Annotated in this window: 59 protein-coding genes, 5 pseudogenes and 1 riboswitch (1 of these 65 only partly in view); of the genes and pseudogenes, 18 read left to right on the top strand and 46 right to left on the bottom strand. The window is 65.0% G+C overall.

The window, feature by feature from the left end; all coding sequences use genetic code 11:
* Window positions 1-923, bottom strand: the 5' portion of a protein-coding gene (locus tag KPF47_RS12270; protein ID WP_374108833.1) for an SCO6880 family protein. It extends 601 nt beyond the left edge of the window; 923 of the gene's 1524 nt are visible here — the first part of the coding sequence; it begins with the start codon at window positions 921-923; the stop codon falls past the left edge of the window.
* Between the two features lie 97 nt (window positions 924-1020).
* Complete coding sequence (locus KPF47_RS12265; protein ID WP_224388991.1) at window positions 1021-2265, bottom strand: hypothetical protein; 1245 nt, start codon at window positions 2263-2265, stop codon at window positions 1021-1023.
* A 142-nt stretch (window positions 2266-2407) separates the two neighbouring features.
* Between KPF47_RS12265 and KPF47_RS12260 the strand changes: the two genes are divergently transcribed.
* Complete coding sequence (locus KPF47_RS12260; RefSeq protein ID WP_224388989.1) at window positions 2408-2824, top strand: hypothetical protein; 417 nt, start codon at window positions 2408-2410, stop codon at window positions 2822-2824.
* On the opposite strand, the gene KPF47_RS12255 is transcribed toward KPF47_RS12260, so the two are convergent.
* Window positions 2821-3165, bottom strand: coding sequence for a hypothetical protein (locus tag KPF47_RS12255; protein WP_224388988.1), 345 nt, complete (start codon window positions 3163-3165; stop codon window positions 2821-2823). The two genes, KPF47_RS12260 and KPF47_RS12255, sit on opposite strands and share 4 nt — an antisense overlap.
* Window positions 3166-4222: 1057 nt before the next feature.
* On the opposite strand from KPF47_RS12255, the gene KPF47_RS12250 reads away from it, so the two are divergent.
* Window positions 4223-4648 carry a hypothetical protein gene (locus tag KPF47_RS12250; protein ID WP_224388987.1) on the top strand — a complete coding sequence of 142 codons (426 nt, stop codon included), beginning with the start codon at window positions 4223-4225 and terminating at the stop codon, window positions 4646-4648.
* 374 nt (window positions 4649-5022) lie between these two features.
* Here the strand turns inward: KPF47_RS12250 and KPF47_RS12245 are convergent, their stop codons facing one another.
* From KPF47_RS12245 to KPF47_RS12235, 3 genes are read right to left on the bottom strand one after another with little or no spacing between them, the layout of a single operon-like run.
* Window positions 5023-5973 (bottom strand): hypothetical protein, encoded by a 951-nt coding sequence (locus KPF47_RS12245; protein ID WP_224388986.1) that lies wholly within the window; start codon window positions 5971-5973, stop codon window positions 5023-5025.
* A gap of 50 nt (window positions 5974-6023) precedes the next feature.
* Window positions 6024-6194, bottom strand: a complete 171-nt coding sequence (locus tag KPF47_RS12240) for a hypothetical protein (protein ID WP_224388985.1) — start codon at window positions 6192-6194, stop codon at window positions 6024-6026.
* Complete coding sequence (locus tag KPF47_RS12235; protein ID WP_224388984.1) at window positions 6148-6321, bottom strand: hypothetical protein; 174 nt, start codon at window positions 6319-6321, stop codon at window positions 6148-6150. Before KPF47_RS12235 ends, KPF47_RS12240 begins: the two co-directional genes overlap by 47 nt.
* 45 nt (window positions 6322-6366) lie before the next feature.
* Between KPF47_RS12235 and KPF47_RS12230 the strand changes: the two are divergent.
* Together KPF47_RS12230 and KPF47_RS12225 are read left to right on the top strand one after the other, a co-directional pair.
* Window positions 6367-7224: pseudogene (locus KPF47_RS12230) on the top strand (IS5 family transposase).
* A gap of 232 nt (window positions 7225-7456) precedes the next feature.
* Entirely contained in the window at window positions 7457-8530 is a 1074-nt protein-coding gene (locus KPF47_RS12225; RefSeq protein WP_255659559.1) for an IS630 family transposase, read from the top strand.
* A gap of 19 nt (window positions 8531-8549) precedes the next feature.
* Here the strand turns inward: KPF47_RS12225 and KPF47_RS12220 are convergent, their stop codons facing one another.
* Together KPF47_RS12220 and KPF47_RS12215 are read right to left on the bottom strand one after the other, a co-directional pair.
* The gene (locus tag KPF47_RS12220; RefSeq protein ID WP_224388982.1) at window positions 8550-10286 is read right to left on the bottom strand and encodes an IS1634 family transposase; all 1737 of its coding nucleotides are present in this window, start codon (window positions 10284-10286) and stop codon (window positions 8550-8552) included.
* A gap of 261 nt (window positions 10287-10547) precedes the next feature.
* The gene (locus KPF47_RS12215; RefSeq protein WP_224389007.1) at window positions 10548-10733 is read right to left on the bottom strand and encodes a helix-turn-helix domain-containing protein; all 186 of its coding nucleotides are present in this window, start codon (window positions 10731-10733) and stop codon (window positions 10548-10550) included.
* Window positions 10734-11018: 285 nt separating this feature from the next.
* Here KPF47_RS12215 and KPF47_RS12210 point away from each other — a divergent pair, with 285 nt between their 5' ends.
* From KPF47_RS12210 to KPF47_RS12200, 3 genes and pseudogenes are all read left to right on the top strand, one after another.
* Window positions 11019-11501, top strand: a complete 483-nt coding sequence (locus KPF47_RS12210; protein WP_224388981.1) for a hypothetical protein — start codon at window positions 11019-11021, stop codon at window positions 11499-11501.
* 454 nt (window positions 11502-11955) lie between these two features.
* A pseudogene (locus KPF47_RS12205) lies at window positions 11956-12078 on the top strand (transposase); the annotation flags it as partial.
* A 364-nt stretch (window positions 12079-12442) separates the two neighbouring features.
* The gene (locus tag KPF47_RS12200) at window positions 12443-13288 is read left to right on the top strand and encodes an IS5 family transposase (RefSeq protein ID WP_224386179.1); all 846 of its coding nucleotides are present in this window, start codon (window positions 12443-12445) and stop codon (window positions 13286-13288) included.
* A gap of 31 nt (window positions 13289-13319) precedes the next feature.
* Here KPF47_RS12200 and KPF47_RS12195 read toward each other — a convergent pair whose 3' ends face one another.
* From KPF47_RS12195 to KPF47_RS12185, 3 genes and pseudogenes are all read right to left on the bottom strand, one after another.
* Window positions 13320-13913, bottom strand: coding sequence for a plasmid pRiA4b ORF-3 family protein (locus KPF47_RS12195; RefSeq protein ID WP_224386178.1), 594 nt, complete (start codon window positions 13911-13913; stop codon window positions 13320-13322).
* 579 nt (window positions 13914-14492) lie between these two features.
* A complete protein-coding gene (locus KPF47_RS12190; protein WP_224388980.1) occupies window positions 14493-15035 on the bottom strand; it encodes a hypothetical protein in 543 nt (180 codons plus the stop codon).
* Between the two features lie 187 nt (window positions 15036-15222).
* A pseudogene (locus KPF47_RS12185) lies at window positions 15223-15435 on the bottom strand (helix-turn-helix domain-containing protein); the annotation flags it as partial.
* 298 nt (window positions 15436-15733) lie between these two features.
* On the opposite strand from KPF47_RS12185, the gene KPF47_RS40860 reads away from it, so the two are divergent.
* Window positions 15734-16288 carry a GNAT family N-acetyltransferase gene (locus KPF47_RS40860; protein WP_224389005.1) on the top strand — a complete coding sequence of 185 codons (555 nt, stop codon included), beginning with the start codon at window positions 15734-15736 and terminating at the stop codon, window positions 16286-16288.
* A 252-nt stretch (window positions 16289-16540) separates the two neighbouring features.
* On the top strand, window positions 16541-17386 hold the full coding sequence (locus KPF47_RS12175) for an IS5 family transposase (protein WP_224387003.1): 846 nt from the start codon (window positions 16541-16543) through the stop codon (window positions 17384-17386).
* 31 nt (window positions 17387-17417) lie between these two features.
* On the opposite strand, the gene KPF47_RS12170 is transcribed toward KPF47_RS12175, so the two are convergent.
* Window positions 17418-18011, bottom strand: a complete 594-nt coding sequence (locus KPF47_RS12170; protein ID WP_224386178.1) for a plasmid pRiA4b ORF-3 family protein — start codon at window positions 18009-18011, stop codon at window positions 17418-17420.
* A gap of 587 nt (window positions 18012-18598) precedes the next feature.
* A complete protein-coding gene (locus KPF47_RS12165) occupies window positions 18599-19096 on the bottom strand; it encodes a hypothetical protein (protein WP_224388979.1) in 498 nt (165 codons plus the stop codon).
* 377 nt (window positions 19097-19473) lie between these two features.
* On the opposite strand from KPF47_RS12165, the gene KPF47_RS12160 reads away from it, so the two are divergent.
* Window positions 19474-19896 carry a hypothetical protein gene (locus tag KPF47_RS12160; protein WP_224388978.1) on the top strand — a complete coding sequence of 141 codons (423 nt, stop codon included), beginning with the start codon at window positions 19474-19476 and terminating at the stop codon, window positions 19894-19896.
* A gap of 672 nt (window positions 19897-20568) precedes the next feature.
* Here the strand turns inward: KPF47_RS12160 and KPF47_RS12155 are convergent.
* The 4 genes from KPF47_RS12155 to KPF47_RS12140 form a co-directional block, all read right to left on the bottom strand.
* Window positions 20569-21141 carry a hypothetical protein gene (locus KPF47_RS12155; protein WP_374108835.1) on the bottom strand — a complete coding sequence of 191 codons (573 nt, stop codon included), beginning with the start codon at window positions 21139-21141 and terminating at the stop codon, window positions 20569-20571.
* Complete coding sequence (locus KPF47_RS12150) at window positions 21026-22003, bottom strand: methylenetetrahydrofolate reductase (protein ID WP_224388976.1); 978 nt, start codon at window positions 22001-22003, stop codon at window positions 21026-21028. The genes KPF47_RS12155 and KPF47_RS12150 overlap by 116 nt, the downstream gene beginning before the upstream one ends.
* Window positions 22004-22167: 164 nt before the next feature.
* On the bottom strand, window positions 22168-22833 hold the full coding sequence (locus tag KPF47_RS12145) for a hypothetical protein (RefSeq protein WP_224388975.1): 666 nt from the start codon (window positions 22831-22833) through the stop codon (window positions 22168-22170).
* A 660-nt stretch (window positions 22834-23493) separates the two neighbouring features.
* Entirely contained in the window at window positions 23494-24615 is a 1122-nt protein-coding gene (locus tag KPF47_RS12140; RefSeq protein ID WP_224388974.1) for a site-specific integrase, read from the bottom strand.
* A gap of 543 nt (window positions 24616-25158) precedes the next feature.
* On the opposite strand from KPF47_RS12140, the gene KPF47_RS12135 reads away from it, so the two are divergent.
* Entirely contained in the window at window positions 25159-25524 is a 366-nt protein-coding gene (locus tag KPF47_RS12135; RefSeq protein ID WP_224388973.1) for a hypothetical protein, read from the top strand.
* A gap of 285 nt (window positions 25525-25809) precedes the next feature.
* On the opposite strand, the gene KPF47_RS12130 is transcribed toward KPF47_RS12135, so the two are convergent.
* On the bottom strand, window positions 25810-26691 hold the full coding sequence (locus tag KPF47_RS12130; RefSeq protein WP_224386601.1) for an IS5 family transposase: 882 nt from the start codon (window positions 26689-26691) through the stop codon (window positions 25810-25812).
* Between the two features lie 294 nt (window positions 26692-26985).
* On the opposite strand from KPF47_RS12130, the gene KPF47_RS12125 reads away from it, so the two are divergent.
* Window positions 26986-27579 carry a plasmid pRiA4b ORF-3 family protein gene (locus KPF47_RS12125; protein ID WP_224386178.1) on the top strand — a complete coding sequence of 198 codons (594 nt, stop codon included), beginning with the start codon at window positions 26986-26988 and terminating at the stop codon, window positions 27577-27579.
* A 31-nt stretch (window positions 27580-27610) separates the two neighbouring features.
* On the opposite strand, the gene KPF47_RS12120 is transcribed toward KPF47_RS12125, so the two are convergent.
* The 4 genes from KPF47_RS12120 to KPF47_RS12105 all read right to left on the bottom strand — a co-directional run bounded on the left by KPF47_RS12120 (window position 27611) and on the right by KPF47_RS12105 (window position 31548).
* Entirely contained in the window at window positions 27611-28456 is an 846-nt protein-coding gene (locus KPF47_RS12120) for an IS5 family transposase (RefSeq protein WP_224386179.1), read from the bottom strand.
* Between the two features lie 12 nt (window positions 28457-28468).
* Window positions 28469-29326, bottom strand: coding sequence for an alpha-ketoacid dehydrogenase subunit beta (locus tag KPF47_RS12115; RefSeq protein WP_374108834.1), 858 nt, complete (start codon window positions 29324-29326; stop codon window positions 28469-28471).
* Between the two features lie 186 nt (window positions 29327-29512).
* Entirely contained in the window at window positions 29513-30469 is a 957-nt protein-coding gene (locus KPF47_RS12110; RefSeq protein WP_224388972.1) for a thiamine pyrophosphate-dependent enzyme, read from the bottom strand.
* A 14-nt stretch (window positions 30470-30483) separates the two neighbouring features.
* Window positions 30484-31548, bottom strand: a complete 1065-nt coding sequence (locus KPF47_RS12105) for an IS630 family transposase (protein WP_255658826.1) — start codon at window positions 31546-31548, stop codon at window positions 30484-30486.
* Window positions 31549-31726: 178 nt separating this feature from the next.
* On the opposite strand from KPF47_RS12105, the gene KPF47_RS40855 reads away from it, so the two are divergent.
* Window positions 31727-32125 (top strand): cupin domain-containing protein, encoded by a 399-nt coding sequence (locus KPF47_RS40855; RefSeq protein ID WP_224388971.1) that lies wholly within the window; start codon window positions 31727-31729, stop codon window positions 32123-32125.
* Window positions 32126-32231: 106 nt separating this feature from the next.
* On the opposite strand, the gene KPF47_RS12095 is transcribed toward KPF47_RS40855, so the two are convergent.
* On the bottom strand, window positions 32232-32555 hold the full coding sequence (locus tag KPF47_RS12095; RefSeq protein WP_224388970.1) for a hypothetical protein: 324 nt from the start codon (window positions 32553-32555) through the stop codon (window positions 32232-32234).
* Entirely contained in the window at window positions 32552-32752 is a 201-nt protein-coding gene (locus KPF47_RS12090) for a hypothetical protein (RefSeq protein WP_198932383.1), read from the bottom strand. Before KPF47_RS12090 ends, KPF47_RS12095 begins: the two co-directional genes overlap by 4 nt.
* A 71-nt stretch (window positions 32753-32823) precedes the next feature.
* Here KPF47_RS12090 and KPF47_RS38635 point away from each other — a divergent pair, with 71 nt between their 5' ends.
* Complete coding sequence (locus KPF47_RS38635) at window positions 32824-32955, top strand: hypothetical protein (protein ID WP_255659556.1); 132 nt, start codon at window positions 32824-32826, stop codon at window positions 32953-32955.
* 76 nt (window positions 32956-33031) lie between these two features.
* Window positions 33032-33634: a transposase gene (locus KPF47_RS12085; protein ID WP_224388969.1), complete on the top strand. Its 603-nt coding sequence runs from the start codon at window positions 33032-33034 to the stop codon at window positions 33632-33634.
* 42 nt (window positions 33635-33676) lie between these two features.
* Here the strand turns inward: KPF47_RS12085 and KPF47_RS12080 are convergent.
* Both KPF47_RS12080 and KPF47_RS12075 read right to left on the bottom strand, forming a co-directional pair.
* Window positions 33677-34279: pseudogene (locus KPF47_RS12080) on the bottom strand (transposase); the annotation flags it as partial.
* 532 nt (window positions 34280-34811) lie between these two features.
* Entirely contained in the window at window positions 34812-36497 is a 1686-nt protein-coding gene (locus tag KPF47_RS12075; RefSeq protein ID WP_224388968.1) for a cytochrome bc complex cytochrome b subunit, read from the bottom strand.
* Window positions 36498-36646: 149 nt separating this feature from the next.
* On the opposite strand from KPF47_RS12075, the gene KPF47_RS12070 reads away from it, so the two are divergent.
* Complete coding sequence (locus KPF47_RS12070) at window positions 36647-36790, top strand: hypothetical protein (protein ID WP_224388967.1); 144 nt, start codon at window positions 36647-36649, stop codon at window positions 36788-36790.
* A 265-nt stretch (window positions 36791-37055) separates the two neighbouring features.
* Window positions 37056-37156, bottom strand: a riboswitch (guanidine-I (ykkC/yxkD leader).
* A gap of 162 nt (window positions 37157-37318) precedes the next feature.
* Here the strand turns inward: KPF47_RS12070 and KPF47_RS40850 are convergent.
* A pseudogene (locus KPF47_RS40850) lies at window positions 37319-37486 on the bottom strand (IS3 family transposase); the annotation flags it as partial.
* Between the two features lie 56 nt (window positions 37487-37542).
* Here KPF47_RS40850 and KPF47_RS40845 point away from each other — a divergent pair.
* Window positions 37543-38067, top strand: a complete 525-nt coding sequence (locus tag KPF47_RS40845; RefSeq protein WP_374108832.1) for a transposase — start codon at window positions 37543-37545, stop codon at window positions 38065-38067.
* A 293-nt stretch (window positions 38068-38360) separates the two neighbouring features.
* Here KPF47_RS40845 and KPF47_RS12060 read toward each other — a convergent pair whose 3' ends face one another.
* Complete coding sequence (locus KPF47_RS12060) at window positions 38361-38978, bottom strand: transposase (protein WP_224388966.1); 618 nt, start codon at window positions 38976-38978, stop codon at window positions 38361-38363.
* Between the two features lie 17 nt (window positions 38979-38995).
* Window positions 38996-39292 (bottom strand): transposase family protein, encoded by a 297-nt coding sequence (locus KPF47_RS40840; RefSeq protein ID WP_224389003.1) that lies wholly within the window; start codon window positions 39290-39292, stop codon window positions 38996-38998.
* 182 nt (window positions 39293-39474) lie between these two features.
* On the opposite strand from KPF47_RS40840, the gene KPF47_RS12050 reads away from it, so the two are divergent.
* Window positions 39475-39642, top strand: a complete 168-nt coding sequence (locus KPF47_RS12050) for a hypothetical protein (protein WP_224388965.1) — start codon at window positions 39475-39477, stop codon at window positions 39640-39642.
* 36 nt (window positions 39643-39678) lie between these two features.
* Here the strand turns inward: KPF47_RS12050 and KPF47_RS12045 are convergent, their stop codons facing one another.
* From KPF47_RS12045 to KPF47_RS40835, 17 genes are all read right to left on the bottom strand, one after another.
* The gene (locus tag KPF47_RS12045) at window positions 39679-40521 is read right to left on the bottom strand and encodes an IS5 family transposase (RefSeq protein ID WP_224386276.1); all 843 of its coding nucleotides are present in this window, start codon (window positions 40519-40521) and stop codon (window positions 39679-39681) included.
* Between the two features lie 237 nt (window positions 40522-40758).
* Complete coding sequence (locus KPF47_RS12040) at window positions 40759-41181, bottom strand: hypothetical protein (protein WP_224388964.1); 423 nt, start codon at window positions 41179-41181, stop codon at window positions 40759-40761.
* A 329-nt stretch (window positions 41182-41510) separates the two neighbouring features.
* Window positions 41511-41750, bottom strand: coding sequence for a histone-like nucleoid-structuring protein Lsr2 (locus KPF47_RS12035; RefSeq protein WP_255659555.1), 240 nt, complete (start codon window positions 41748-41750; stop codon window positions 41511-41513).
* A gap of 22 nt (window positions 41751-41772) precedes the next feature.
* Window positions 41773-41898: a hypothetical protein gene (locus tag KPF47_RS38630; RefSeq protein ID WP_255659554.1), complete on the bottom strand. Its 126-nt coding sequence runs from the start codon at window positions 41896-41898 to the stop codon at window positions 41773-41775.
* A 559-nt stretch (window positions 41899-42457) separates the two neighbouring features.
* A complete protein-coding gene (locus KPF47_RS12030) occupies window positions 42458-43042 on the bottom strand; it encodes an O-methyltransferase (RefSeq protein WP_224388962.1) in 585 nt (194 codons plus the stop codon).
* 40 nt (window positions 43043-43082) lie between these two features.
* On the bottom strand, window positions 43083-43832 hold the full coding sequence (locus tag KPF47_RS12025) for a sulfite exporter TauE/SafE family protein (RefSeq protein ID WP_224388961.1): 750 nt from the start codon (window positions 43830-43832) through the stop codon (window positions 43083-43085).
* A gap of 24 nt (window positions 43833-43856) precedes the next feature.
* Window positions 43857-44360, bottom strand: coding sequence for a hypothetical protein (locus KPF47_RS12020; protein WP_224388960.1), 504 nt, complete (start codon window positions 44358-44360; stop codon window positions 43857-43859).
* Window positions 44361-44365: 5 nt separating this feature from the next.
* The gene (locus tag KPF47_RS12015) at window positions 44366-46177 is read right to left on the bottom strand and encodes an FAD/NAD(P)-binding protein (protein WP_224388959.1); all 1812 of its coding nucleotides are present in this window, start codon (window positions 46175-46177) and stop codon (window positions 44366-44368) included.
* On the bottom strand, window positions 46174-47496 hold the full coding sequence (locus KPF47_RS12010) for a pyridoxal phosphate-dependent aminotransferase (protein WP_224388958.1): 1323 nt from the start codon (window positions 47494-47496) through the stop codon (window positions 46174-46176). The genes KPF47_RS12015 and KPF47_RS12010 overlap by 4 nt, the downstream gene beginning before the upstream one ends.
* Before the next feature lie 5 nt (window positions 47497-47501).
* Complete coding sequence (locus KPF47_RS12005; RefSeq protein WP_224388957.1) at window positions 47502-48287, bottom strand: iron-containing redox enzyme family protein; 786 nt, start codon at window positions 48285-48287, stop codon at window positions 47502-47504.
* Window positions 48284-49606, bottom strand: coding sequence for a hypothetical protein (locus KPF47_RS12000; protein WP_224388955.1), 1323 nt, complete (start codon window positions 49604-49606; stop codon window positions 48284-48286). Before KPF47_RS12000 ends, KPF47_RS12005 begins: the two co-directional genes overlap by 4 nt.
* A gap of 11 nt (window positions 49607-49617) precedes the next feature.
* Window positions 49618-50655, bottom strand: a complete 1038-nt coding sequence (locus tag KPF47_RS11995) for a ThiF family adenylyltransferase (protein WP_224388953.1) — start codon at window positions 50653-50655, stop codon at window positions 49618-49620.
* A 414-nt stretch (window positions 50656-51069) separates the two neighbouring features.
* Window positions 51070-51690, bottom strand: coding sequence for a nitroreductase (locus KPF47_RS11990; protein WP_224388951.1), 621 nt, complete (start codon window positions 51688-51690; stop codon window positions 51070-51072).
* A gap of 80 nt (window positions 51691-51770) precedes the next feature.
* Window positions 51771-52586 carry a hypothetical protein gene (locus KPF47_RS11985; protein WP_224388949.1) on the bottom strand — a complete coding sequence of 272 codons (816 nt, stop codon included), beginning with the start codon at window positions 52584-52586 and terminating at the stop codon, window positions 51771-51773.
* An 82-nt stretch (window positions 52587-52668) separates the two neighbouring features.
* Window positions 52669-53628, bottom strand: a complete 960-nt coding sequence (locus KPF47_RS11980; protein ID WP_224388947.1) for a phytanoyl-CoA dioxygenase family protein — start codon at window positions 53626-53628, stop codon at window positions 52669-52671.
* A gap of 328 nt (window positions 53629-53956) precedes the next feature.
* Window positions 53957-54397 carry a response regulator transcription factor gene (locus tag KPF47_RS11975; RefSeq protein ID WP_224388945.1) on the bottom strand — a complete coding sequence of 147 codons (441 nt, stop codon included), beginning with the start codon at window positions 54395-54397 and terminating at the stop codon, window positions 53957-53959.
* Between the two features lie 313 nt (window positions 54398-54710).
* Window positions 54711-55328: a LysE family translocator gene (locus tag KPF47_RS40835; protein WP_224389002.1), complete on the bottom strand. Its 618-nt coding sequence runs from the start codon at window positions 55326-55328 to the stop codon at window positions 54711-54713.
* Window positions 55329-55793: the final 465 nt, after the last annotated feature.

Genomic DNA, 55793 nt, shown 5'->3' with positions numbered 1-55793 from the left:
GCAGCGGCAGCAGCGGCGAGATCAGCGCGGGCGCCGGGGTCGTAGGCGGCGCGTAGGTGATCGGTCAGCCAGGGGGTGGTGGCACGTCCCAGAACCGCGACCCCGGTTGCGGCGAGGGCACGTTCCATGCCGGGCAACCAGCGGGTGACCTCGGCGACTGCTGCGGGGAGGTCCGGCGGGCGGGGTGTTGCCCGGGCGGGGTCGAAGCAGAGCGCAACATAGGTGTTGATCTCGGCGGCGGAGGACGGTGCGGCGGCGGCGAGCGCGGCCATCACCGCCCGCGCCGCCGCTGGTGCGGCCGAGTGCAGGCGGGTGGTGACGTCGTCGCGCAGGGTGGTGCCGCCGGTGGGTGAGGTGTCGATGGTGACGGTGAGGTGTCGGATCATGGGTTGGTAGCCGAGGTCGGCGAGGAAGCCGCCCCACTGCGCAACCCAGGCGTCAGCCTGGGTGCGGTCGATCAAATCCAGCCCGACCGGGGAGACCCGCAGGACCGCGGTCAGGGTCCCGGTGCGCCGATCCCACAACAGGCCCTGACGGTCGCCGCGGCCGTCGTCGGTCGACAGCGGCACCACCGGGGCGAGGGGGCCGGGGAGGTCGTGGCGGCGGGAATGCTCGGTGAGTAGCCCGCCGGAGAGCTCGGTCCAGCCCGCGCGGGCCGCACGGTGGAACCGCAGCCGACGTAGTGCCAGACCGGTGAGGGAGCGGCCGTCGACCTTGACCACGGTGACCGCGACCAGCACCGCCCCGACCGCGGCCAGGGTGAGTGCGGCGCGGCCGGAGCCGATCGCGACCAACGCGGGGGCGACCAGGGCGGTGAACACGACCTTCGTCTCGGTCGGGGACAGGGTGCCGATGCCGAACCCGCGCGCCCGGCGCCAGTTCCCATAGGTCCGACGGGTGACCCCGGCCGGGCTGCTACTCACCTGTGATCACCGGTCTGCTCCTGTGTCTCCTGCGCCGGGTGGCGTCTGGGCCGCACCCGACGGCGCCCCGCTCCCGCCTGCTCCGGAAGCGGGTGTCTCACTGGTGGTGCTGGTCATCTGCTCGGTGGTGGCCGCGGCAGCTGACTGCGCGGCCTGCACCGCCGCCGCTCCGGCGGCCGCGACCGCGCCGACCCCGACACTGCAGCCCCAGCCCCGGCACCCGCCATGCTGGTGCTGGTTCCGGCCGCTGCACCCGGCGCAGGTCCGGATGCTGGTGCGGGGGCCGGGGTGTTCTGCGGCCCGGGCGCAGCACCGGGAGGCGCTCCCGGTGCTGAGGGACCCCCTCCTCCCGGACTGTTCCCGATGCCCCCACCCGCGCCGGTGCTGGTAGCGCCGAGACGAGAGAACCTGTCGGCGCCGAAGGGGACGGAGTGGGGGTGGTCCCGGCGGGGCCGCTGTCGGGGCCGGTGAGTTCCATGGATCGTCCGCCGCGCATCTCGGCCAGGGAGACCGCCCCGGTCGCCGCCCCGGCGGCCATGCCGCCCGCGGAGCCGGTGGTGAGGGTGGTGCCGGTGGTGAGGGTGGTGCCGGTGAAGGAGAAGAACCGCATCAACACCGGCAACGCGATCACCGCAAGGGCGAGGATGACGATCCCGACCAGGATCGCCACCCACTCCGGCCTACCCCCGGCCGGTGTCGGGGTGGAGATCAGGGTCATTCCGACCGCATAGATCAGCCCAGCGATCGGTTTGTAGAAGATCAGTGCTGCGAGCCAGGCGATCACGGTCGGCAGCCACCGTCGGGTCGCCCCGGACAGCGCCCCGGCCGCAGCGATCGGCAGGAGGGCGATCAGGACGAAGATCCCCGCTTGGCGGACGAACATCGCCAGCCACTGCAGCGCAGCGAGGATGAGGACGACGGTGCCGAGCAGGATCTGCGACCCCACCCCCATCTGCGAGAGCTGCAGGACGGTGGTGAGACGGTCGACGAACTCCGGCAGCGCCGTCCCGAGGAAGTGCGTGGTCGCCGCGTCCGCGGCGGCGAGCGTGGTGACGGTGAGCAGGACCCCGACGGTGGTGGCCAGCACGAACCGCACCAAGCCCGCGGCAGCCTCGAGGAGGGGTTCACCGCGGCGGGTCAGGATCATCTTCCCCACCTGACACAACAAGCAGATGGTGACGATCGCGGCCACAAGCGGGCCGGTCAGCACCGCGAACCGCTCCGCATGCCCCTGAAGGCCGTCGAAGACGGTGCCCTCGGCCAGCCACCAGGTCAACAGCGCGGCGAGGATCTCCGCCGCGGACTCCGCCAACGCCCCACCAGGATCAGTCCAGAACCCCACCTCACACCACCTCCGCCGACGTGGACGTGGACGTGCGGGATACCGGAGCGGGCCCGGCCGGGGAGGTCGGGAAGGATGACCGGTCGTGAGTGATGGTGATGGCGCCGGTGGTGGTGGTGCTCTTCTCGTTTCGGTCGGTCAGGTGTTCCCGTCGCTGGGGTGGGAGAACCCGGTCGAGGTCAACTACGTCCTCTCGGAGTTCCTGGTCGAGCAGATCCGAGAAGACCGCATCGTCGACGCGACGGTCGCACCGCTGCCCGACCCCACCGACGGTGTCGTGCTCACGCTGACCGTGCTCGCCACGGGGGAGCTGCCCGGCGGGACCGCGGTCGCTGACGGGGTCTGTCAGGCGGTGTCGGCGATGCAGTCGGCCTGGTTGTGGCTCAACGCCGGCCTCTCGACCAACGGCCTCACCGAACTGGATGAGGAGATCATTAGGCGGATGATCCTGTTCGCCGGCCGGGACCTGCAGGTCCGCTACCTCGACCCACCCTCCCCGGACGAGAAGGACATCTCCGGTTTCATCCGCTCCCAGCTCCTCACCGAACCTCAGCCCTAGAGGAACACCGCGACGATCCCCGAGGCCCCCGCAGCGAGAGCGAGGCCGCCGACGCCCCACAGGGTGCCGGTCAGGCCGTCGATGGCCATCGCGTGATTCCGCTTCCGCCCGATGACGATCATCCCCGCGCACACCAACAACCCGACGACCCCGGCGGCGATCAGGCCCCACTTGATCCAGCCGATGATCCGGTCCACGAAGGTCCCCAACTCCCCGGGTGGGCGCTCCGGCGGTGGGTTCGGCGGCTGTACCTGCCCCGGATCCACCACCAGCTCCTGTGCTGGATCCAGCACAGCGGTCGTGTCGGCCACCGACACCGCGGCGGACATCATCAGAGACATGGGGACTCCTCGACCAGGAACAGGGGAGCGGTGGGGCCGGCGGGGTGGTGGTCATGCCAGACGTACCCGGGCTGCGCCCGTATCCGGCGCAGCGACCCGTACGGCGCGGGGAGAGACGTCCTCGCCCGGGCCTGTCGCATCGTGGGCGTCGGGGAGGGCGAGGACGGCGTCGATCACCTGATGCAGAGCACGGGCAAGGGCCCGTTCAGGTTTCGACAGCGCGGCGGGGTCCAGGGTCAGGAGCGCTGCGGCTCGGCGGATCGGACGGAGCCTGTCGCGCCACTCTGGTACGAGGGGGATGTGCACGATCCCTGCGGTGTGCGGCTCGATACTGCGTAGTCGATTCCGCGTATTCGACCCCAACCCAGCCCCGGGGGTATCAGCGACGACCGCGAGGACCGGCGCCGCGGGGGTGTGCTGCAACGCGCGCGCCGCCCCGCCGACCGAGGACACCGTCGACCGACACACCACCACCGACACCGGCGTCCGAGCCCGATAGATACCCCGATCCACACCACCCAGCCCGGCGGCGAGCAGGCTCGTGCCGACCCCGCCAGCGACCCCGGCCACACACGGACGCTCCCGCACCGCCACCACTCTCACCCCGACCAGAACCATCGATCTACAGCCGGTAATACCACCTGATTGAACGGAATCACAATCGATGGAATCATACGTGTTCGGTCGGGGCGACGCTCGCGAATGCGGAGACTGTGGCAGGCCGGTGCGGATGAGGCCTCACACCGCCGCCGCGCGCCACCGGGTGGTTGTTACCGCCCGCGGTAACGCTGGAACCTGCGGTAGCGATATTCTCGGACAAGGCAGACATCACGGACACGGCGGACGGACCGGGAAGGGGTGTGGTCGGGTGGGGCGGTCGTTCCTCGAACCCGCTCCGCGTTACGACCGCCGAGGTGTGCTCGGCTTGGTCATCGCCGGGGTCGTCACCCTAGGCGGGGCCGTGCTGCTGTCGGTCTCGTTGCTGTTCAGTGTCGGTCCGCCACCGCCGGCCGCCTCAGCGACGGGCGCAGCCGCCACGTCAGCGGGTGGTGTGGGGGTGGCGGCGGTCGATCCGCTGGTCACCGCGCAGCGTTGGCTGATCGCCTCCCGCGCGGTCTCCCACACCGACCCCGACCCCCTGACGTGGACCGCCCGGGTCGCGCCGCTGTTGACCGGGCCGGCCGATCGCGACAACGAGCGTCTCGCCGCGACCGGGGCCCGGACCGGGGGCGGCTGGCCGCAACTGGTCACCAACCGCTGCTCGGTCACCGTGACCGGGGTCGATGCGGTGACCCCGCCCGAAGCCCCCCGCAGCAGCGACCGGGTCGCCGTCCAGGTCTCCGGTACCGTCCACACCCGCTGCACCGAACACCGCGCCCCCCGCACACCACCCGAACCGGTCGCCGCGACACTCACCCTGACCCGCAACGGACCCGACACCAGCGCAGATGGGCTCTGGCGCGTCCACGAACACCTCCACTGAACCCCCGCACTCCGCAGCTACCACCGCCCGGGCGAGTTCCCCCACCGCCAAACATGATCATGAAAGGTGCCCTTGACACCTGTGCGCGCTGCACTCGTCCGGATGACCTGCTGCGGACACACCTGGGTCGGACCCGACCGCGCCCACTGCTGCCAACGCGGCGGCGGCTGCGGACACGTCTTCGACAACGCCACCCTGTGGGACGCCCACCGCACCGAACATGACGGCGTCACGACCTGCCTCGACCCGGCCACACTCGGACTGACCACCACCAAAAACGGCATCTGGATCCAGCCGTAGGTTACCCTCCTGATTGTTTAGCATAATTCAGCAGTGGGCGACAAAGCCTGAAGTTGCCCCTTGAGTTCCATTGCTTACATGTCTGCGAGGGGAAGTTCGCGGAGATGGCCGACTGTGCGACGGAGTGAGTGTACGAGTATGCGCTCGCCCGCTTGTCCAATATCCGTATGACGCTCTGTTCCGCCCTTGGCGTAGAACCGCTCCAGCTCGGCGTCGATCACTGGCGCATCTCGAAATTTCATCCGGTCTGGAAACGCAGTTTTGGCGAGGGGGTCCTTTAATTCTTGGCTCGTAATGAGCTGTCGCTTCGCGGCGAGCTCGAGACCGGTAGCGAGCCAGTCGCTGAACGCCTCCAGCCGCTGTGTCTGCGCTTTTACTGCGTATCCCCCAAGAAGCCAGTGGCGCTGATCGATGCACCGTCGCCCGGCGGCTTGGGCACGGTGACACCCCTGGACGATTGCGTGGTAGGCGGTCCGATGGCCGCCACCATCAAGATTGTTCCCCATTTGATGGATCAGTGTCCGATCTCGCTCGTACCGCCACTCATCCCAAGCCGAATGGAGATTCCTTTGTATTTCAAGAAGGGGGTTCATCGCGGCCATCACTTCGATCGCTACCGCACGAGATTCAGCGACAGGAGGCCCATCAGCTTCAGTCAATTCGTGCATATATTCGCACGGGGCAAGATCGGGCCAGACATGCTCAGGGAGGACTTCCCGCACGCTGTCTTCGGGGGAAATCTTTGCGCGCCGCAGATCATCGCTCCCGTAAGCGAAACGATCCGGCGTGGATTCGGTTGTGCCGTACTTCAAAAACAATATTCGGAGCACGTGCGGATACACCCCGGACAAGCGGTTCGCATGCAAAAGGCGCGTCCGCCCTACCCGTGATTCCTGTAGCAGCTCAGCCGCGATGAGTCGGTTAGCTTCGCGGAGCGCTTTCGACTCCGACCATCGAAGAATGCGCGCTGCATCAGCGATGGAGACGAAGCCTCCGTGTCCGTCATGCTCGATAACGGTGTGCATCAGCTCCTCCGCCGCTGAGGCGACAACGTTTAGGAAGTTTAGAGGTCGTTTCAGAACGACTTGTCGAGTTTCCATTGACCCCTCGACGACAGATCAAACGGCAGGTCAGATAGCCGCTTGTCGTCTACAACAGACACGTCGACCTCGTTCTGAAATGACCTCTTAGAGGTCGTTTCAGAACGACTTGTCGAGTTTCCATTGACCCCTCGACGACAGATCAAACGGCAGGTCAGATAGCCGCTTGTCGTCTACAACAGACACGTCGACCTCGTTCTGAAATGACCTCTTAAGAGCGTCCGGCAGTAGAGGTGGCCGTGTGTCGGTGTTGGTAGAGACACGGACCTGCAAGTGATCATGGGATTGCTGATGTCCTGATGGTCGCCTGGAGGGTCCGTGCCTCTATTGCCAGAATCGCTGATCGACCCCCTCTGGGTCGAGTTCGCTGCCCTGATCGAGGCAGAGCGGCGCCCGGAGTTCGACCCGGCCCATCCGTGGGGATGTCACCGCCGCCGTATCCCCGACCGCCTGGTGTTCGAGCACGTGCTCGCGGCGTTGGTGCACGGCAGCGGCTACGAACGCATCGCCACCCCCGGCTGCTCGGACCGCACGATCCGCCGCCGTCTCGCCCAGTGGGCCGCCGCCGGCGTCGGGGAGCAGGTCCTTCGGGCCGCGCTGGCCGGCTATGACTAGATGATCGGTCTCGACCTCGACGATCTGTCTGCCGACGGAGCGATCACCAAGGCTCCCTGCGGTGGCGAGGTCGCCGGCTGTAACCCGGTCGACCGGGGCAAACAGGGCACCAAACGCTCCGTGGTCTGCGACGGTGCGGGGATCCCGCTGCACCTGATCAGCGCCCGCGCCAATGACCACGACTCGCCGTTGCTGAAACCGACCCTGATCGGGATCTACGACATGATCGGGCCGCTGCCCGAGCGACCGTGCCTGCACCTGGACCGGGGCTATGACTCAGGCAAGACCCGCGATCTGCTCGAACGACTCGGGTTCGACGCACAGATCGCCACCAAGGGCCGGCCCGCCCCGATCCAGGTCGGTAAGCGGTGGCCGGTCGAGCGCACCCATTCCTGGATGAACGGCTACGGCAAGCTGCGCCGGTTCACCGATCGCCGGAAGATCATCGTCGAGTTCTACCTCAACCTCGCCGCCGCGCTCACCGTGATCCGCCGGCTGATCAACCGTGCCCGCAGCCGCTACCGCTGGACAACCCGACCCACGACCCGTCGACTCCGATAACCATCAATCGCCGGACGCTCTAAGAGGTCGTTTCAGAACGACTTGTCGAGTTTCCATTGACCCCTCGACGACAGATCAAACGGCAGGTCAGATAGCCGCTTGTCGTCTACAACAGACACGTCGACCTCGTTCTGAAATGACCTCTAAGCCTGGTGACATGTCGTGTCACTAGTGTTGCGGTAACTAGGTTACTTTACTCACGGGCTGGTTTACGGGATCATGAGCTGTGCCGTTGACTGTGACCGTGGACGTTCCGGCCGCCGACCGCGAGGTGTTGGAGTCCTGGCTGCGTTCCTCGTCGGTTTCGGCGGGACTGGCCCGACGGGGCAGGATCGTGTTGCTGGCCGCGGACGGGGTGGCGGTCAAGGACATCGTCACACTGGTCGGGGCGTCGAAGGCGACGGTGATCGGGTGGAAGAAGCGTTACGCCGCTGAGGGGATCGCCGGGCTGGCCGACCGGCCCAAGGCGGGCCGGCCGCCGGTGATCGACGAGGTCGCGGTCGTGCTCGCCACGCTGGAACCGCCGCCTGAGCGGCTCGGAGTCACGCACTGGTCGTCACGGCTGCTCGGTGCCGAGCTCGGGATCTCCCACGTGTGGATCGGCAAGATTTGGCGGCGGTGGGGGCTGCAGCCGTGGAAGTCCGAGACGTTCAAGTTCTCCACCGATCCCGAGCTCGAAGCCAAGGTCCGCGACATCGTCGGGTTGTATCTGAACCCGCCGGACAAGGCCGTCGTGCTCTGCGTCGACGAGAAATCCCAGGTCCAGGCCCTGGACCGGACAGCGCCGATCCTGCCGATCATGCCCGGTATCCCGGAGAAACGGACGCATGACTACGTCCGTCACGGCACCACCACGCTGTTCGCGGCGTTAGAGGTCGCGACCGGGCGGGTCGAGCAGGCGTGCCTGCCGCGGCATCGCCATCAGGAGTTCCTGCGGTTCCTCAAGCAGGTCGCGAAGGCCTACCCGCGGCGCAAGCTGCACCTGGTGGTGGACAACTACGCGACCCACAAGCACCCCGCAGTGAAGGCCTGGCTGGCCCGCAACCCGCGGATCACCCTGCACTTCACCCCGACCTCGGGATCGTGGCTGAACATGGTCGAGGTCTTTTTCGGGGTCATCACCCGCCAGGCCATTCGCCACGGCAGCTTCGGCAGCTTCGGCAGCGTCAGAGAACTGATCGGCGCGATCGGCCGGTTCATCGACGGCTGGAACGAACGCTGCCACCCGTTCATCTGGACCAAACCCGCAGACGACCTACTCAACCACTGCCGACCCGGTCAAAGAACATCGTTTACGCGACACTAGGTGGTGGTGTTGTTGCTGGTCAGCGGGTCGCGGCCGGGTCGAGGTCGAGGTCGAGGATCCGTGGGGGCAGTGTGAGGTCCAGCGCGGTGTGCAGGCGGCGGGCCTCGGGGCTGGGCGGGGTGGTCTGGCGGAACAGCCCGGCCGGGCCGGTGTAGGTGCCGACGTGCAGGCGTTGGAGCTCGTCGCGTGCGCGTGGCCAGGTCAGCGGCTGCTCGCCGGTGGCGGCTTGGGTCTCGACGATGCGGGCCAGGAGCAGCGCGAGCCAGCGGAGCAGCACGTGGGCGCGGATGCGTTGTTCGAGGCGGTGATAGACCGGGCGCAGGTCGAGGACCTGCTTCATGTCCCGCCAGCCGCGTTCGACTTCCAGGAGCTGCTTGTAGCCCAGTGCGATGTCCTCGGTCGTGAGGTGCGGATCGCTGGTGCGCAGCAGGTACTTCCCGTCCAGGCGTGCGTCGGCGGTGATCTTGGCGGCGTCGACGCGGAGCAGCCCGCCCGAGGTGACGCGCAGGAACCTGTTGAGGCCGGGCTTGGTGGAGATCACCCCGCGCAGCTCGGCCCGCTTCGTCGCGCTGAGCCGGTCGGTGTCGGCGATCATCGCTTCGAGTCGCTCGACGAGGTTCGCCCGGACCGCGGCGTCGCGTTCGGCGGCCTGGGGGTTGTGGCAGACCACGAACCGCTCGGTGTCGCTGATCTTGACTTCCTTGACCCGCAGGTTCGCGCTCACCTCCTGGTAACGGCCCTGCCGAGACACCGCCGCGACCGCCTCCGCCGAGCCCGAGCGGAGCTTCTCGCCCAGGATGTAGCCGCCCGCGCCGGCGGCGAGGTGTCGACGGTTCTCCTTCGAGGTGAACCCGCGGTCGGCCACCCAGATGACCTTCCCCAACGTCCAGTCCCGCAGGTCGTCTTTCACCTGCCGGATCAGCGGGGAGTCCGAGGTGTTGCCCGGCCAGCACCACACCCGCACCGGGATCCCGTCGCGGGTCACCGCCATCCCGACCACCACCTGGGGCAGGTCGTCGCGGGAGTCCTTCGACTTCCCCCGGCTGCGGAACCCCGCCTGCCCGGTGGCCCCGGCCGGGGGCTCGCTGCCGTCCGTGCTGCCGTCCGTGCCGCCGGTGTCCTCCGCGACACGGCCGCGGTCGTCGCGCCAGACCGGGGTGTCGCCGTCCTCGGTCTCGAAGTAGGTGCTGGTGGTGTCGAAGAAGATCAGATCGACCTCGAGGTTGAGCAGGTGCGCTACCGCGTCGAACACTCCGCGCGCGAGCGTGTCCTCCACGGCGATCAGCCAGTCCATCGCCCGGTAGCAGGCATCATCGGACACCTGCTGCAGGCCGGGAACGTGCACGTCGTGCGCGATCCACGACGTGGCGGCCAGCTTCGACGACGGCGCCAGCGCCCGGTTCGCCACCAGCGCGAACAGCACCCGCTCCACCACCGGATCCCGGCGGGTCCCCGCCGCCAACCGGCGCAGCAGGGTGTCGATCCCGAGCCGGTGCCACAGCCGGTCGAGCAGCCACGCCCCGCCCAACGGGCGAGACTCGCAGAACTCCAGGCCCGGCACCCCGACCGCGCGCGCCCGATCCGGGCCGCCCGCAATGGCGGGTTCGACGCCGACCACGCGGGTCAGCGCGCCGATCAACCGCTCGATCGCGGCCCGGTCGAGCTGGTCGACCCGGCCGAAGGAGTACAGCACCTTCGTCCGCGACGTCTTCGCCGCCGAGTCCCACTCGTTGTGCGCCAACTGCAGGTAGGACACCCGCGTCCCGTCCCGGTTACGCCGAGTCGACATACGCACGAACACGTCACCAGACGCTACACCACCACCAGCAGCTCACATCCACTACATAGCTCATGTCGTGTGACTAGAAAACCCGCCGCGTCGACCAGGCAGGGCCGCGCTGACCTGCACCAACACCCACGATCATGCACCAGATCACACGTTAGCTGCGGAACCCAGGACGGACTCATCAACTGGGGAAGTTCAGAGAGCGAGACTGGCCCACTTCAGAGAGCACCATCAGCCCCGCGCTGCGCGCGCGGCTTCCTCGGCCGGACCTGCCCGGTAGTCCTCCCGGCCGCCGTGGCGGGCGACCTCACGAGAGATCACCGACCGATCCCGACCCAGCACCTCAGCGATATCACACAACCGCCAGCCTGCGGCCAACCCCCGCGAGATCTTCTCCCGATCAGTCAAAGTGAGCACTTCCCGCACGTCATGATCCTGTTCCCCACCGAACAACAAGATCAAGTGCTACGACCGCCTGAGCGCGCCTGGTCGATTTGTGTGGTGCGTTCCTGTTTGTAGCGTACTGAGTGCGTTCACATAGTTACTTCTGGTGGCGATCTTGACGGACGGGGAGGGGTGTGCTCAGATGCGGTCATGAGTACAAAGAGGTGCGCATCTGCGTCTCGCGTTATTGGGGCCGTGTTAGTTTTGGCTGTTTCGATGGGGTCGGCTACGGGGATTTCCGCGGCTGAGACTCCGGCGGTGACGGGGGCGACCTCGAAAGTAGCAGCAGCTACTGGGGGAGTGGATGAACTCGCCTCAGGGCTGGATGTCATCGCCTCTATCCCTGATTCCGCTTTGGTTAGCGACTCAGCGCTTCAACAATGGTTTTTGACATCTGAGGGGGCAAGCCTGAAAGCCCGTGCCGCTACTGTTGGACAGTCGCCGCAGCGGGGGGCTGGGGATCTCGCCGATTGTGCTGCTGCTGTTGGGGGTGTTGTTCTTGGCGTTGGGATTCCAGCGGTCCGGCTGTTGAAGATTAAGAAGTTGATCAGCGAGTTGGGCGGCGTGTGGGAGTCAGCGAAGCTTCTTGTCGGTGCGGGTAATGCGGCCGAGAAGGGTGATGCGGTGCTGACAGCTCTGGGAGCTTTGGTCGGTGAGCTCTCGGGAATCTCGGGGGTAGTCAAGGCATGCCCGAAGCTGTTTAGAGGTCATTTCAGAACGAGGTCGACGTGTCTGTTGTAGACGACAAGCGGCTATCTGACCTGCCGTTTGATCTGTCGTCGAGGGGTCAATGGAAACTCGACAAGTCGTTCTGAAACGACCTCTTAAGTGATGCATCCCATAGTCAAAGTCTGGCCGCTTTTTGTCTCCGGCCTGTGCCTGGTGGCTGCCGCCGTCGCATTAGCCTTAGAGTGGTGGAAGCTTGCAGGAGGACTTGCAATTGCATGCCTGCTGATCTTGCTGCTAAGGATGACGGGCGCAGGTGGTCACGATCGCTTCGTTAAAGATCGCGGTGCTGGCAAACTAAGCAAGCAGGATATCGCGGCGGTCCGCGCTTACAGAAATAAGAACCCGGGGGCGAGTTTGGCGGATGCGGTGAACGCCGTAATGAAGGATCGGTAATTGCCCCGAGCCTGCTGTGCAGGTTCTTGCCTTGCTACGCGCGCCGAAGCTGCGGACGCGATCCTCGGATGCCGCCGGTGACGTGGAGATCGACGTTCCGAGATACAGGGCCAGCATTTTCGAGCCGCAGATCGTGAAGAAGCGTCAGCGGCGCTTCACGGCTGTGGACGAGGTCGTGCTGTCGCTGTATGCAAAGTCGCCGAGCCCGAGCCCGAGCCCGAGCCCGGTCCCGGGCTTGCTCCGGCGGGTGGGCCCCCGGTCGTGCCGTCTGGTGTCGCGGATGCGCGGGTGGTGCGGGAGTGGGCTCGCTCGCAGGGTTACACGGTGGGGGAGCGGGGTCGGCTCCCGGCGGATGTCCGGGCTGCTTAGAGGTCGTTTCAGAACGACTTGTCGAGTTTCCATTGACCCCTCGACGACAGATCAAACGGCAGGTCAGATAGCCGCTTGTCGTCTACAACAGACACGTCGACCTCGTTCTGAAATGACCTCTTAGAGGTCGTTTCAGAAGTCGGCGTGTCGGTCCTGTGTGGATCGGCGCTGGTAGCTGATCATGTCCGGTCGTGGCGCGGCGATCTTGTGTCGAGCGATTGGTGAGCGACGAGCTGTGGGCGCTGGTGGAGCCGCTGCTGCCCAAGCCGCGCAAGCACAAGCGGGGACGGACAGGCCGTCCGCGGGTGCCGGATCGGGCCGCTCTGGCCGGGATCGTGTTCGTGCTCAAGACCGGGATCAGCTGGAACGCGCTGCCCGCCGAGCTCGGCTGTGGGTCCGGAGTGACCTGCTGGCGGCGGCTACGGCAGTGGCAGCAGGCCGGGGTCTGGGCCCAGCTGCACCGGGTGATGCTCGACCGCCTCGCCCAGCAGGGCCTGCTGGACTGGTCGCGGGCGGCGGTGGACAGCGTGAGCGTGCGGGCCAAGCGCCGCGGCGAGGCCACCGGGCCCTCGCCGACCGATCGCGGGAAGGCGGGCAGCAAGTACCACGTGCTCTGCGACCGAGGCGGGCTCCCGCTGCATGCGCTGGTCACCGGGGCGAACACCCACGACAGTCGGATGCTCGCCCCGCTGCTGGACACCAACCCCGGCGTCCGCGAACGGGCGGGACAGCCGGGGCGTCCGCGACGTCGGCCGGACAAGGTGCACGCCGACAAGGGCTACGACTATCCCCGCTGCCGCCGCTACCTGAGTGGGCGTGGGATCGGGGTGCGGATCGCCCGGCGCGGGATCGAGGACTCCACCCGGCTCGGGCGGGTCCGCTGGGTCGTCGAGCGCACCATGTCCTGGCTGCTGGACTTCCGCCGCCTCGCGCTGCGCTACGACCGCGCCGAATCCACGATCACCGCGCTGTTATCGCTGGCCTGCGCCCTGATCTGCCACCGCCGCCTCACCAAGCCGAAGCCGAAGCCGAAGTGATGGTCGACCCAGCCCTCGCTGAGGCACTCGCCTACGAGGTCGGGGCCAGCGGCCGCCAGGCCAGCCACTCCAAGGCCCGGTCGGCCTCGTCAGGGTCGAAGCGGTGCGGGTCGAACGGCCCGCCCGCCCACTCCAGGCGCTCGGCGCGGTCGGGATGGTCAGGGTCGGCGAGCACGGCCTGGAAGTCCTCATACCCCCCGATCCCGCCGACGTCCTCGGGCGGGCACGCCCCCTGCCCGGCGACGCATCGCGGATAGCACACTCCCGGCTCGACGGCCGCGACCGCCTCGACGGTGATCTCGTGGGCCCAGTTGTCACCGAAGTCGTAGACGTAACCGAACCGGTCACCAGCCTTGACCAGCCGAAACAGCTTCTCTTTCGTCTCGTCGGCGACATCCTGTCCGGGCCAGTCCGGGTCTGGGATCCCGTAGCGGCGCCCGACGATCTCGAACTCGTGCAGATGAGAGTTCGTCCAGCCCATCACTGACTGCACCACCTCGTGTAACACCGCCAAGTCGACCTCGCCCGGCACCTGCACCCGACGCCGGACCGCCGGCACCACCTCGGTCAGGACGATCTCCAACTCGAAAATCTTCGTCTTCTCAGACACACGAGGCGCGACCATCAGCCGATGCTGCCAGCCCCGCCGTCACCGGCAGAACCGGGCCCACCACTTCTGAAACGACGTCTAAGTGGGTATCGCAAAATCCGGTCCCGCAGAACGGGGCACTGCGCTGCGCCAACCCGCGGAGCTGCCGCGACGCTTCCGGTCCTCACTCGCTGGAGCGGGCTCCGGTCCGGGTCGCCTTGCCCACGAGCCGCACCGGCACCCGAGGAACGCTCACCGGTTTTCCTCCCAGTACTTCTCGATCGCCTCCGTCAAGCTGTAGGAAGGATTCCTTTCGCGCCACTTACGCAGCTCGACCGGATCGATTCTCCTAGCCTTCTCCGTTGTCGACGCCGCCTCCCGATTCCTTTCGGAACGAGAGGTCTCGGACCGCACGAACAACCGCGGGCCGAGCAACGCCAACGCCCCTACCCCGAGGCAAAAGCATGCGAGAGGCAAAACTACCCCCTCTCCAGCGAATAGGGCGCCGGCTCCGGCAAGGCCGCACAGCAGTGCAATACCGCCACCGCCGATACATATCGACGAGCGCTCACGTGTCACAACTAACCCCGCAAATCGCTACGCGTCGAACGGCGCTCAAGAGAAACACTGAGTACGCACCGCAGTAATTCCAAGCAGCTCCGCCCCCAGAGCAGCCACCGGACCCCCGATAGCCTGGATCTTCTCCCACGCGAAACTCGCGCCCCAGAAAGTCTGAACAGCTTCCCTGATACCCCCCAACTGCGCAATCAACTTCTTGATCTTCAAGATCTTCGCGGCAGGAACTAAAACGCCGCCTACCGCGACGCCAATCGCCCCCACGCAACCAATAACACTGGCACGGGACTGACCTCCAGAATCAGGATAGTTCGCCCTCAACCAGTCCTGGGTAGCAGAATCCCCCCGATGAAGAACCGAGTCGGGGACCGAGTTGACGCGCTCCAGAAACAGCGTCAAACCCTCAACTCTGTCTCGCTCTTGCCCCGAATCCGTCGCCAAAGAATAAAAATTATCTTCCGGAGCCGGGGAGGCAGCCGGGACCTCAGCCGAAGCGACCCCTGTAGCTAACCCCATCGAAACAGCCACTACCAACACAGTTCCGATAACGCGGGACGCGGATGCGAACTTCTTCGTACTCATTCCCGGATGCGAACACGCCCCCCCCTCACTCGTCAAGGACCACCACCAGGGGTAAGCACATGAACACACTTAGTACGCCGCAAGAAGACACGCACCGCACAAATCACCCACCCACACCGCAAACCTCCTCCTGGCCCTGCTGAAAAGGCATGGAACTCTGGCCACGAGGATCCGGTTGGCTCCGCCTCGGCCACTGCACCAGCAGCGCCCGTACCTGCGGCTCGTAGGCATCAGCGACCGAGCCCCGCGACACGCGCTCGTACTTCGGTGGCCCCTCCGAGCGCAGCGCCGCCCGCACCGTGTTCCGGGCTACCCCGAGCCGGCGGGCGATTTCCTTGATCGGGACACCCTCGGCCCGATGCAGACGACGGATCTCCGCCCAGTCCTCCACGTTCAGCACCTCCCCAGCGTTGGGAGGGGTCACGATTCCCGGAACGCCAGGGGGTCAGATTTCAGGATCCGTCGACACCCCTCGAAGAACCACACGCTTCACCCTTACGGGCTATATCGACATGGACTGACGTACGCGAGAGTCAGGCCTCACCCCCTACAGGGAAACCACAGAACGGATCAACGCCACATTCGAGGACCCACACAAGGAAGCGCCTCATCCCGTGCACAAAAACGCCAATCGAATTTCTACCGCGACTCTTCTCAAAACCAACTATCAAACCGTCACGATATCGCCCTGCAAAGAAATGGACGCGGCCACCATCAGTGGGTGGTGGCAATCAGCACACATCGACGGACTATTTCTGCCATACCCGCGCCTCGCGAAAATTGGGCACACGTCCATCCAGTCGAGCACAGTCTCCCAGTACCTAGATTTCTGCCGAAAGACCAACGACGCAACCCCATACCTGGTCTGCATCGGCAACCAGGCCTTCGGGTACCTTGAAACCTACCAATCGATACACAGCCCGCTGACGCCACACCCAGCAATATCGACTACAGATCGCGGAATTCATTTCATGATCGGAGACCCACGCCACATCCAGCAAGGCTGGGGGACCCGCATCTTGACGCGTGTCGCAGACATGCTCTTCGACACCCATGCCGATATGGGTCAAATAATGGCCGAACCTCTCGACATTAACACTAAAACAAAACAGCTCTGCACAAGAATTGGTCTCACTGAAATTGGCCGCATCGATATCGGTCACAGAGTGTCTCGGCTCTATGTTCTCAGTAGAGGACAATGGCACCAACGCCGAGATACCAGAAAACGACCCCACCTGATCGCACCCGTCTAACAACAAGTACCGACATCAGCACCGCGAACACCGAACCGGAGCCACTACCATTCAATCCTAAGATCACCCAGATACTCCGAAGAGGTGATCAAGTGGGCCATGATCGGCCTCATGGACCGACGCCGCGCACCCCCACCCGGCCAACCCCATGACAACCAAAATCGGCCCCCAAAACTCCTTCTTAGAGGTCGTTTCAGAAGTCGGCGTGTCGGTCCTGTGTGGATCGGCGCTGGTAGCTGATCATGTCCGGTCGTGGCGCGGCGATCTTGTGTCGAGCGATTGGTGAGCGACGAGCTGTGGGCGCTGGTGGAGCCGCTGCTGCCCAAGCCGCGCAAGCACAAGCGGGGACGGACAGGCCGTCCGCGGGTGCCGGATCGGGCCGCTCTGGCCGGGATCGTGTTCGTGCTCAAGACCGGGATCAGCTGGAACGCGCTGCCCGCCGAGCTCGGCTGTGGGTCCGGAGTGACCTGCTGGCGGCGGCTACGGCAGTGGCAGCAGGCCGGGGTCTGGGCCCAGCTGCACCGGGTGATGCTCGACCGCCTCGCCCAGCAGGGCCTGCTGGACTGGTCGCGGGCGGCGGTGGACAGCGTGAGCGTGCGGGCCAAGCGCCGCGGCGAGGCCACCGGGCCCTCGCCGACCGATCGCGGGAAGGCGGGCAGCAAGTACCACGTGCTCTGCGACCGAGGCGGGCTCCCGCTGCATGCGCTGGTCACCGGGGCGAACACCCACGACAGTCGGATGCTCGCCCCGCTGCTGGACACCAACCCCGGCGTCCGCGAACGGGCGGGACAGCCGGGGCGTCCGCGACGTCGGCCGGACAAGGTGCACGCCGACAAGGGCTACGACTATCCCCGCTGCCGCCGCTACCTGAGTGGGCGTGGGATCGGGGTGCGGATCGCCCGGCGCGGGATCGAGGACTCCACCCGGCTCGGGCGGGTCCGCTGGGTCGTCGAGTGCACCATGTCCTGGCTGCTGGACTTCCGCCGCCTCGCGCTGCGCTACGACCGCGCCGAATCCACGATCACCGCGCTGTTATCGCTGGCCTGCGCCCTGATCTGCCACCGCCGCCTCACCAAGCCGAAGCCGAAGCCGAAGTGATGGTCGACCCAGCCCTCGCTGAGGCACTCGCCTACGAGGTCGGGGCCAGCGGCCGCCAGGCCAGCCACTCCAAGGCCCGGTCGGCCTCGTCAGGGTCGAAGCGGTGCGGGTCGAACGGCCCGCCCGCCCACTCCAGGCGCTCGGCGCGGTCGGGATGGTCAGGGTCGGCGAGCACGGCCTGGAAGTCCTCATACCCCCCGATCCCGCCGACGTCCTCGGGCGGGCACGCCCCCTGCCCGGCGACGCATCGCGGATAGCACACTCCCGGCTCGACGGCCGCGACCGCCTCGACGGTGATCTCGTGGGCCCAGTTGTCACCGAAGTCGTAGACGTAACCGAACCGGTCACCAGCCTTGACCAGCCGAAACAGCTTCTCTTTCGTCTCGTCGGCGACATCCTGTCCGGGCCAGTCCGGGTCTGGGATCCCGTAGCGGCGCCCGACGATCTCGAACTCGTGCAGATGAGAGTTCGTCCAGCCCATCACTGACTGCACCACCTCGTGCAACACCGCCAAGTCGACCTCGCCCGGCACCTGCACCCGACGCCGGACCGCCGGCACCACCTCGGTCAGGACGATCTCCAACTCGAAAATCTTCGTCTTCTCAGACACACGAGGCGCGACCATCAGCCGATGCTGCCAGCCCCGCCGTCACCGGCAGAACCGGGCCCACCACTTCTGAAACGACGTCTAAGAGGTCATTTCAGAACGAGGTCGACGTGTCTGTTGTAGACGACAAGCGGCTATCTGACCTGCCGTTTGATCTGTCGTCGAGGGGTCAATGGAAACTCGACAAGTCGTTCTGAAACGACCTCTAAAGAAGGTGGCCGTGAGGGCGTGGGTCAGCAACGGGGTGCTGCGGAGTCCGACCAGGCGTCCGGCTAGGAGGGTGCAGCCGAGTATGCGGGTGGCGTAGGCGGCTTCATGTCGTTGCCATGCCTGATTTTCTGGGTCGGGCCGACATGATCGCCAGGCGACCTTTCCGAGAGTGGCAACCGGATTCATGAGCAAGTAGGATAGCGCGGCCGACGCGATCATCCGAAAAAATGATCGACCCGGTACTGCCGGTGTCTGTCTCCGGGAGAATATTGCGCCGGCGAGCAGCGTTCCCGCCAGTACGGGGAGGGTGCCGATGAACTCGATGGCGACCAGGGTGGCTATTCCGATCCATTTCCCTTTAATGAGAAACCTCGACTTCGAGGAGCCTTTATCGTTCACCGCTGCGCCATGTCTCCGCACTTGGCGATGACGCCGTCGATGCCGATAATTTTCTGGAGGATCGTGAGTGCCTCCTCGCCGAGTACCGATGCATCAGGGTTATGTCGCGCGGCGTCGAGCGCGGCCTTCCATGATCCGTAAAGCGCCTTAGCGCTACGGATGATCTTGATGATCTTCGCTGCGGGGATTCCGGTGGTGATGATGAATTCGCCCAGTGCGGCGACGCAGGCCGCGACCCCGGCGGGGTTGAGTCGATCGTGGGAGGCGTTTCGCAGGAGTGCGTCCCGGACGGCGTGCGGGTTGTCGCGCTGATCTGCCGGGACTGATGCCAGGGCTCGTTCCAGCTCGGTCGCGATCCACTCCAGCGCCCGCCCGATCTCTTCATCGCTAGCACCGGGTGGGAGTGGGACAGCAGGTGTCGCCGCCGTTCTGCTGATCCCAGCTGGCGAGATCGCTGTCTGGGTGGGTGCCGCGGCAGCGAATCCGGTGGTCATGCTCATGGGGGTGGCTACGACCAGTGCCAGGGTGATGACGCGTTGGATGCACCTCTTTGTGTTCACCCGCCGGATCCGAACATGACAGCCGTATGAGCGTCAAGATCGACTGGGTGACGCAACTACTCGACTACGGAAGATCCTCGCCAGGAGAGAAGTTTCCCCGCGAGTGAGGAGCATCGTCGGATTTGTCCTTTTAGGATTGCGGTCGCGGTGTTTGCATATTCTGTCGTTTTTGCGTTGGTCGGGGTGATGGCGCACTTAGAGGTCGTTTCAGAACGACTTGTCGAGTTTCCATTGACCCCTCGACGACAGATCAAACGGCAGGTCAGATAGCCGCTTGTCGTCTACAACAGACACGTCGACCTCGTTCTGAAATGACCTCTAAGCGCTTTACCGTGGCCCAGCAGTACAACACCGGTCTGAGCCTCCTCGGGGCGGTCTTGTTCGGGACGGGCGTCCGATCGACGAGCATCCACGACGAGGTCCGCGGTCAGATCGAAGAGGCGTTCGGTGGGCAGTCACCACTGTTCGCAGCCTTCATCCGCTTCAGCGAGAAGACGGCCCAGGACGGCCGACGACTGGGTCGGCTTGCACATGAGCTGGAGGAAGACCTGGCCGACCAGCCGTCGTGGTGGCAGGAGCTGCGGGACGGCAAGCGTGCGGGGCCCAGGATCTCTGCCACTGCGGCGTCGGTCGCGGGCGACTACCGGAATCTTGCGCTCGAGGTCCTGACCGTCTTGCGGGCGGCCGAAGAGGTCGAGGCGACGAACGCCAGCAACGAGGAAGAGGTGTCCTGATGAGCCTGGCGGATTCGTTCGGTCAGTCGGCCCGAGGGTTGGTCCGTCCCGGCGAGCGGCCAGCGCGCCGAGCGACAGAGCCTGCCACGACGGCCGCATCACCCGCTGCACCCGTTGAGGCGGAGCCAGTGACTGAGCGTCAAGGGGGCGAGCAGCCTGAGACCCCGTCGGTGGTGGAGCCGGCCACTGGGACCGCAGCCGGGCCAGCCGGGGGCGTGGAGCAGCACTCCGATGCACAGGATGTCGCTGACCCGAGTCCTGAGACAGGCTCCGGCTCTACGGCAACCTCCCAGTCCATCGTCTACGTCGCACCGGCCGTCCGAGAGGCTCTCGACGCACTCCGGAAGAGGGATCGCCGAACGAATGCTGAGCTGGTCTTCGACGCTCTCGACCGCACCCGGCACCAACTCGTGGAGCTGATAGCCCGTCAGAACCGGCATCAGCGGCCCGCTACCAGCCTCTTCGGCTCACGCCCGGGCCGCACACGACCGCGGTCGATCTCACCCGAAGAGCGAACGGTGCCCTTCACCTTTCGTGCGACGGCCGCCGAGCTCACTGTGATCGACCGGCTTGTCGAGAACTCCGGCGCAGCTTCGCGGAGTGCACTGGTGGCCGTCGCGCTCGAAGCGGTCTACACCAGGGGTCATCGCCGACGCCGATGAGCAGAGGCAACTACCTGGTCAGCCGCCTATAGCGGTGCCGAATCTCGTCGACTGAGATCGCCCGCGCCGGTAGGGCTACCTTTCGAAGAGATCGCCCCCCGAGGTACATATCCCAGTCGGTCTCCTCGAGGCCGTGACTGCCCGACCGGAGGTGGTAACTCATTCCCGGACCTCGGAAGGCTTCGTTCTCGGTGGGCGGCCAGCTCTCAGAGGGCAGCCCGGTGTCGCCGAGGCCATAGAGCTCGTAGACAGGGGCCGCACCGAGGTAGGCCAGGAACTCTCCTTGGGGATCGGCGTTGCCGTCGTCGGTGGCACTGCCGACCACGACGCGGCCGGGCGCGACCAGTGCAAGGAGCTGGTTCTGATCGACCGGGAGCGACTCAACGTTGCCGGCGTAACGCCGGTAGGTGTCGGGGAACCAATGAGGGAACTGCTCGGTGATCGCAGAGATCGACTCACCGCTGTCGTCACGGCGGGCCAGCTTCGCGCCGGTGGAACCGGAGTTGTTGGAGATCACCACGGGCAGGCGGGTGTCTTGAGCGCCTGCCCAGAGGGCGGCCTTGCCGCCGCGTGAGTGCCCGATGACCGCGACCTTGCTGGGGGCGATGTCGGGTGACCTGTGTGATCGTCGCGGCGCTGGGGCTCGTCGGCCTCGCGGGACTTCGAGGCGACGACGGTGGCCGAGCACCGCGGTTGATCTCGGCACGGAGCCATCGCGGGACCTCGATGCCGAGCCAGGTCATGAACTCCAGGGTCTTCGCGGACCCACAGGGGGCCAGGGTCAGCACCACCGGGCGTGGGTCCAGGCCTTGGTCGCGGCAGTTGTGGGCGTAGTCGGACAGCAGGTTGCAGGTGCGGTTCAGGTCGTAGCAGATCTGCGAGACGAAGAACTCGCAGCCGGCCTCCTGCTTGCGCAGCATCCGCAGGTGCTCTGTGCCGGCTTCGGCATGACGTTCGGCGATGACGACGCCGCCCATCCGCGGCGGACGGGGCAGAGCGGCGTGTCGCCGGTATGCTTCCGGCAGGCTCGTCCGGACCACCTGGTGCCGGGAGGCCGCGCCGACCAGCACGGTGAGCACCCTGCCTTGGTCGGCTTCCCCCAGCCACTGGTCCAGCTGGTCGGCGCCGTACTTGCCCACGGCGCGGTAGACGATCACCGAGCCGGCCCAGCCGGCGAGGTGGTGATCGAGGAAGTCGGCCGGGTCCATCATCGGCATGAACGGGAACGGTCGTGGCGCCTCGGTGCGGTCGGCCTCGGCGTCCACGTCGTAGAGGATGAGTCCATCGACATGCACCGACTCGAGCCGCGTCAGGGCCGCGGCGGCGATGCTGTCGGCCTGTTCGCGGGTACTGGACTGTCGTGGCGGTGTCAGTCCGTAGAGCAGCACACCGTCATGAGCGCGAGCGAGGAGTTCGGTGGCGGTGGCGATTGGGGCGGAAGCCATCTTTCGATCATGTCAGCCCTCACGGCAGAGCGGGCGGCATCATTTCCCGCTTGGCCGGGTTCGGGCGTTGGCGTCCCCGCGGTCTCCTGAACTCGCCGGCACTCCGCACGCGCCGTCGACTGACCGAGGATCGCCGCCGTGATCGCCGGGCAGCAGCGGCCCGGTCAGGGCCGATCGGCGAGCACCGCCGGGACTGGGGACCGGTCGGCAATGTGGCCGCGCAGCTTCGGCGACAGCAGGTCGGCGACCGCGAGCAGGTCGGCGTGCCGGTCGGCGAGCGGTATGCGGAGAATCGACTCGTTGTGCGCCGCACGGTTCCGGAGCCTGCGGAGGCGGTCGACCGGTTCGTGCACGGCGGTCCGGTCGGTGCCGCGGGGGAACGCACGGTGCAGGCGACGTCGCCAGACGGGGCCCTCGTGGCCTGCCGTGGTCAGCCCGGACCAGAACCCGAAATTCAGCTCGGCGACCACCTTGCCCGACGCCGGGCGTGCGCCGCCGCCGTTCCTGCGGGCCTTGTCGATCGCGATCGCGATCTCGTTCCGCGGCCACCAGTTCGCGTCCTTGCTGCCCCGGATACGCGCCGGGAAGTGCCGGGTCGGCTCGTACACCCAGTGCGGGTCCCCGGGCCGGTCGCGGGCGGAAAGCGCGCGGTCGTAGGCGTTCCGGAGCCCAACCTCGAGGTGTCCGATGTCGTGGAGGAACGCCGCGGCCGCGCGGGCGTTCCAGTCGTACAGTGCGAGAGCTCGGGCGCGGTCGCCGTCGGCCTCGGCGAGATAGACGGCGAACCGGGGTCGGGAAAGCCACTGCTCGATCCAGTCGCCGACGTCCACCACTCGCAGCCTCCCGTGTCCCGGTGTAGCATGGTCGGCGAATAGCCCCGGAAGCCTCTGACCCTCGTAGGTCACGCGACCGGGGCTTTGTACTGTGCGGCCCCGCCGATCCCGGTGCGGGGCCGGACTCCTCGCCGGGACGATCACCTTCCCACGAGGGCTCTACTGCGGGGACGCGGTGGCTCCGTCACCACCGGCCCAATGCCCGCCGCCAGAACCGGCCGATCACGTAGCCACGCGGCCAGGGTCGCGGCCCGGCGGTCGGGCAGCACGTCGATCCGGCGGTAGGTGACCGGATCGATCACCATGGTCATGTAGCGGGCGTCCGCGACGCAGGGCGACTTCGACGACGCTCAACACCGGTGGTGTGGGGGTGGGCGGCAGCGGCAGCTGTCGAGGCCATAGCGCTGCGCGCCGTGAGCTGCAGGACGGAGCCGCTGGCGAGGACCTCTTCGATGACCAGGGACGACAGCCCGGGGAACAGCGCCTCCCCAAGAGCAGGATTGCACCAGCGGGATAGCGGGATGATCACAGAGCCAGCGCGCCACCCGAACGTGACGCGCCGCGGCACCACCGCACCTGTGCCAGAGCCGATGTTCTTACAGGGCCCCCTCTTCTCGTGCGGAGATGTTGCATCCGATGCAACTTCGCAGCTGGGGACTACCAGTCGATGTGCAGCACGGCGTTGTCGACGAACACGTCGTCGACACGGATGTAGTCGGTGATGGTGTCCATGGAGCGGTGGCGGGTCTGGTGGGCGATCGCGCGGTCGGTGGCGCCGCGCAGGTGGGCGTAGGTGACGAACCCGGCGCGCAGCGAGTGCGCGCTGTAGGGGCCGTCGGGCAGCCCGGCGCGAGTGGTGGCGGCGTGGACGAGGTTGTTGATCGACTCGGGGTGTAGCGGCTGGTTCAGGGCCCGGTTGCCGGTGGAGACCTTGCGTAGCACCGGGCCGGTGGTGATCCCGGACAGTTCGAGCCAGGTGTCCAGCGCGGTGAGCGGGCAGTGCTCGGGGCGCTCGGCGCGGGGCAGCCCGACCAGCTCGGGCTTGTCGCCGGTCTGGTTGGTCTTGGACCGGGGCAGGGGCATCACCCGTCCGCGGCGGCCGCTGCGCAGCAGCCGTTCGGGGCCAATCTGTTCGACGGTGAGCGCGGCGAGCTCGGATCGGCGCAGCGCGCCCCAGAACCCGATCAGCAGCAGCGCTCGGTCCCGGGCGCCGGCGAGGGCGGGTTCGTCGGGGCGGTTCTTCCAACTCCGCACGAGTGGGCAGGCGGCGATCGCGGCGTCGAGCTGCGGCGGCATCAGCGGCGGGGCCTGGTCGGGAGGTTCTCCATGGCTGCGACGGATGCCTTCCATGACCGCAGTGACTCGGGAGGTGACCGCGGGGTCAGGCTGGTTGGCAGCCCGATGCGCGGCGCGGATCGCCGAGAGGTGCTTGCCGATGGTGGTGACCTTGGCGCCGGCCTGGGCGAGCGCGATCAGGTAGCCGGAGACGGTGGCGGGGGCCGCGGGCATCGCCTCGAGGCCGTGGTCGCGGCAGAAGCCGGTGAACCCGGCCCACACCGACCGGTAGCCGCGGCGGGTGTTGTCCGCCCGTGCCGCGGCGATGTAGGCGGCCTCGTCGGCGGTCAACGGTGGGTCGGCCATCAGACCGGTCGGTCCGGCCGGCGCCGGCTCCACGACCCGGGGTAGACCGTCGGGGGACGCCGCGGCGGCGTCCGTGCAGTGCTCCGTGCTGTGCTCGGGACCGGGCCGCGGGGCCGGGGTCGGCGGCGGGCTGGTCATCGGGTCTGGTTCCGCAGGCGGGCGGCGACGGCGACGCCGGCCCAGAACCGGGGGTCGGCGGTGCCCCAGGTGCCGGTGAACTGGGAGTTCAGCGGGGGAGCGCAGTCCCCGCACCTTCACCGGACAGCAACCGCGGAACCCAGGCCTCGGAGCCGGTCCAGTTGGCGCCGGCGGCGAAGACCCCGATCCGAGCAGGGGCTGCTGCAGGGAGCCTGTCGGCGCAGCGACCTCCGGAGTCGGCACGGCCGCTGCTGCCCGTACCGCTGGCCAGGCGGCGGAGGAGGAAGCGGGGAGGGGACCGAGGACGTAGAGGCTTGACCTCAGACCGTGGGCACAGTGCGTGACCCTCCCTCAGCGCCGTCGCCCCCGGTCATCACCCACACGAAGGAACCATCACAGGCTGCAGCGCCGATGCGCAGTCGCCACGCCGCTCCTGGGTGATCGTCTTTGACCTGCAGTTCCTCTGACTGAAAGGTCTCGTTACAGCTGGTACGGGCTCCCCCTTCGTATTCGAGTACCAGCACTACCTGGAGGACATGCATGATGTGGAAGAAGACCGGGATCGTCGTGGCAGCATCGGCGGCATCGCTGATGGCGCTCTCCCCGGTGGCCATGGCCCACAGCAGCGGCGACCAGGGTGACGGGATCGACAAGAGCGCCGAAGGCCTGATCGCCGGCCTCAACGGCAACAACATCAACGTCCCTGTCCAGGTCTGCAACAACAACATCCCCATCAACGCGCTCGGCATCCAGATCCCCATCGAGGACCTGGGCCTGGGCAACAGCCTCACCGGCGCACTCGGGATCCTCGGCTCCGGCACCGCCAAGTCCGGACACTCGGTCACCGACCAGTCCGACAACTGCGCCCAGGTCGGCACCGCCGGAGACACCGTCAAGGGCCACAAGTAACACCCCGCACCACCCAGCACTGCTTCGTCGGCGCCCGGTTCTCACACACCCACGCCGACGACCGCGCACCCCGCCCCGCCAGAAGGGCCCGAGTGCGCACCCCGGTCCGCCCGGGCCCCCCACACCAACGCCACGCACAGGGCGCCTCCCAGGGGACCCGGGCGGACCCGCGCTCACGCGAAATTCTGAATCCCAGACCTGGAAGATCTGCTCAGCCGCCCATGCTCACCCGGACGCCCCCGGACCCGCTACCGCAGCGAGATAAGAGCGCCCGGCAATTGATGGTTATCGGAGTCGACGGGTCGTGGGTCGGGTTGTCCAGCGGTAGCGGCTGCGGGCACGGTTGATCAGCCGGCGGATCACGGTGAGCGCGGCGGCGAGGTTGAGGTAGAACTCGACGATGATCTTCCGGCGATCGGTGAACCGGCGCAGCTTGCCGTAGCCGTTCATCCAGGAGTGCGTGCGCTCGATGGGCCACCGTCGTCCTGCCTGGATCGGAGCCGGGACCCCCGTGGTCGCGATCTCGCCGGTGAAGCCCAGGGTGTGCAGCAGAGTACGGGTCTTGCCGGAGTCATAGCCGCGGTCCAGGTGCACGGTCGGGAACAGATCACCACCGTGGGCGTCGCGGTGGCGGGGCAGCGGGCCGATCATCGTCACGATGCCGGTCAAGGTCGGTTCCAGCAGGGGCGAGTCATGGTCGTTGGCTCGCGCCGCGACCAGGTGCAGCGGGATGCCCTGGTCATCGCAGGCCACGGACCGTTTCGTGCCCTGCTTGCCGCGGCCGACAGGGCTGCGGCCGGCCACCTCGCCTCCGCCTGGTGCCTTGGTGATCGATCCGTCGACCGCCAGATCGTCAAGATCCAGGCCGAGTATCTGGTCGTAACCGGCCAGCGCGGTGCGGAGCAGTTCCTCGCTGACTCCCGCGGTGGCCCAGTCATCGAGACGGCGGCGGATGGTGCGGTCCGAGCAACCCGGCGTGGCGATGCGTTCGTAGCCACTACCGTGCACCAGAGCGGCAACGACGTGGTCGAACACGACCCGATCAGAGATCCGGCGACGGTGACAGCCCCACGGATGGGTCGGGTCGAACTCGGGCCGGTCAGACCCGATCAGAGCGGCGAACTCGCCCCACAAGGGCTCGATCAGAGATGCTGGCAGCAGAGGCACGGACTCTCCACACGATCATCAGGACATCAGCAATCCCATGATCACTTGCAGGTCCGTGTCTCTACCAACACCGACACACGGCCACCTCTACTGCCGGACGCTCTAAGAGGTCGTTTCAGAACGACTTGTCGAGTTTCCATTGACCCCTCGACGACAGATCAAACGGCAGGTCAGATAGCCGCTTGTCGTCTACAACAGACACGTCGACCTCGTTCTGAAATGACCTCTTAGACGTCGTTTCAGAAGTGGTGGGCCCGGTTCTGCCGGTGACGGCGGGGCTGGCAGCATCGGCTGATGGTCGCGCCTCGTGTGTCTGAGAAGACGAAGATTTTCGAGTTGGAGATCGTCCTGACCGAGGTGGTGCCGGCGGTCCGGCGTCGGGTGCAGGTGCCGGGCGAGGTCGACTTGGCGGTGTTACACGAGGTGGTGCAGTCAGTGATGGGCTGGACGAACTCTCATCTGCACGAGTTCGAGATCGTCGGGCGCCGCTACGGGATCCCAGACCCGGACTGGCCCGGACAGGATGTCGCCGACGAGACGAAAGAGAAGCTGTTTCGGCTGGTCAAGGCTGGTGACCGGTTCGGTTACGTCTACGACTTCGGTGACAACTGGGCCCACGAGATCACCGTCGAGGCGGTCGCGGCCGTCGAGCCGGGAGTGTGCTATCCGCGATGCGTCGCCGGGCAGGGGGCGTGCCCGCCCGAGGACGTCGGCGGGATCGGGGGGTATGAGGACTTCCAGGCCGTGCTCGCCGACCCTGACCATCCCGACCGCGCCGAGCGCCTGGAGTGGGCGGGCGGGCCGTTCGACCCGCACCGCTTCGACCCTGACGAGGCCGACCGGGCCTTGGAGTGGCTGGCCTGGCGGCCGCTGGCCCCGACCTCGTAGGCGAGTGCCTCAGCGAGGGCTGGGTCGACCATCACTTCGGCTTCGGCTTCGGCTTGGTGAGGCGGCGGTGGCAGATCAGGGCGCAGGCCAGCGATAACAGCGCGGTGATCGTGGATTCGGCGCGGTCGTAGCGCAGCGCGAGGCGGCGGAAGTCCAGCAGCCAGGACATGGTGCGCTCGACGACCCAGCGGACCCGCCCGAGCCGGGTGGAGTCCTCGATCCCGCGCCGGGCGATCCGCACCCCGATCCCACGCCCACTCAGGTAGCGGCGGCAGCGGGGATAGTCGTAGCCCTTGTCGGCGTGCACCTTGTCCGGCCGACGTCGCGGACGCCCCGGCTGTCCCGCCCGTTCGCGGACGCCGGGGTTGGTGTCCAGCAGCGGGGCGAGCATCCGACTGTCGTGGGTGTTCGCCCCGGTGACCAGCGCATGCAGCGGGAGCCCGCCTCGGTCGCAGAGCACGTGGTACTTGCTGCCCGCCTTCCCGCGATCGGTCGGCGAGGGCCCGGTGGCCTCGCCGCGGCGCTTGGCCCGCACGCTCACGCTGTCCACCGCCGCCCGCGACCAGTCCAGCAGGCCCTGCTGGGCGAGGCGGTCGAGCATCACCCGGTGCAGCTGGGCCCAGACCCCGGCCTGCTGCCACTGCCGTAGCCGCCGCCAGCAGGTCACTCCGGACCCACAGCCGAGCTCGGCGGGCAGCGCGTTCCAGCTGATCCCGGTCTTGAGCACGAACACGATCCCGGCCAGAGCGGCCCGATCCGGCACCCGCGGACGGCCTGTCCGTCCCCGCTTGTGCTTGCGCGGCTTGGGCAGCAGCGGCTCCACCAGCGCCCACAGCTCGTCGCTCACCAATCGCTCGACACAAGATCGCCGCGCCACGACCGGACATGATCAGCTACCAGCGCCGATCCACACAGGACCGACACGCCGACTTCTGAAACGACCTCTAAGGTACTCAAAGCAACGCTCACTGATGCGTGCGGATATCTCAGATGCAACGGACGCATAGCCGTGAGACTCAGCTACCACGACGACTTTCCCAGATCGACGGATCTCGGAGAACAAGACTTCGTCATCGATAGGAACCAAAGACCGTAAATCAACGACTCCTACTTCGAGACCACCCTCAGCTGCAACGTTCGCCGCAGCAAGACAAGTCGACACAGACGGTCCGTAACTTACAAGCGTTACATCACGGCCAGCTCGTTTGACTGCTCCCGCCCCGAGCGGGATCTCATTAGCCCTGTCAGATTTGTCGGAACGGACGTAATATAGACGCTTAGGCTCCAAAAACACTACCGGATCACTGCACTGAATCGAGCTCCTTAGCAAGCCGTAGGCATCTTCTGCGCATGAAGGCGCGACCACTCGTAGTCCAGGCGTGTGCGAATAATAAGACTCCGACGAGTCACTATGCTGCTCAACGGCGCCAACGCCACCCCCAAATGGTATCCGAATCACCATAGGAAGATCAAGCCTCCCACGGCTTCGATGTCTCATCTTTGCAACATGGCTAACAATCTGTTCAAATGCTGGATAGGCAAACGCATCGAACTGCATCTCAATCACTGGTCGTAACCCATAAATGGCCATACCAATAGCCATGCCCATGATGCCCGCCTCTGAGACCGGTGTATCGAAACAGCGAGCCTCTCCGAATTTTTTACTCAACCCGTCTGTCACTCTAAAAACGCCGCCAAGAACCCCGACGTCTTCGCCCAAGACAACGACTGAGTTGTCAGCAGACATCTCATCTTGCAACGCGCTGTTCAGTTCTTGAGCCAAGGTAGTGGTCGCGGAAGTACTGGTCACTGATCGCCCTCCAAAGCAACCTCAGCTCGCAGGTGAGACCGCTGCTCTTGCAGTTGCGAAGTAAGCTCCTGATAGACAAACGAGAACATATCGTCGGGGTTCGGGATGTGCTTAGAGGTCGTTTCAGAACGACTTGTCGAGTTTCCATTGACCCCTCGACGACAGATCAAACGGCAGGTCAGATAGCCGCTTGTCGTCTACAACAGACACGTCGACCTCGTTCTGAAATGACCTCTTAACTGAAAGATCGTTTCCCGCGTTCTCGGCAGCGGCGCGCGCGGCAATGTCGTGCTGACTCAGTAGTTCCTCGGGGCAAAGTTCATTTGAAAGCAGATAAGCACGAAGACGTGAGATGGGAGCGTATGCGCGCCATATTTCTAACTCTGATTGCGAGCGATAGCGACTTGGATCATCCGAGCTGGTATGTGGCTCCATGCGATACGTATCAGCTTCCACAATAGTGGGCCCGTCGCCGGCTCTGGCCCGGGAGACGGCATCTGTTAGGACAGTGTGGAGTGCTGCAAAGTCATTACCGTCGACACGGAAACCCGGAATCCCATATCCGACTGCCCGAATAGCTAGCGAGACAGCTGCGGTTTGCTGGTCGGATCTCACCGAGATCGCGTACTTGTTGTTCTGAATAAGAAACACGACCGGAGCTTTGAAAACGCCTGCAAGATTGCACGCTTCATGAAAGTCCCCAGCGCTTGTGGCCCCATCCCCGCATAGTGCCATCGCCACAACAGAGTCACCACTAATAGCAGAAGCATGAGCAAGGCCCACAGCATGGGACATCTGCGTTGCGAGAGAATTTACCTGCGGCGCGATACGGTGCGCTCTTGGGTCATAGCCGCAATGCCAGTCACCTCGCTGTGTACTGAACACCTCGGCAGGGCGGACGCCACGCGCAATTACCGCTGCCGAGTCGCGATAAGTCGGAAAAAGCCAGTCTTGCTTCTGAAGTGCAGTGGAGCAAGCTACTTGGCAAGCCTCTTGTCCTGTTGAGGAGGCGTAGACTCCCAGCTTGCCCTGTTTAACGAGATCAAAAGCTTTAACGTTCACGGCCCGGGCTAGCACCATACGTCGATAACCGTCTAGTGTCGCGTAAACGATGTTCTTTGACCGGGTCGGCAGTGGTTGAGTAGGTGGTCTGCGGGTTTGGTCCAGATGAACGGGTGGCAGCGTTCGTTCCAGCCGTCGATGAACCGGCCGATCGCGCCGATCAGTTCTCTGACGCTGCCGAAGCTGCCACGGCGAATGGCCTGGCGGGTGATGACCCCGAAAAAGACCTCGACCATGTTCAGCCACGATCCCGAGGTCGGGGTGAAGTGCAGGGTGATCCGCGGGTTGCGGGCCAGCCAGGCCTTCACTGCGGGGTGCTTGTGGGTCGCGTAGTTGTCCACCACCAGGTGCAGCTTGCGCCGCGGGTAGGCCTTCGCGACCTGCTTGAGGAACCGCAGGAACTCCTGATGGCGATGCCGCGGCAGGCACGCCTGCTCGACCCGCCCGGTCGCGACCTCTAACGCCGCGAACAGCGTGGTGGTGCCGTGACGGACGTAGTCATGCGTCCGTTTCTCCGGGATACCGGGCATGATCGGCAGGATCGGCGCTGTCCGGTCCAGGGCCTGGACCTGGGATTTCTCGTCGACGCAGAGCACGACGGCCTTGTCCGGCGGGTTCAGATACAACCCGACGATGTCGCGGACCTTGGCTTCGAGCTCGGGATCGGTGGAGAACTTGAACGTCTCGGACTTCCACGGCTGCAGCCCCCACCGCCGCCAAATCTTGCCGATCCACACGTGGGAGATCCCGAGCTCGGCACCGAGCAGCCGTGACGACCAGTGCGTGACTCCGAGCCGCTCAGGCGGCGGTTCCAGCGTGGCGAGCACGACCGCGACCTCGTCGATCACCGGCGGCCGGCCCGCCTTGGGCCGGTCGGCCAGCCCGGCGATCCCCTCAGCGGCGTAACGCTTCTTCCACCCGATCACCGTCGCCTTCGACGCCCCGACCAGTGTGACGATGTCCTTGACCGCCACCCCGTCCGCGGCCAGCAACACGATCCTGCCCCGTCGGGCCAGTCCCGCCGAAACCGACGAGGAACGCAGCCAGGACTCCAGCACCTCGCGGTCGGCGGCCGGAACGTCCACGGTCACAGTCAACGGCACAGCTCATGATCCCGTAAACCAGCCCGTGAGTAAAGTAACCTAGTTACCGCAACACTAGGTAGGCGTCAGTTCAAGCGTTCTGAGGACCGCGATGTGACGACATGCGAGGTTATACAAGAGAGCAACGGCTAATCTAGCGTTGCACTATAAGACCTAGGGAGAAGTGAAGTCGATGAGGGATGAAAGAGTTTCAGTCGTCGGAGCGAGTGGTGATCGGGCTATTCGTGGAACGCAAGCGCAAGCACTACTCCCGTGCATTACGTCTGCCACATCAGGCTCTTCACGGTTGTCTGCCGGTATCGTAGTCATGCCTCCGAGGGCATCGTCGAAAGTTCATGTCCACGAGCACTCTGACATCGTCGTCATGGTCGTGGCTGGTAAAGCGTTGACGCTCGTTGGCGATGACCTCATACCATATGCCCATGCGCCCGGAGAATTCATCTTTATTCCAGCCGGTGTGATACATATGGCGGTGAATCTCAGCTCGTCGTCCCCGCTCACGGCGGTCGAGGTCCGCACGGATCCACATTTTAGAGGTCATTTCAGAACGAGGTCGACGTGTCTGTTGTAGACGACAAGCGGCTATCTGACCTGCCGTTTGATCTGTCGTCGAGGGGTCAATGGAAACTCGACAAGTCGTTCTGAAACGACCTCTAAGCCGTCCGGACAAGGTTCGCTCAGCGTTCCTCGGCGTCTTGGATTTCTTCGAGTCGGATGCGTACTCGGCGGGCGGTGGCTTCGTCGGTGAGTAGCACGTCGACGGCGGCCCGTAGTACGTCTTGGGTGGTGAGGCGAGTCCGGCCCAGCGCGACTGTTGTGTCGAGTCGCCACGTCGCCAGGGCCTTGTGATTGGCCTGAGTGAGGTCCACGGTTTGGCGGACCTTCCGGTCGCTGTCGGGGGCCGGCCGCGTCTGGACCTTCTCCGCGGCCGCTGATTCGGCCGCTGCGGCCTTCTCCGAGCGGTCCCGCAATGATCGGGCCCGGCTTCTGGCGTCGCTCATCGGATCGAGGTTCCCGTCAGCTCGGTGAGTGCGTCCCCGTAGGCGGTGGCTGCTGCGCGCTCGATCGGTCCGCCGAACGATTGGGCGAACCGTTGAAGCTGCGAGACGTGCGACCGCAACACCCGCCAGCCCTCGGACTCCAACAGCTCCCGGTACTCGGCGTTGGCCACGGCGCGGGGGTTGGTCCGGGTGAACACCGCCGCAGCCGCGGATCGTGACCCGGCTGCGTGAGAACTAACAGGCCGTGCAGCAGTTGCGGGCGGAAGGTATGTCGAAGGCGGCGATCGGGCGCAAGCTCGGGCTGCACCCGGCCACGGTCCGCAAGTTCGCCGCCGCCACCTCGGCACACGAGCTGACCGCTAAGAGGTCGTTTCAGAACGACTTGTCGAGTTTCCATTGACCCCTCGACGACAGATCAAACGGCAGGTCAGATAGCCGCTTGTCGTCTACAACAGACACGTCGACCTCGTTCTGAAATGACCTCTAAGACCGAGCAGCGTGCGCACCTGGTCGACGACTACCTCGAGCACCTACATCGGCGCTGGAACGAGGGCGAGCGCAACGCCACGGCCCTGTTCCGCGAGATCGCTGCACTTGGCTACCCGGGCGGTGAGCTGGCGGTCCAGCGTTACCTGCGCCGGTTCCGTCATGGTCGCGGCCACGCACCGCTGCCGGGGCCGAAACCCCCGACTGTCCGCGAGGTCACCTCGTGGATCATGACTCACCCCGACCGACTGGCCGCTGACGATGCCATCCGGCTCGCCCGGCTCCGCGAGGCCGACCCCGGCCTGGACAGGCTGATCGGCCACGTCCGCGGGTTCGCCACGATGATGACCGGCCGCACCGGCCACCAGCTCGACGCCTGGATCGACACGGTCGAGGTCGATGACCTCACCCCGATCGCCGGGTTCGCCCGCAACCTGCGTCGCGACCACGACGCCGTCCAAGCCGGGCTGACCCTCGACTACAGCTCAGGACGCGTCGAGGGCACCGCCAACAAGATTAAAATGCTGAAGCGGCAGATGTTCGGCCGAGCCGGCTTCAACCTGCTTCGCACCCGCGTCCTCCACACACGCTGAGCGTTCCAGTGTCGGCACCGATCACGCGGAGTGCACCAGAGCCCGGACCTTGACGTGGACAGCGTCGATGGACACCGCGGCGTACACCGCATCGAGTGGCCGCGAGGACCATCCCTGCATCTCGGCAAGCACCGAGTCGGTGATCCGCGAGACCGTCTCCTTCGACACCGACGCCCCATAAATCTCAGAATAAATCTCAGAGAAATGCGCCGAGATCTCGCCGGTCGTCAAGCCCTTCGCATACAGCGACAGTACGATCTCGTCGACGTCACCGAGACGGCGCTGTCGTTTCCGCACAATCTGTGGTTCGAACGAAGCGTCCCGATCCCGCGGCACCGAGATCTCGACCTCCCCGACCGCATCAGAGATGACCGTCTTCGACCGGGAACCATTACGGACATTAGTGGAGTAGCGGTCGGGTTCGGCCCGGTTCTTGGCATGCCCGAGGTGCTCGGTCATCTCCTCACCCAGAGCGGTTTCCAGCACGTTCTTGGTGAAGAGTTTGAGCAGCCCGTCCGGGCCGGTCAGCTCCAGGCCGCGCGCTCGCGCATCGGCCACCATCGCCGCCGCAGCGGCCTGCTCGGGCGACAGCCGCCAACTCGAGCCCGTCTCATCCTTGGCAGAACCCACAGGGTCCGATGTCATCACTCACAGTGCCCATCCCGCCGGACCTCGCGGCCCGGAGTGTCGGGCCGGAACCACCGTTCCTTGCACAGGCCCCTAAGCGGTCGCGATGAATGATGTCGGCCTGGCGTCTACCTTGACGCGCACGGAATAGTGTGCTCCATCATGGAGCTCGAAAGGCAGCTCGTGGCGCGGCAGCGTTGCCCCGATCGTGATTGATGCGGAATGATAAGTTCCGAACAACGCAAGACTCCAAGATCGGCCTTCTGTGGCAGAAAGTGTAAGCGGCGTTCTTCCTTGTTTCCCTGACCGAGCCACGATTAGGTGCCATTCGGATGTCGTCTCGTCGATTCGACGAATTGTTGTGGCGAGAGTCAGGACGTCTCCCTGGCGGTTTACTCGGGCGTAGGCAAGGTCGGTGCCCAGCTCATCATGGGCTAGAGTAAATGCGTCGCGTAGATGGAGCACCATGTGTGGGAAGTCCTGCAGAATTGTTTCGACACAGTTGCGTTCCGTGACGCGGCGCCGCTCTTCTCGCCAGGCCCGCACCAGGTCAAGCGTGCGCATCGCGGGGGCAGCCGTCGTCGAAGGGGCGGCCGGCCGTCTCGTCGGTTCCATGAGGGTCGGCGCGGCAGTCCGCGGTGACGTCGGCGCGCCGTTCTGACGCGGCACGTTCTTGTTCACGTGCCTGCTCGCGGGCCCGGTCCAGCGCCGCAGTCTCGGCGGCCGGGTCGGGGGTGAACAGGGTCCCGGGTGTGGAGCGGCCTGCAGCTCCGAGCTCGTTCATCCGCTTCGGAACGGGGGCGCCCTGATACTCCAGTCTGACGGGGTGGCCGTGCTCGTCGACGCCGGCGAGCGGCTGGTGCACCTCGATGTACGCGCCGTGTGGGAGCCGTTTGATGATGCCGGTCTCCAAACCGTGTTCTAGTACGGCCCGGTCGGACTTCTGCAGACCCAGGCACCACCGGTAGGCGATCCAGTACACGATCGGCGGCACGATCAGCAGACCGATGCGCCCGGCCCAGGTCGTCGCGTTGAGTGAGATGTGGAAGAATAGCGAGATCCAGTCGTTGAACCCGCAGAGGACCAGCCATAGATAGAACGTGATCCCCATCGCCCCTAGGGCTGTGCGGACCGGGACGTCACGCGGACGCTGAAGGAGGTTGTGATGCGCGTCGTCGCCGGTGAAGCGCCGCTCGATCTTCGGGTACGCCGATGCAAGCATGAACAGCACCGGTAGGAACGCTGCGGTAGGCAGGAATGCTGACGGGATCGTGTAGGTGTCAAACAAGTAGAACTCCCAGGGCGGGAAGATCCGCCCCATGCCCTCGGAGAACAGCATGTAGAAATCCGGCTGCGAGCCAGCGGAGACGTGCGAGGGGTCGAAGGGCCCGAAGAACCAGATGCGGTTGATCTCGAACAGCCCGGAGACGATGGCAAGGATGCCAGCGACAATGAAGAAGAACGCGCCACCCTTGGCCGCGAACTGCGGCATGATCCGGACACCGACCACGTTGTTCTCAGTCCGGCCCACTCCGGGGAACTGGGTGTGCTTCTGATACCAGACAAGGCCGAGGTGGACTGCGATCAGGGCGAGCAAGATCCCGGGAAGAATCAGAACGTGGATGATGTAGAGCCGGGGGATGATCTCGGTACCCATGAAGTCCTCGCCGAACAGCGCCCAGTGCACCCAGGTCCCCACGACCGGGACCGACAGGGTGATACCGGAGGCGATCCGCAAGCCGACCCCGGAGAGGAGCTCGTCGGGCAGCGAGTAGCCACTGAAACCCGCGAAGGTAGCGACCAGGATCAGATTGATCCCGATCGCCCAGTTGGCCTCTCGAGGCTTACGGAACGCTCCAGTGAAGAACACCCGGAACATGTGGCACATCATCGACGCCACGAACAGCAGGGCAGACCAGTGGTGTAGCTGACGCATGAACAGCCCACCGCGAACCTCGAAGGTCAGCGCGAGTGCTGACTCGTAGGCCCGGGACATGTGTACGCCGCGGAGCGGGTCGTAGGGGCCGTTGTAGACGACCTCTTCCATCGAAGGGTCGAAGAACAGCGCCAGGTAGACCCCCGAGAGGATGACGATGATGAAGCTGTAGAGCGCGATCTCGCCCAGCATGAACGACCAGTGGGTCGGGAAGACCTTGTTGAGCTGTTGACGCAGCCCCGCGGCTGGGTGATACCGCTGGTCGGCTTGTTCCAGGGCCTCGACGGCCCGCTTCTTCATCGGTAGCCCCCTGGACGAGGCCGTGAGGTTGGGCTCATGTCTCCGGGTTTCCTCCTCGGTGGTCCACCGGACAAACGGACGGGCAGTGCGGTCTCGATGAGATGTCGTTCATGTTTGATGCCGATGACAGCTAGGACTGCTCCTGCTGCATGAGTTTCTACGGGCCGACCGCCCTGGCTAAGAGGTCATTTCAGAACGAGGTCGACGTGTCTGTTGTAGACGACAAGCGGCTATCTGACCTGCCGTTTGATCTGTCGTCGAGGGGTCAATGGAAACTCGACAAGTCGTTCTGAAACGACCTCTAAGCTGAGAGGTGACAGCTCGCCGGTGCGGCGACGCTTCCGGTCGACGACCGGAAGGTTCGACAGGGTGGATCGGCCCCTCTCAGGCCTGCTCAGGTGAGCGACGGTCTCAGCGCCGCGCGGAGCGGGTCTGCTAGGCGCTTCCCGCGCCGACACCCGTTGCGGCGATCATCGCGTGACAGCGGAGGACTTTAGACGCGGGGGGGGGGGGGATCCTCTCATCGGGCACCAGCGGAGCAACTGATGCCAACCAGTTGTCTCCCGGGCTTTTGTCCCGCCGTGGGGCGATTCGATAAACCGCCTGCGTCTCTTGGACCAGACTCCCGCAAGAGGGACGGAACCCTAGGCGCGCCCCACCGTAGCAGTGGATCGCCACAGACTATAGCCGGTTCGGTCGGAGCCCGTCACGCGGGACCACCACGCGGGACCACCCGTGCGCGACCGCGGTTACGGCGACCCTCACAGCAGTCGGTTCGCGGGGCTGCTCAGAGTTCGCTTGACCCGATCTTGGTAGGTGGGTCAAGCCGCGTGGGCGATGTTGAGCAGTGTCTCGAACTCGACCGGAGTCAGTCGACCGAGGCCCTGCTGGCGGCGCCAGCGGTGGTAGGTGGTCTCGATCCAGGACACGATCGCCAGCCGCAGTTCGGCGCGGGTGCTCCAGCGGCGGCGCCGGTTGAGAACGTGGCGCGCTCAGGCGGTCGTAGCACTTGATCTTGTTGTTCGGTGGGGAACAGGATCATGACGTGCGGGAAGTGCTCACTTTGACTGATCGGGAGAAGATCTCGCGGGGGTTGGCCGCAGGCTGGCGGTTGTGTGATATCGCTGAGGTGCTGGGTCGGGATCGGTCGGTGATCTCTCGTGAGGTCGCCCGCCACGGCGGCCGGGAGGACTACCGGGCAGGTCCGGCCGAGGAAGCCGCGCGCGCAGCGCGGGCCCGACCGAAGAGGTTCGCGGTGGACCGGTCACCGCGATCACGGGCGGTGGTGACCGGGTTGTTGAAGATCGGCTGGTCCCCGGCCCCGATCGCGGGTCGCTTACCTCGGCTCTACCCGACCGACAAGACTTGCCGGGTGTCCCACGAGGCGATCTACCAGTGGATCTATGCCACATCGGTGACGGCGTCGAGGTCGAACAAGGTGGCCTGGAACGGCGGCGCCCGCCGCGCTGTAACCCGGCCGAGGGCCAGAGTGCATTTACGGCAGTTCGCGGGAGCGTCGGTCGCGGCGAGCCCCGCCACCCTTGATTGCAGGCCGCAACGGGGAGGGTGAGATCGCCGAGCCACGCCTTCCACACTACGTCGTGAACGACCGCGGAGCGGCCGACGCGTAGACGGCGGCCGGTGAATCGGCGGGCTTGAGCGTCGGCGAAGGCGACGGGGTCGATCTCCACCCGTGCCTCCGTCCTCGGGTCTGCCGGTCGGGCCACCCGAGGATGCCACGCCTCAGCCGCGGCCGGGCCCGTGTCGCGCCCGGCTCGTCCTCGTCGCCGCTGGTCGGCTCTTGGTCTGGTGTTGTCGTGTCGGTCTCCGGCCGCTACGCGCCTCGACGCCCCCACTGCCAGATCAAGACCGCCGACGCCGCAGGTGATCGCGGTGCGGGTCGACGAGCGTGGTCCCGTAGCGGGATAGCCGGATCAGCTCCTCGGCCCGCGCGGCGCGGGCGTAGCGCTTGATCGTGTTGAGCGACCAGCCCAGCCGTCGCGAGCACTCGAGCAGCCCCACGCTCTGATCGAGCAGGTCGTGCACCGCGGCGTGGCGGGCCCGCGTCCGCTGCGCGAGCGCCGACTCCGGGCGCTTCGCGTCTGCCGTGGTTGTCTGGGCACTCCCGGGTCGCCAGCACGCGGTGTGGGCGATGACGACCTTCTCCACCGCGCGGCCGAGACCGTGCCACAGGTGCCACCGGTCGCTGACCTGCACCGCATCGGGCGCGCCCGCGGTGATCGCCTCGGCGTAGGTGGCCGACCCGTCCCGGCACACCGCGGTGATGCCCGGTCGATCACGTAGCCACGCCGTCAGCGTCGCCGCCCGGCGGTCGGGCAGCACGTCGATCCGGCGGTGCGTGACCGGGTCGATCACCATGGTCATGTAGCTGTGGCCGCGACGCAGGGCGACGTCGTCGACGCTGAGCACCGCCGGCACCGGTGCCGCCGGTAGCGGCAGCGCCATCAGCGTGCGCAGCACACTCGACCGGGAGACCGTCACACCGAGCGCACCCAGCAGTGCGACGCCGGCTCGTCCGGCCAGGGTGACCGCGACCTGCCCGATCGTGGCTGCCAGCCGTAGCGTGCGGCGTGCGTATCGGCTGGCCAGAGCGGGGATCTGCTCACGGAAGGTCCGCTGCGGGCATACTCCATCTCGGTGCAGAGCAGGCGACGGACCCGCAGTTCCATCACCGCCGAGCAGCCTCCGACCGGAAGGTCGGCCAGCCGGCGCAGGTGCCAGGCGTGCACTCGGTGTGACTCGGTGCCGCATCGCGGGCACCACGCTGATGCCATGGCGCTACGCGCCGTGAGCTGCAGGACAGAGCCGCTGGCGACGACCTCCTCGATGACCAGGGACGACAGCCCGGGGAACAGCACCTCTCCAAGATCATGGCCACACCAGCGCGATGATCACAGAGTCAGCGCGTCACCCGAACGTGACACGCCGCGGCACCACCGCATCTGTGCCAGAGCCGTTGATTCGGACACTCCCGCCTGATGCGCTGCTACTTCTTCAGGGCGAAGTAGCTAAGAGGTCATTTCAGAACGAGGTCGACGTGTCTGTTGTAGACGACAAGCGGCTATCTGACCTGCCGTTTGATCTGTCGTCGAGGGGTCAATGGAAACTCGACAAGTCGTTCTGAAACGACCTCTAAGAGGTCGCGCGGATTGGTTGGTGATCATGGACGTCGTGCAGGTCGGGCGTTCCAGCGGTGTGTGGTCCAGGCCTGCCGAATCAAGCTACGGAGTGTGACGATCGTGTCGGCGAGGTCGAAGAACGCGTCGACGACGATTTCTCGTCGTTCGTAGCAGCGCTGCAGCCGGTTGAAGCTGTTGTGCCAAGCGTTGGTCCGCTCGACGTGCCAGCGGCGGGTGGCCTGGATCGGCGCTTTCTCACCCTTGTGCGCGATCTCGCCGTGCAGGCCTCGTTCGGCCAGCGTGTCGCGGGTCTTGCCGGAGTCATAGCCGGCGTCGAGGTGCACGGTGATGTCGTCGGGCAGCGGGCCGAGAGCATCGAGGCGGTCGAGGGTGGGGCCCAGTAGCGGGGAGTCGTGCCGGTTGGCTCCGGCCAGGACTCGGCCCAGCGGGATGCCGTATCCCTCGACGAGCACCGAACGTTTCATACCCTGTTTGCGCCGGTCCACCGGCGACGGACCGGCGACCTCGCCGCCGCCGGGGGCCTTGGTGATGGCGCCATCGACGGCGATGTCGTGCAGCAGCAGACCGACGATGCGGTCGTAGGCGTCCAGGACGATCCGACGCAGCTGGGCGAAGACCCCGAGCCTGATCCACTCGTCACGACGATCGCGGATGGTGGTCGCCGAGCAGGTGCTGTCAGCGATGCCCTCATACGAGCAGCCGAACCGCAGTACCTGCAGGAGCTTGTCGAACACGATCCGATCCGCGATCCGGCGGCGATGGCAGCCCAGCGGATGGGTGGGATCGAACTCGTCTCGATGAGGCAGCAGCGCGGTGAACTGGTCCCACAACGGCTCGGTCAGCCATGATGGCAGGGTGGGCACGCGGCCTCCAGACGATCACGAAGCGTAGATAACTTCATGATCGGCAGGCCCGTACCCGCCCTCGCCCCCAGACACTCGACCGCGGCCAAGCTGTGACCAATCCGCGCGACCTCTAAGAGGTCATTTCAGAACGAGGTCGACGTGTCTGTTGTAGACGACAAGCGGCTATCTGACCTGCCGTTTGATCTGTCGTCGAGGGGTCAATGGAAACTCGACAAGTCGTTCTGAAACGACCTCTTAGTCAGCGAGGTCGGGTAGCAGCCAAGCACGGACCGTGGGCAGGTCATGAGCGTAGGCCGGAAACACCCCGATGGTGAGGGTGTCGGCGATACTGAGAGAGGAGGCGGCGTGGGAGGCGACGACCAGCACGCTGTCGTGGGTGTCGGGGAAGTGCATCTCCACGATCACGGTCGTGGCTTCGGGCAGGGCGAGTACCACATGGAAATGCTGATGGCCGTGGCGGGTCTTCCAGTAGGTCTGTGTGACCGCGCATCGGTGCATCGTCATCGCTGTCCACACCAGCCGTGCGATCCCGCGACGGTCCCGCAGCTCGCGCGCAGTCTCCGCCGCAGCGCGGGCGCCGACAAAGCAACTTTCCATCGCCGCGGCCGACCGCTGAGCCGCACGCAGGAGCTCCCGCCGCCGGCCTCGTTCACTCATGCAACCCACTCTGGAACGACCGCCCCGAACAACTGCTCAGTACCGCTGGCAGGACAGCACCGCCGGCGTGACCGGACCGCGAACAGCGGCATTTGATGAGGTCACCGCTCAGTTGACCAGGCGGCACAGCCTCGGACAGTACGCCGAGGCGATCGCGGTCATCCGGCCTCCTGGAACTGCGGCACCGACATCGATGCCGATCGCTGGGCCGGTGCGGGTGCGGTGCGCGGTGAGGGGATGACCCCGGCGTCGGCACTGTTCTCATACGCTGTGGTGATCTCGGCCGAGATACGACCACGGTCGGCGATCTGGTAGCCGTTCTCCCGAGCCTAGGAACGCACCGCGCTGGTGTATCGACGCCGCGCCGTCGTGGTCGCCGAGGCGGCGGTTCGGAGGCGTCGAGCTCGGGCAGCACCCTCGGGTGTCCGGCGGGCCGCGGCGGGGTAGGGGGCGAGCGCCTCCCGCAGCGCGACAGCATGATCTCGGCTCAGGTCGATCTCGTAGGCGAGGTCGTCGACCGTGAACTCCACGGTCTCGTCCGCGCTACCACCATCCAGATCGTCCACCAACGTAATGTGCTTAGAGGTCGTTTCAGAACGACTTGTCGAGTTTCCATTGACCCCTCGACGACAGATCAAACGGCAGGTCAGATAGCCGCTTGTCGTCTACAACAGACACGTCGACCTCGTTCTGAAATGACCTCTTAACACGAGCCACGATCGCTCCCTGATTCTACGGCGCTCTAAAGAATCTTTCATACGACGGGGCGTATCATAGCCGACAGACTCGGAGTGACGGAATGTATGAGATGGGGGAATCGGCATCCCCCGGCGAGCGAGTGATTCCACCCTTGACTCTGCTCTGAAGGCCGACCGCACTTGCTCGGCCCGTAGCGGTCATGCACGGCGGTCATACTGGGTACGGGCACTGCGCGCTGCAGGGCGCCTTCGATCGGTCAGCTCGGCCGCGTCACACACGACCGGGCCGGCGTCCGCGATCTTCGCATCTTTAGAGGTCATTTCAGAACGAGGTCGACGTGTCTGTTGTAGACGACAAGCGGCTATCTGACCTGCCGTTTGATCTGTCGTCGAGGGGTCAATGGAAACTCGACAAGTCGTTCTGAAACGACCTCTTAGTTTTCGTCGGTCTTCGTCGCGTGCTGGTTCGTACCAGGGACTGTGATCGCAATGATCGACTCGAGCGCCGCGGGTGAAGAGCCTTGACGTGAGTCGCTTCGGTGGTGATGTCATCTCATACCGGCTCGGGCGCTCTGGTGTTACCGTTCCCGGAGGACCAGCAGTTCTCCGTTCCCGATCGGGGACAACGACGACAGCCATCCGGTAGTGGCGTCGATGGTCTCGCGGAAGTCGGTCATCTGGTGGGCGTGGGACACCGCGTTGTCGACCACGAGGAGTCGCCCCACCGGGAGCATGCGTTGCAGATGAGGCCACCAGCCCGTGTACTGCTCGCGGTCGCTGTCGAGGAAGACAAGGTCGAACCCGTGGTGTCCGGTTGTCGTGAGGAACTCGCCCGCGTCCCCGAGGATCTGGTGTACGCGGGAGGTCAGGCCCGCCCGGTCGATGTTGCGGTGGGCGAGGTCGATCTTGTCGGGGGCTTGTTCGATGGTGGTCACGGTGCCCTGGGGGCCTACGGCGTCGGCCAGCCACAGTGTCGAGTAGCCGTTCGACGTCCCGATCTCCAGTACGTGCCGGCTGGCGGTGGCCTTGATCAGTAACGACAGGAACACACCGGTGTCGTGGGTGATGTTGAGCATCTTGCGGCTGCGGTCATCGGTCGACGCGTCGTGGGACGCGCCGAACTCCTCCAGCTCACCGAGCAGACCGGCCAGGGCAGGGTCCACGAGACCTTCCTTTCTTATCCGTGTGGTTCGTGTTGTCGTGTCAGAGGGTCATGCTTTGTAGGGTGACGAAGGCGCCCAGGGCCAGCAGGGCGATGCAGAACACTGTCCGGAATCGTAGTTCGGGGATCGCGGCTCGGATCCGGGCGCCGATCCACATTCCGGCCAGTGCGGGGACGAGTGCTATCCCGGACAGCGCCAGGAGTCGGAGGTCGAGGAGGTCCTGGGCGCTGAGGGTCCAGGCCAGTCCGATCGTGGACAGGGTGAACAGGATCCCCATGCTTTGTACGAGTTCGTCGCGGCGCATGCCGGTCGATTCCAGGTAGAACACTCCCGGTACGGCCGATGATCCGGTCAGGCCGGTCAGGAAGCCGTTCGCGGCCCCGAACGCGACACCGGCCGGGTGCAGCCAGCCGTTGTCGAGGCGCATCCGCAGGTCGAACAGTCCCAGCAGTCCGTACACCGCGAGGAGGATCCCGAGCAGGGAGGACATCAGGTCGGTGTTGAAGAACTGCAGGGTCAACGCCCCGGAGGCGGTGAAGGCGGTGGCCGCGAGCAGGAAGGGCCATGTACGCCCTACTGCCTGCCTGAAGTGGCCCCCGACCGAGGCCTGCAACGCATTCGTGAGGAACGTCGGGATCAGTATCAGCGCCTTCGCCGGCTGGATGCCGATCGTTACTGTCAGGATCCCCAGGACTACTGGGGGGAGTCCGAGGCCGGTGAGGCCTTTGATCAGCCCTCCTACAAAGAATGTCCCGACGATCACCGTGAGGGTGAGCGAGTCGAACGACATCGGCTCAGGCTAGCCGGTCGCAGATCATGTGGTCGCCGTGGCGTGGGGGTGGGCCGACTCCGTGCCCTGCCCGGCGAACGCGCGCAGGGCTGTCACGACGTCGTCGCGTTCCGCGTGAGTGAGCACGTCCGGGCGTTCGGCGGCGAATCGGTCGGCGAGTGCGGCGATATCGATCTTGCGGGTCTCGATGTAGACCGCACTGTCGGTGATCGGCGTCGCCGCCCGGCCGTTGAGCTGCTCGGCGATGCCGTCGGCGTCGGGCAGGAACGTGATGTCGAACTCGCCGATCTGCAGCAATACATACCGTGACTCGGTTCCCGACGGCGCACCGTTGACGAACCGGTGCCGGGTCGGGTGGGGTACTGCGAAGACCTCGCCGAGATCTGGCAGCTCGATGCGGATCGCGCCACGGGAGCAGTACATCAGGTCGGTCACGCAGTTGTGGAAGTGGAACGGGACAGCTTTGTCGTCCACATTGAACAAGCTGACACGCAGCCCGTCCTGATAGTGGAACTCCTTCATCTCCATAGGTGCTACCTCTCGGTGGTGGAGCCGATGAGACGGTGGGGTACGACAGCGGGGGGTGCCGCAGAGTGGGGTGCAGCAGCGGTTCGTGTGGCAGCGGTTCGTGCGATGGCAGCCCAATCGTCGGCGACGGTCTGGGCGGCGGCGACGAAGGCGGCAGCGAAGTTGTGCTCGTTCTGCCAGAACCGCACGGGTGCACCGAACGCCGCCAGATGCGGCGATGGGCCTGGTGTCGCCCCGTCGGATCGCTGCACTCGGTATCCACCGGTGTGTAGGGAGATGCCACCGGTGAGGTGCCCGCCCTCGCTGTGCGGCACGATCTCGCCGCGGCGCAGTAGATTCGCGATCAGGGGGGACGGGTGGCGGTGCATGGCGAAGTCCTGGGTGACCGCGCGTACCACATAGTCGACCTGCAGTTCTGCTCTCGCACCGGCGGGGTCGAGGTGGCTGATCCGGAAACGGTCTCCGCACGGCTGAACGGTGTCTCGTCGTTCGTATCCCAGACCTACGGTCGACAGGATCCCGGCGTCGAGGAGAGCGAGCAGCTTCTCCCCGTTGGCTGCCGGAATCGGTACGGCCGTGCGGATCACGTGGGTATCGACGGAACGGTCGTAGCGAATTTTGTCCTCGGGGGTGAGGTCTCGGTAGAAGCGCAGTCGTCGGGCTCGCAACACCACCGAGTGGACGATGTCACCGACCTCGCCGTACAGGTCGTCGACCAGCTTGTCCCGGGCCGAGTCGAACGGTGGAGTTGTGACCTCTGTCCATCCCACCTGGCCGTCGGTCGCGTGGCGTAGGTCTGCATCGAGTAGGTCGAGGATCGGGTCGAGCCGCAGGTATCCATCGTGTTCGCGGCGGATCGCAGCGAGTGCCTCCGCTGTGAGATACCGCAGCTGGTCTGAGCGGCCGGATCCGCGGATCGGGGGGAAGAACCCGGACCGTGATCCGGTGATGACCTGCGGGACGTCGCGGTCCGTGGGGGGCCGCCAGCACGCCACTCGACCCTCAGATGTGTATTCATAGCCCTCACCGCACAGTGTGAGGATCGCGTCGATGCCGCTGGGTCCCATCCCCTGGACGAACACCCGGACCGGTCGCCGAGCCGATCGCGGGCGGGCGACCAGCCGCGCCCGTGCCCGGGCCACGGCGGGGGGGTAGGGCGAGACGACGTATCCGAGGTGGCCGGCCAGCTCGGCGGGTGGTGTCGGTTGCCAGTGCCCGGTCCCGAGCAGCACTTGGTCGAGTCTGTCCACCTCGACTGTCTCGCCTGTGTCCAGGCTGCGGAGGGTCACAGCGAATCCGTCGCTGGTCGACCGACCGTCGACCGCCTCGTGCCGCACGTAGGACTCGACTGTGATGCCATGCTCGCGTGCTCGGTCGATCGTCTCCCGGAAGCGCTGCTCCAGGTAGAGGCCGAACAGGGCGCGCGGGTAGAACTCGTCACCGTCGGGTTGCCAGGTGTCGAGGTCTACGGTCGGGTGGGTTTCCCGGATCATCTTCGGGTAGTGGTCCACCAACCATCGAGCGTTCGCAGACATCCATTCCACGAAGTCGTTGCCGTGGATCGCCATCGTGCTCGCCTGGTTGTTGCACCTGTGTGCAAGATCGACTTCCCCTGCGGCGTATGGGTATCCCGGGCCGTTCACCGGTCGCTGCTCGACGGTCACGATCGTGACATCGACATCTCGGTCGTCTGTGTTGTTCGAGTCATCCGGGTTGTTCGGGTTTTCCGGGTCGGTCAGCCGGTGGACCAGGTGCCAGAGCGTGCACGTGCCGGCGAATCCGGTGCCGACGATGGCGAAGCGCAGTGCCGCGGTCACAGCTTTGTGCTCCCTCGGGGGCAGCACGACAGGCGCTCGAGCGCTGTCCGGATGCGGTGACCTGCGCTGGTCAGCAGCGATGTGGTGCGACCGCAGTTGATCCGCACGACGTGATCGAGCGCCTCGACCGCCGGTCCCACGGCTCCTTCAGCGAAGTGACGCCCGGAGATCGTCGCGACGCGTGCCTCGGCGAGCAGGAACTGGTCGGCGCGATCGTGTCCGAGTCCGCGGTAGGAATCGGCGTGTGCCGACAGGTCGACGAACAGGAAATATCCCCCCTGCGGTCGCCGGACGCTCAGGCCCGGCGCAGATCCGAGCGCGCCGAACATCGTCTCGAGATTCATGCGGGCCATCAGCGCCCGTTGCGTCGCCACCTCGTCCATCTCCGGTTGCAGCGCCGCGTTCGTGGCGACCTGGCCGTAGGTGGAGGCGAACGAGGTCAGGTTGACCTGCGCCAGCGCAGTTGCCTTGACGACATCCGCGGGTCCACACAGGTAGCCGATCCGGTCGCCGTGCATGCCGTAGGTCTTGCCGGGACCGGTCACGGTCACGGTGTACGGGCGCATCGAACACCGCCCGCCGTTGGGGAGCACCGCTTCCAGCGCCGCGAACGTCTGTGCCCGGTTGTGCAGGACGTGAGCCTCGTAGGGGCAGTCGAACACCACGTAGACCGGACTGTGCCCGACTGCCTCGCGGCGGGCGTTGTGCTCGGCGAGGACCGCGGCCAGTTCCGTCAGCTCCGCGGTGGTGTAGACCTTGCCGGTCGGGTTGATGCAGTCACCCAGTATTACCATCTTGGTGTGATCGGTCAGGTGTCCGCGGAGGGCATCGGGGGTCAGTCCTGATTCTGTCGGTGCCATGACGGTCACCGGCATCGCTCCGTGCAGACGTACCATGTCCGGGTAGTGAGGCCAGTTCGGCACGGGGACGATGACCTGATCGCCCGGATTCAGCAGCGCGTGAAACGCGATCGTGAGAGAGCCCTTCACGCCGCCGGGAGAGACGATGATCTCGGTCTCCGGATCGTAGTCCATGCCGTCCAGACGACTCGCCCGCGCCGCGATGGTATGCCGTAGAAACGTGAATCCTCGAACCGGTGCGAACGCGTGCAACACGTCGGGCTTCGACTGCACGAAGTCGGCCACTGCGCGGTCGATCCGCTCGTCAGTCGTGGCGTCCAACGCACCGATACTCAGGTCGATGATCTGCTCGTCCTCGGCGAGACCACGGTTGAGCTCGGCCAGTCTTGCAGCCGTCCCGTGTGTCACCGAGTCGTGGAGACTCAGGACGGAGTCGGAGACACCTCTGTTTCTGTCCATGCCGGCTACTTCCCGTGCGCTGCGCCGGCGTTCATCTTGCAAACATGCTCATACATCGCGTCCCACATCGTCTTCTGGACGGTGAGTGTCTCGGTGGCGCCGTAGGCGATCTCGTCCATGTCAGAGTCCGAGCGGACATTGTTGCGCACGCAGCGGCGTGCGTCGGCGGCGTGTCGTTCTTCCACCCCGGCGTCGCCGACGTGGACGTTGAAGTAGATCTCGACCTCGTCGAGATAGCGCTGGGCAGGAAGTGTCCCCGTGGTCGCGCGGAACGCCTTCCGGCACAGCTTCAGCATATGGTCCGCGTGGCCTTCGAGGGCCATCGCGACGCCCAGCATCTGGTTGTAGCTGCCGTTGACCAACTCGCGAGTGCGCTCGCGGTAGGCCCGAGTCTCCTTGATGACCAACGCGTCGTCACGGGACTGCTTCACCCGTAGGGGCTCCAGGCCGAACTCGTAGGCTCCGTGCAGGTTGTGGGCGCTCTCCATGAGCAGCTCGTGGCACTGCCCAGGGTCGCCGCTTCCTGCCTCCTCGTTCAGGATCTGAGCGAATAGGGTGAGTGTGTCCGCGTCGTCATTGGCCGCTGCTCGCGCGCACACGGCCGCGATACCCTTGATCGTCCCCTCGGTGCGGAAGAAGAAATTCGTGCGGTGAAACTCGTAGGTTCGGGCGTTCCACGCGCAGTGTTCGAGGAACTTGAAGTAGTCGTTGGTGAATACCGGATGATCTTCCAGGTCGGTCATGAACTCGGTGACGCGAGTGTCGAGTCCGGACGAAGCCGTCAGTGTCACAGTCGCTCCTGCTGCGCTGGATGTGTTCGGGGAAATAGATCTCGGCGTTGACGTCGAACAACGAGATAATACATAAACGCAATCTCGGCCACGATGGCAGTGAGCATTGCGAACGCGGCGCTGGCAAGGCCGGGGAGCCCTGCAGTCAGCAGCACGCAGCCGCTCACTGTCATTCCTCCGATGTGCATAGATGCCGAATATACGAGAAATTTCGTCCAACCGGAGGCAAGAACCAGTGAGCGCACATAACCTCGGACCGCCCATAGGGGCGGGATCGCAGCGAGTACGACCACCCACGGGTATGCGGTTTCAGTGAGCTGCTGCGACAGACCGTTGGCGACAGTCAGATAGAAGTGAATGACGGGAGAAGCTACAGTCACTGCTCCCAAGATCACCAGTGATGCTGCGATCATAACAGTAAGACCGAAAACTGTCGTGGAATCACCCCCGCTTGTGAGATGCGACGACCCTACGACTTCGAGATCCGACAGAGGGACGGTGATCAGTGACACGAGCGCGTACAGCACAGGCCAGATAATGAGAGCCGTTTCCGCATCTACGGCCCGTGCGATGAGCACTGTAGTTGCCAAAGCCGGGAGCATATTGAGGGCCACCGTCGATGACAATCGCAGATGCGTCGCGAAAAGATTCTCTGATCCCGGCCATACCTCTGATTCTGGCCGAGGGCTCGTGGCTGAGCGGCGTACTGTCCACCCTAGGCGAGTCACTTCGATCCACGCTCCAACTGTTAGAGCGAGGCCGCCGACTGCTGCGGACGGGAGGCCGGCCTGCCAGAGCGCCACGACAGCAGCGACCGTCCCCAGCATGCGCAGGATGGTGGCGTGCGCGATCACGCTCGTTCGACCGCTGCTGATCAGATGGCCATGCTGACAGCGGCGGAGGGCGACCGCCAGGGGTGCCAGTCCGAACGACAACAGGCAAATGCTGAGTGGGCCGTGCAGCTCCGTAGGGATGCCCAGGGCGTTGGTGGTAAGAGGTGTCAGAGCTAGTAGCACGATGAGTGCTGTACCGAACAGGCCCACCGCGAACGCGTACTTCCAGAGCGTGCGCGAACCGTGCTTGCTCATCGTCAGAACGACCAGTGGTGCCAACGCCAGTGCCGGAGCGTTGACCACGACAAGGACTGACAGGCCCGCGCCGAATGCTGCTACGGCTGTCGGTCCGTCCGATGTGCGCGCCACGATTGCGACGACGACCGGGATCTCCCAGGCCAGCAGCGATGATCCGAGCGCAGTCGGGATCCACTTCCGTCCCAGCGACCAGATGGCGGTGCGCGACGAGGAGTCGCGCGTGACCACGGAACGCCCTTTCAAGCAGCACTCCTACTGGGGTTGCAGTCGCAGGAGTCTCGGAATCCGAAGCGGGTGAACTCGAAGGTCAACGTCTCCGCATTGACGTACAAGCTCTGGCCGGCAGTACGGGAGTCGGTCTTGGCTCCGGAGACCAGGCCGATGACTTCGTTGACGGCGATCCCGGCGACCATCGCGACCAAGGTGCCCGTCAAGCTTCCCGACTTCTCCATCCGGAGGATCTCCAGGTCCCGGATCCCGACGCATTCCATGCAGGGCGTCCGCCCGGGAATCATTGTCGGACCGACGCGCGCACCCTTGTTCGTGATCCCGATCTGACCGAACGGAACACCCGTCCTCAAGCTGGCCTCGCTCGACCAGCGGATAGCTTGATTCTGCGGACGATCGTAGGCGTTGAAGAAGAAGTCGGCACCATCCACGAGCTTCACCAGGTCATCTGCCGAGCGGATTGTCGCATCATGGGCTATGAAGTTCGTGTAGGAACTCTGAAGGCTGAGATGGCGCTGGAGTGCCTCCAGCTTGAGTTCTCCGACATCTTCCTCATCGAACGTCGGGTGGGTGGGCAGGTTCTCCTCTGCGAAGGTGTCGAAGTCGACCGCTTCGAGCGTTCCGAAACCTGCTGCGTTCAGTAGTCGTAGAAGTGTGCTGCCTCCCGCGCCGGTCCCGATGATGACCACTCGTGCGTTGCGGATTCGACGCATTCCGTCGTATCCGTTCCAGTCGTCGCGGTCGTACAAGCGGAGATGGTTGATCTGTCGGCTCCACCTCATGAGATCCACAGGCGAGAATCCGGAATCGGTGGTCGCGTCGTCGAGGACGCCGGCGCTGGTCAGTGCGTCGAGCCAGGTGTCTGTCTCGGCGTATGTCTTGCGCAGTTCCGCGACGGTGGCTGATCCATCCAGGGCGAGTACGAACTGAACCATCGTGTCGGTCGGATTATTGATGCGCGTTTTCTCGGGGCCGATGCCGATGTACAGATGGTCTTCGCCCTGAAGGCGGTAGATTCGGAGGAATTCTTTAATGCGTGGCTTGAGCATGATCAGCGTTCCTATCGTGGGATGGGGACCGCGGCGGGGCCCCACGAATCGCTGGACCCCGCCGCGGTGCTCTGCGTGCGCGACGTCAGATGACGTTGCCGTGCCACTCCTGAACCAGACCGTCGTCCTTGATCTGCTCGATCGTCACTGTGACCACCTCCTCCCTGTTGATGTGACCCCGACACGCGGGTACGTGTCGGGCGTTCGGTGGAGGAATGAGCAGAAGAGGTATCCGTGTGAGTGAGAAACGGGCGCCCGACGGATCCGGGCGCCCGTCCTGCTCCTCTGGTTACGCGTTGATGCTGAGTCGCGTAGCGCAGCTAGCGCCGCTTCAGCACACAAGCTAGAGAGATCCGGGCCGTTCACCTCCTCACTGTGTTCGGGGCGTCGGGGACTTTTCGTCGCCCCGGTAGATCAGCTCGGCAGTAGCTCCCATTTCTGCGCGATCCCTGATAGATCGCGACCTCGCGTCCGGGCCGGTGGCATCGTGGTTGCCGTGCCGATGTAGATGAACCCCACCAACGAGGCCCCAGGGGGCATACCGATCTCCTCGAGCAGGATGGAGTCCGGGATCGGTGGGCCGCTCGACCATTTCGAGCCGTAGCCGAGCATTGTTGCGGCCAAGAGCATGTTCTGGACCGCGGCTGCTGTGGCATCCCGTTGCTCGTGGGCGGGGATCCGGTCGGTCCCTGATGGCTTGCACGCTGCGACCACGAGCGTGGGCGCCTTGTGCGGCCGTGCTCGTTCGCGGACGACCAACGCGGGCACTACCGGCTCGTCTTGCTCGACGCAGCTACGGATGTAGGCCCGTTCCAGTACAGCTCCGAACAGGTGAGCGGTGGCCTCGTCCACCACCGTGAATCTCCACGGTCGACGGACTCCGTGATCGGGTGCCTGATCGGCTGCGCCGAGCATCAGCGCCAGCTCCTGCGGACTCGGGCCGGGGGCCTGGAGTCGGTTCACCGTTCGGCGGCGACCGAACAGAGCCAGAGTGCTGTCCTGCGATGCGTGCTCCCGCTGATCGTCGGTACCCACCGGACTGTGCTCGGCGACCGGTGAGGTTGCTCCACTGCGCGAGGTAGCTCCGGTCATCGGCCCGTACCCCCGTTCGTCGGTCAGACGGAGACGAGCTCGCGCCGCTGGCCGGAGGCCAGCAACGCAGAGTCGAGGACGTCCCAGACCGCCACCAGCGACTCCAGGAAGTCGCGGGCTCCCTCCATCGCCAGAGGGAAGGTTCGCTCGTCCAGGATGGCGTCGAGTGCGGCGACCGCGTTCTTCTCGTGCTGCTCCTCGGCACCGGCCTCGCCCCAGTGCTCGAGCAAGTAGTGCATCTCGGCGTCCTCGAGAGTCGCCTCGTACAGTCCGCTGTCGATCAGGCAGATCTTCTCGCCTGGAATCAGATGCCGGTTGGAGATCATCTCGAGTGCCAGCGCGGTGCCGAGGTTCTTGTAGGTGATCTCCTCAGCGGTGGACTCACGGCGCTCGAACACCTCGATGGCGGTCTGGACCTGCTGCAGCAGGCCGCTGCTCTGGATGTAGCCGGGCAGGCTCCCGAGAAGGTCGTCCGAGCACTGCTTGAGCTTCGCCTCGACGGCGGCCTGGTCGTCGAGGTCGGGGTTGACCGGGGCTCCGGCCGCCCGGTTCATGATGTAACCGGCCATCGTCGCGAGCTCGGGACCGTGGTTCTCCTCGCTCTCGACGATCTCTTGAAGAAGGTGGCTGCTGGTGTCGAGCTTGAGCGACCCCAACGCCTCGGGGAAGTTCCGCCCGGGGCGCGTCGAGGCGCAGAAGTTCTGGATCTGGTGGAACAGCGCTCCGACCGCTGTGGGGCCGGGCGCGACGGTGCTCCAGTGCTCGAAGATCGGATGGCTGAAGCACCGGTGATCACGGATGTAGTTCACGATCGTCTGGACGGAGGGGGTCGTCGACATGTTCTTCTGTCCTTCTCTCGATGTGCGCGGGTCCCCTGACCAGCCAGTTCGCCGGCAGTCAGGATGCTTCGTGGTGAAAGAGCTAACTGGCCGTCGCAGCCGCGGTCAGGCGGCCGCGTTCGTCGACGAGTTTCCACTCATCGGTGAAGTTGACGTTTCCGTCGTCGGCGAGGCCGGGCAAGAAGACTCGCTGTGCTCCACCGTGCGGATTGGAGACGTCACCGTTCCAGCGCTCGTCCAGCGGTTCGGTTTCAAGCTGGTATCGAGTGTCAGAAGACAGCCGGCATCGACTGATCGGAGAGTTGTTGTCCAGGGAAGCGTGTGCAAGATAGGGGCCGAACAGGAGGACATCCCCTACGAAATAGTTCGTGGTGAGCCACAGCCCTCCCAGCTGCTCACGTAGTTCTACCGGGTTGGTGCTCAACCAGCCGAGGTTCTCCCGGTCTGCATCCTTCGTCGCGTAGTCCTTCTGCAACGCTTTCGACTTGTGACTTCCTTCCAGGATCATCAGGCCGCCCTCGACCATCGGTACGTCACCCAGCGGGATCCAGCATGACCACAGATTTGTGGTCGCTCGGGTGATGTACGGTCCGTCGCAGTGAACTCCTGTGGACTCTCCTGGTCGCACAAATCGGGGCCAGCGGAAGTCGAAAGACACCACCGAGCCGCCGACGAACTCGGATAAGAACCTCACGAGCTCGTCGTTCAGGACCACATTGGAGTATGCTCGGCCAGTTCGGATGCTCTCGGTCAGGGCAATCATGTTTACATGACGCAGACCGGCCCGGTCCGATTGGATCGCATCCATTACATCGTGATTGATGCAATCGATCTCATCTACGATAGCCATTTTCAGGAGGATCTCTCGCCTCGCTTCGAGGACTACATCCGCGTCGATGAGGTCCCGAAACAGAAGGTAGCCGTCCTCCGTCATTCGAGTCCGCTGTTCCTCTACGTCATCGAGGATGTCATTGGACTCTCGCATCAGACCGAATGCGCTGTCGGAGCGATCGAGCACGACCCCACTGGAAGACAATGCCATGAATGAACTCCTTGAGTCTGAAGTGAATCCTCTGCGGATATGACCAGGCCGGGGGAAGACGGGTTCGAGTCTGCCGAGGGCCAGCACGGGCCTCAATAGGAAAAATCTCCTATACTCATCCTGGACACTAGGAGCCACCATTCGGACACTCGACGCTACGCCGTTCAGTCGCACCCCACATCTGTAATCCACACCTTTAACTTCCTCCCGCGGTGTGGAGCTGCCTTGCTCGGGTTGGCTTATGGGTCGCGATGCTGACCAGCCGAATCCGGACTGTACTCAATGAACCGTTTGTGACACAACCACCGGGCGCCGGGAGTAGAGTCTGTTACTTTTGTGTTTGGCGGCCGATCGACGTAACGATCTGAGCTGTATGTGATCCTTTACTTCCCTGTGGTGAGCGCATCAGCAAAGCCGCTTGAGTCCGGTCGGTAACATCAAGCTTCGCGAATATCGAAGACATGTGGTTGGCGACAGTCTTCACGGACAGGTTCAGAAGTGAGGCGATCTGGCGGTTTGTTCGGCCGTCGCTGACGTGCCGGAGCACTTCCATCTCTCGAGATGTGAGTTGTCCCAGACCGTTGCAGTCAGTTGTTGTGTCGATCGTGCCGGTTTTCAACGCCCGATCTAGTATTTCGCGGTCGATCACTCGGTCAGGTGCGCAGCTGAGGAATAGCAGCGCTGCTCGGATGCGATCGGCGCCTGCGTACTTCGGCAGAAGTGCGTGCGCGCCGGCTATGAGGAGGTCGACAGCTGCGGTCGTATCCATGGTCTCCAGTAAGACCACAATACGGCTTCGAGGCGTTTGTTCGTTGACATGCCGTATCGCCTGAGAGACCTCACCCACGTTAGTTGAGACTCCTATGATTACGACTGCGGGTACGGAAGAGAGATCCCACGACAGGAGTCGAGACGCGCACTCGATCTCAGTAATACGCACGTTGTTGCGAGGTTCCAGAATGGCCCTGATGTTACGTCGGAACCCCGGCTGGCGGTCGACAATCAGAATGCTTCTGGGGGATTCCGCTACGATCGGGGGCACAGCAGTCACTCCCTCATGGTCAGTCATCTACTGATGTGAGCTACGTGATTGCTATACCGACCGCGAGCAGTGCGAGAGCGATACCTGCGGCAATATTTACTGTTCGTTCATTTTTCCGGTAGATCCGCCTGACGCTACTTGCTCGGAACGTCACCGCTACAAACGCGTACCACGTGAATGCAATCGCGGTGACAAAAATGATGGCTGCTGTTCGCATGGCGGTCGACGCGGTCACGGGTAGCGTCGTCACCATCACTCCTGACCAAAATATAGCGGCTTTCGGATTGGCCAGATCGCTAAGAAGGCCAGTGATCAGTGGCCGGCCGGTCGAACCCGGAGGCTTTCCGCTCTCAGCCTCTGGGCCTGGTTCTGGGTCTGGTCGACTATGCAGAGCAGACCGGAGAATTCGAAAGGCTAGGAAAGCTAGGAAACCTACGCCGGCTGCACGTAATGTGGGGACAAGCCATGGAGCGGCTGAGAACAGGCTGGCGAGTACTGTGTTCGCCGCTGTCGCCCAGATGGCTGTTCCTATAGCAACTCCTACGGCTACGCGCACTCCCGCCCCGACGGAATGGCCGCCCGCGAAGTATATGGTGTTCACGAAGTTCGGCCCGGGTGAGGCGACAACCAATGCCCACGTCACGAGAAGGGGAACCATCTGGAGGAACGCGTCTGTCATTCTCGCATCGATGCCCTTGCTCTGAAATATACGAAAGTTCTGACTGATGAGAGTGAAAAGAGGAACGAGCTTGCCATGGAGAGCCGAGGTCGTTCGTCCTCACAGCAGGACTTTCGACGGTGTCGACCGCGAAAGACCCTCCATTAGAGCGCTCGTCTGAGCAACGTGGTGCTAGCCGGGAGCGCCTCCACCTGAGTCGAGCCCGTGAGCATGCTTGCGAGAACATGATGGCTCGAAGAGCAGGGACAACGGGTAACGGGTAAGCCGCCACTCGTATCTGTCGTGTCGTTGCTCGTTCCGGTCGTCGAGGAGACCACGCGGAAGGTAGACGAGACTCTCAGACGAGGGACTCGGCGGGACAGAGCAGTGCGGCGGTCGTTGCTGCTGGTGCGAGGCTGGTGGGGCCGGATCGACAGCGGCAGCGGCCAGTCGGTCGGCAGTGAG

It is taken from the genome of Pseudonocardia sp. ICBG1293 (genome assembly GCF_020131355.1).
In the GTDB taxonomy this organism is placed as follows: domain Bacteria; phylum Actinomycetota; class Actinomycetes; order Mycobacteriales; family Pseudonocardiaceae; genus Pseudonocardia.
This window is presented reverse-complemented; position numbering and strand designations above follow the sequence as displayed.

Excerpts from the sequence above, each read along its gene's own strand:
- KPF47_RS12020 (WP_224388960.1), bottom strand. The coding sequence starts at position 44,360 with ATGGAGATGAAGGAGTTCCACTATCAGGACGGGCTGCGTGTCAGCTTG.
- KPF47_RS12190 (WP_224388980.1), bottom strand. The coding sequence starts at position 15,035 with ATGAGTACGAAGAAGTTCGCATCCGCGTCCCGCGTTATCGGAACTGTG.
- KPF47_RS12115 (WP_374108834.1), bottom strand. The coding sequence starts at position 29,326 with ATGTCTGCTGACAACTCAGTCGTTGTCTTGGGCGAAGACGTCGGGGTT.
- KPF47_RS40835 (WP_224389002.1), bottom strand. The coding sequence starts at position 55,328 with ATGGTTCCCCTTCTCGTGACGTGGGCATTGGTTGTCGCCTCACCCGGG.
- KPF47_RS12195 (WP_224386178.1), bottom strand. The coding sequence starts at position 13,913 with ATGGTCGCGCCTCGTGTGTCTGAGAAGACGAAGATTTTCGAGTTGGAG.
- KPF47_RS11980 (WP_224388947.1), bottom strand. The coding sequence starts at position 53,628 with ATGGCATTGTCTTCCAGTGGGGTCGTGCTCGATCGCTCCGACAGCGCA.
- KPF47_RS40860 (WP_224389005.1), top strand. The coding sequence starts at position 15,734 with ATGGACGCGGCCACCATCAGTGGGTGGTGGCAATCAGCACACATCGAC.
- KPF47_RS11995 (WP_224388953.1), bottom strand. The coding sequence starts at position 50,655 with ATGCTCAAGCCACGCATTAAAGAATTCCTCCGAATCTACCGCCTTCAG.
- KPF47_RS38635 (WP_255659556.1), top strand. The coding sequence starts at position 32,824 with ATGTCGAAGGCGGCGATCGGGCGCAAGCTCGGGCTGCACCCGGCCACG.
- KPF47_RS12085 (WP_224388969.1), top strand. The coding sequence starts at position 33,032 with ATGACCTCTAAGACCGAGCAGCGTGCGCACCTGGTCGACGACTACCTC.
- KPF47_RS11975 (WP_224388945.1), bottom strand. The coding sequence starts at position 54,397 with ATGGATACGACCGCAGCTGTCGACCTCCTCATAGCCGGCGCGCACGCA.
- KPF47_RS12095 (WP_224388970.1), bottom strand. The coding sequence starts at position 32,555 with ATGAGCGACGCCAGAAGCCGGGCCCGATCATTGCGGGACCGCTCGGAG.
- KPF47_RS12125 (WP_224386178.1), top strand. The coding sequence starts at position 26,986 with ATGGTCGCGCCTCGTGTGTCTGAGAAGACGAAGATTTTCGAGTTGGAG.
- KPF47_RS12135 (WP_224388973.1), top strand. The coding sequence starts at position 25,159 with ATGTGGAAGAAGACCGGGATCGTCGTGGCAGCATCGGCGGCATCGCTG.
- KPF47_RS11985 (WP_224388949.1), bottom strand. The coding sequence starts at position 52,586 with ATGTCGACGACCCCCTCCGTCCAGACGATCGTGAACTACATCCGTGAT.
- KPF47_RS12070 (WP_224388967.1), top strand. The coding sequence starts at position 36,647 with ATGAGTTTCTACGGGCCGACCGCCCTGGCTAAGAGGTCATTTCAGAAC.
- KPF47_RS12165 (WP_224388979.1), bottom strand. The coding sequence starts at position 19,096 with ATGACCACCGGATTCGCTGCCGCGGCACCCACCCAGACAGCGATCTCG.
- KPF47_RS12160 (WP_224388978.1), top strand. The coding sequence starts at position 19,474 with ATGACCTCTAAGCGCTTTACCGTGGCCCAGCAGTACAACACCGGTCTG.
- KPF47_RS40855 (WP_224388971.1), top strand. The coding sequence starts at position 31,727 with ATGAGGGATGAAAGAGTTTCAGTCGTCGGAGCGAGTGGTGATCGGGCT.
- KPF47_RS12025 (WP_224388961.1), bottom strand. The coding sequence starts at position 43,832 with ATGTCGTTCGACTCGCTCACCCTCACGGTGATCGTCGGGACATTCTTT.
- KPF47_RS12140 (WP_224388974.1), bottom strand. The coding sequence starts at position 24,615 with ATGACCAGCCCGCCGCCGACCCCGGCCCCGCGGCCCGGTCCCGAGCAC.
- KPF47_RS12040 (WP_224388964.1), bottom strand. The coding sequence starts at position 41,181 with ATGAGTGAACGAGGCCGGCGGCGGGAGCTCCTGCGTGCGGCTCAGCGG.
- KPF47_RS40840 (WP_224389003.1), bottom strand. The coding sequence starts at position 39,292 with ATGGCATCAGCGTGGTGCCCGCGATGCGGCACCGAGTCACACCGAGTG.
- KPF47_RS12110 (WP_224388972.1), bottom strand. The coding sequence starts at position 30,469 with ATGGTGCTAGCCCGGGCCGTGAACGTTAAAGCTTTTGATCTCGTTAAA.
- KPF47_RS12245 (WP_224388986.1), bottom strand. The coding sequence starts at position 5,973 with ATGCACACCGTTATCGAGCATGACGGACACGGAGGCTTCGTCTCCATC.
- KPF47_RS12170 (WP_224386178.1), bottom strand. The coding sequence starts at position 18,011 with ATGGTCGCGCCTCGTGTGTCTGAGAAGACGAAGATTTTCGAGTTGGAG.
- KPF47_RS12010 (WP_224388958.1), bottom strand. The coding sequence starts at position 47,496 with ATGGACAGAAACAGAGGTGTCTCCGACTCCGTCCTGAGTCTCCACGAC.
- KPF47_RS12255 (WP_224388988.1), bottom strand. The coding sequence starts at position 3,165 with ATGTCTCTGATGATGTCCGCCGCGGTGTCGGTGGCCGACACGACCGCT.
- KPF47_RS12075 (WP_224388968.1), bottom strand. The coding sequence starts at position 36,497 with ATGAAGAAGCGGGCCGTCGAGGCCCTGGAACAAGCCGACCAGCGGTAT.
- KPF47_RS12150 (WP_224388976.1), bottom strand. The coding sequence starts at position 22,003 with ATGGCTTCCGCCCCAATCGCCACCGCCACCGAACTCCTCGCTCGCGCT.